General features: G+C 47.7%; 61 protein-coding genes (2 of these 61 running past the window's edge). 6 read left to right on the top strand and 55 right to left on the bottom strand.

The window, feature by feature from the left end; translation table 11 throughout:
- The 3 genes from KNQ08_RS06400 to recU all read right to left on the bottom strand — a co-directional run.
- Positions 1-2,003: the 5' portion of a DEAD/DEAH box helicase gene (locus KNQ08_RS06400; protein ID WP_050677424.1), read on the bottom strand. The gene continues 262 nt to the left of window position 1, outside the view; the window shows 2,003 of its 2,265 coding nt (coding positions 1-2,003); the start codon lies at positions 2,001-2,003; the stop codon falls past the left edge of the window.
- Positions 2,004-2,106: 103 nt separating this feature from the next.
- Positions 2,107-4,773, bottom strand: a complete 2,667-nt coding sequence (locus KNQ08_RS06405) for a PBP1A family penicillin-binding protein (protein WP_214805135.1) — start codon at positions 4,771-4,773, stop codon at positions 2,107-2,109.
- A gap of 20 nt (positions 4,774-4,793) precedes the next feature.
- Entirely contained in the window at positions 4,794-5,420 is a 627-nt protein-coding gene (gene recU, locus KNQ08_RS06410; RefSeq protein ID WP_035396916.1) for a Holliday junction resolvase RecU, read from the bottom strand.
- A 74-nt stretch (positions 5,421-5,494) separates the two neighbouring features.
- Here recU and KNQ08_RS06415 point away from each other — a divergent pair, with 74 nt between their 5' ends.
- Positions 5,495-5,797, top strand: a complete 303-nt coding sequence (locus tag KNQ08_RS06415; RefSeq protein ID WP_023468613.1) for a DUF1798 family protein — start codon at positions 5,495-5,497, stop codon at positions 5,795-5,797.
- Positions 5,798-5,972: 175 nt separating this feature from the next.
- Positions 5,973-6,887 (top strand): DUF3800 domain-containing protein, encoded by a 915-nt coding sequence (locus KNQ08_RS06420; RefSeq protein ID WP_023468614.1) that lies wholly within the window; start codon positions 5,973-5,975, stop codon positions 6,885-6,887.
- A gap of 187 nt (positions 6,888-7,074) precedes the next feature.
- Here the strand turns inward: KNQ08_RS06420 and nth are convergent, their stop codons facing one another.
- From nth to panB, 10 genes are all read right to left on the bottom strand, one after another.
- Positions 7,075-7,731 carry an endonuclease III gene (nth, locus tag KNQ08_RS06425; protein ID WP_214805137.1) on the bottom strand — a complete coding sequence of 219 codons (657 nt, stop codon included), beginning with the start codon at positions 7,729-7,731 and terminating at the stop codon, positions 7,075-7,077.
- Positions 7,732-7,735: 4 nt separating this feature from the next.
- A complete protein-coding gene (locus KNQ08_RS06430; RefSeq protein ID WP_023468616.1) occupies positions 7,736-8,314 on the bottom strand; it encodes a DnaD domain-containing protein in 579 nt (192 codons plus the stop codon).
- Positions 8,315-8,389: 75 nt separating this feature from the next.
- Positions 8,390-9,679: an asparagine--tRNA ligase gene (gene asnS / locus KNQ08_RS06435; protein WP_174316766.1), complete on the bottom strand. Its 1,290-nt coding sequence runs from the start codon at positions 9,677-9,679 to the stop codon at positions 8,390-8,392.
- A gap of 29 nt (positions 9,680-9,708) precedes the next feature.
- The gene (locus tag KNQ08_RS06440; RefSeq protein WP_214805139.1) at positions 9,709-10,890 is read right to left on the bottom strand and encodes a pyridoxal phosphate-dependent aminotransferase; all 1,182 of its coding nucleotides are present in this window, start codon (positions 10,888-10,890) and stop codon (positions 9,709-9,711) included.
- Positions 10,891-10,904: 14 nt separating this feature from the next.
- The gene (locus tag KNQ08_RS06445) at positions 10,905-11,372 is read right to left on the bottom strand and encodes a hypothetical protein (RefSeq protein WP_133207483.1); all 468 of its coding nucleotides are present in this window, start codon (positions 11,370-11,372) and stop codon (positions 10,905-10,907) included.
- A complete protein-coding gene (locus KNQ08_RS06450) occupies positions 11,369-11,539 on the bottom strand; it encodes a YpmA family protein (RefSeq protein ID WP_012370646.1) in 171 nt (56 codons plus the stop codon). Before KNQ08_RS06450 ends, KNQ08_RS06445 begins: the two co-directional genes overlap by 4 nt.
- Before the next feature lie 62 nt (positions 11,540-11,601).
- Positions 11,602-14,415 carry an ATP-dependent DNA helicase DinG gene (gene dinG, locus KNQ08_RS06455; RefSeq protein ID WP_149427575.1) on the bottom strand — a complete coding sequence of 938 codons (2,814 nt, stop codon included), beginning with the start codon at positions 14,413-14,415 and terminating at the stop codon, positions 11,602-11,604.
- Positions 14,416-14,520: 105 nt separating this feature from the next.
- On the bottom strand, positions 14,521-14,904 hold the full coding sequence (gene panD / locus KNQ08_RS06460; protein ID WP_029341994.1) for an aspartate 1-decarboxylase: 384 nt from the start codon (positions 14,902-14,904) through the stop codon (positions 14,521-14,523).
- A 2-nt stretch (positions 14,905-14,906) separates the two neighbouring features.
- Entirely contained in the window at positions 14,907-15,737 is an 831-nt protein-coding gene (panC, locus tag KNQ08_RS06465; protein WP_149427576.1) for a pantoate--beta-alanine ligase, read from the bottom strand.
- Positions 15,734-16,573, bottom strand: coding sequence for a 3-methyl-2-oxobutanoate hydroxymethyltransferase (gene panB / locus KNQ08_RS06470; RefSeq protein ID WP_050677432.1), 840 nt, complete (start codon positions 16,571-16,573; stop codon positions 15,734-15,736). The genes panC and panB overlap by 4 nt, the downstream gene beginning before the upstream one ends.
- 88 nt (positions 16,574-16,661) lie before the next feature.
- On the opposite strand from panB, the gene KNQ08_RS16970 reads away from it, so the two are divergent.
- Positions 16,662-16,784 carry a hypothetical protein gene (locus tag KNQ08_RS16970; protein ID WP_256429275.1) on the top strand — a complete coding sequence of 41 codons (123 nt, stop codon included), beginning with the start codon at positions 16,662-16,664 and terminating at the stop codon, positions 16,782-16,784.
- Between the two features lie 37 nt (positions 16,785-16,821).
- Here KNQ08_RS16970 and KNQ08_RS06475 read toward each other — a convergent pair whose 3' ends face one another.
- The 3 genes from KNQ08_RS06475 to bshA are packed head-to-tail and all read right to left on the bottom strand — an operon-like array spanning position 16,822 to position 20,025.
- The gene (locus KNQ08_RS06475; RefSeq protein ID WP_214805141.1) at positions 16,822-17,793 is read right to left on the bottom strand and encodes a biotin--[acetyl-CoA-carboxylase] ligase; all 972 of its coding nucleotides are present in this window, start codon (positions 17,791-17,793) and stop codon (positions 16,822-16,824) included.
- The gene (locus KNQ08_RS06480; protein WP_251133631.1) at positions 17,763-18,896 is read right to left on the bottom strand and encodes a CCA tRNA nucleotidyltransferase; all 1,134 of its coding nucleotides are present in this window, start codon (positions 18,894-18,896) and stop codon (positions 17,763-17,765) included. Before KNQ08_RS06480 ends, KNQ08_RS06475 begins: the two co-directional genes overlap by 31 nt.
- A complete protein-coding gene (gene bshA / locus KNQ08_RS06485; RefSeq protein ID WP_050677434.1) occupies positions 18,883-20,025 on the bottom strand; it encodes an N-acetyl-alpha-D-glucosaminyl L-malate synthase BshA in 1,143 nt (380 codons plus the stop codon). Before bshA ends, KNQ08_RS06480 begins: the two co-directional genes overlap by 14 nt.
- 170 nt (positions 20,026-20,195) lie before the next feature.
- Here bshA and KNQ08_RS06490 point away from each other — a divergent pair, with 170 nt between their 5' ends.
- On the top strand, positions 20,196-21,083 hold the full coding sequence (locus KNQ08_RS06490; RefSeq protein WP_064299676.1) for a YitT family protein: 888 nt from the start codon (positions 20,196-20,198) through the stop codon (positions 21,081-21,083).
- A 42-nt stretch (positions 21,084-21,125) separates the two neighbouring features.
- Here the strand turns inward: KNQ08_RS06490 and KNQ08_RS06495 are convergent, their stop codons facing one another.
- From KNQ08_RS06495 to prsW, 26 genes are all read right to left on the bottom strand, one after another.
- On the bottom strand, positions 21,126-21,806 hold the full coding sequence (locus KNQ08_RS06495) for a zinc metallopeptidase (protein ID WP_023468628.1): 681 nt from the start codon (positions 21,804-21,806) through the stop codon (positions 21,126-21,128).
- Between the two features lie 45 nt (positions 21,807-21,851).
- Positions 21,852-22,454, bottom strand: coding sequence for a DUF1405 domain-containing protein (locus tag KNQ08_RS06500; RefSeq protein WP_064299675.1), 603 nt, complete (start codon positions 22,452-22,454; stop codon positions 21,852-21,854).
- A 54-nt stretch (positions 22,455-22,508) separates the two neighbouring features.
- On the bottom strand, positions 22,509-23,300 hold the full coding sequence (locus KNQ08_RS06505) for a menaquinol-cytochrome c reductase cytochrome b/c subunit (RefSeq protein WP_058704896.1): 792 nt from the start codon (positions 23,298-23,300) through the stop codon (positions 22,509-22,511).
- Positions 23,301-23,340: 40 nt separating this feature from the next.
- A complete protein-coding gene (gene qcrB, locus KNQ08_RS06510; protein ID WP_012370658.1) occupies positions 23,341-24,012 on the bottom strand; it encodes a menaquinol-cytochrome c reductase cytochrome b subunit in 672 nt (223 codons plus the stop codon).
- 3 nt (positions 24,013-24,015) lie between these two features.
- Positions 24,016-24,522 carry a ubiquinol-cytochrome c reductase iron-sulfur subunit gene (locus KNQ08_RS06515; protein ID WP_023468631.1) on the bottom strand — a complete coding sequence of 169 codons (507 nt, stop codon included), beginning with the start codon at positions 24,520-24,522 and terminating at the stop codon, positions 24,016-24,018.
- Positions 24,523-24,626: 104 nt separating this feature from the next.
- A complete protein-coding gene (locus KNQ08_RS06520) occupies positions 24,627-25,067 on the bottom strand; it encodes a DUF2487 family protein (protein WP_023468632.1) in 441 nt (146 codons plus the stop codon).
- Positions 25,068-25,248: 181 nt separating this feature from the next.
- Entirely contained in the window at positions 25,249-25,779 is a 531-nt protein-coding gene (locus KNQ08_RS06525; protein WP_214723550.1) for a ReoY family proteolytic degradation factor, read from the bottom strand.
- A gap of 28 nt (positions 25,780-25,807) precedes the next feature.
- Positions 25,808-27,070, bottom strand: coding sequence for a tetratricopeptide repeat protein (locus tag KNQ08_RS06530; protein WP_214723552.1), 1,263 nt, complete (start codon positions 27,068-27,070; stop codon positions 25,808-25,810).
- A gap of 35 nt (positions 27,071-27,105) precedes the next feature.
- Positions 27,106-28,362, bottom strand: coding sequence for a 3-phosphoshikimate 1-carboxyvinyltransferase (gene aroA / locus KNQ08_RS06535; RefSeq protein WP_214723554.1), 1,257 nt, complete (start codon positions 28,360-28,362; stop codon positions 27,106-27,108).
- On the bottom strand, positions 28,353-29,414 hold the full coding sequence (aroB, locus tag KNQ08_RS06540) for a 3-dehydroquinate synthase (RefSeq protein ID WP_214770646.1): 1,062 nt from the start codon (positions 29,412-29,414) through the stop codon (positions 28,353-28,355). The genes aroA and aroB overlap by 10 nt, the downstream gene beginning before the upstream one ends.
- Positions 29,411-30,565 carry a chorismate synthase gene (aroC, locus tag KNQ08_RS06545; RefSeq protein WP_214723558.1) on the bottom strand — a complete coding sequence of 385 codons (1,155 nt, stop codon included), beginning with the start codon at positions 30,563-30,565 and terminating at the stop codon, positions 29,411-29,413. The genes aroB and aroC overlap by 4 nt, the downstream gene beginning before the upstream one ends.
- Before the next feature lie 19 nt (positions 30,566-30,584).
- Entirely contained in the window at positions 30,585-31,361 is a 777-nt protein-coding gene (locus tag KNQ08_RS06550) for a CheR family methyltransferase (RefSeq protein ID WP_023468638.1), read from the bottom strand.
- A 192-nt stretch (positions 31,362-31,553) separates the two neighbouring features.
- Positions 31,554-31,970, bottom strand: coding sequence for a nucleoside-diphosphate kinase (ndk, locus tag KNQ08_RS06555; protein ID WP_058704890.1), 417 nt, complete (start codon positions 31,968-31,970; stop codon positions 31,554-31,556).
- Between the two features lie 93 nt (positions 31,971-32,063).
- On the bottom strand, positions 32,064-33,026 hold the full coding sequence (locus tag KNQ08_RS06560) for a polyprenyl synthetase family protein (RefSeq protein ID WP_023468640.1): 963 nt from the start codon (positions 33,024-33,026) through the stop codon (positions 32,064-32,066).
- Between the two features lies 1 nt (position 33,027).
- Entirely contained in the window at positions 33,028-33,735 is a 708-nt protein-coding gene (locus tag KNQ08_RS06565) for a demethylmenaquinone methyltransferase (RefSeq protein WP_023468641.1), read from the bottom strand.
- A 22-nt stretch (positions 33,736-33,757) separates the two neighbouring features.
- Entirely contained in the window at positions 33,758-34,336 is a 579-nt protein-coding gene (locus KNQ08_RS06570) for a heptaprenyl diphosphate synthase component 1 (protein WP_023468642.1), read from the bottom strand.
- A 140-nt stretch (positions 34,337-34,476) separates the two neighbouring features.
- The gene (locus KNQ08_RS06575) at positions 34,477-34,749 is read right to left on the bottom strand and encodes an HU family DNA-binding protein (RefSeq protein ID WP_012370671.1); all 273 of its coding nucleotides are present in this window, start codon (positions 34,747-34,749) and stop codon (positions 34,477-34,479) included.
- A gap of 85 nt (positions 34,750-34,834) precedes the next feature.
- A complete protein-coding gene (locus KNQ08_RS06580) occupies positions 34,835-35,569 on the bottom strand; it encodes a hypothetical protein (RefSeq protein WP_029342012.1) in 735 nt (244 codons plus the stop codon).
- On the bottom strand, positions 35,566-35,742 hold the full coding sequence (locus KNQ08_RS06585) for a DUF2768 domain-containing protein (RefSeq protein ID WP_034786022.1): 177 nt from the start codon (positions 35,740-35,742) through the stop codon (positions 35,566-35,568). Before KNQ08_RS06585 ends, KNQ08_RS06580 begins: the two co-directional genes overlap by 4 nt.
- A gap of 39 nt (positions 35,743-35,781) precedes the next feature.
- Positions 35,782-36,807, bottom strand: coding sequence for an NAD(P)H-dependent glycerol-3-phosphate dehydrogenase (locus KNQ08_RS06590; RefSeq protein WP_058704888.1), 1,026 nt, complete (start codon positions 36,805-36,807; stop codon positions 35,782-35,784).
- Positions 36,808-36,821: 14 nt separating this feature from the next.
- The gene (gene der, locus KNQ08_RS06595) at positions 36,822-38,132 is read right to left on the bottom strand and encodes a ribosome biogenesis GTPase Der (RefSeq protein ID WP_029342014.1); all 1,311 of its coding nucleotides are present in this window, start codon (positions 38,130-38,132) and stop codon (positions 36,822-36,824) included.
- A gap of 123 nt (positions 38,133-38,255) precedes the next feature.
- Positions 38,256-39,389, bottom strand: coding sequence for a 30S ribosomal protein S1 (gene rpsA / locus KNQ08_RS06600; protein ID WP_050677442.1), 1,134 nt, complete (start codon positions 39,387-39,389; stop codon positions 38,256-38,258).
- Between the two features lie 102 nt (positions 39,390-39,491).
- Positions 39,492-40,091, bottom strand: coding sequence for a lysophospholipid acyltransferase family protein (locus tag KNQ08_RS06605; protein ID WP_214723560.1), 600 nt, complete (start codon positions 40,089-40,091; stop codon positions 39,492-39,494).
- Positions 40,088-40,762 carry a (d)CMP kinase gene (gene cmk, locus KNQ08_RS06610; RefSeq protein ID WP_214723562.1) on the bottom strand — a complete coding sequence of 225 codons (675 nt, stop codon included), beginning with the start codon at positions 40,760-40,762 and terminating at the stop codon, positions 40,088-40,090. The genes KNQ08_RS06605 and cmk overlap by 4 nt, the downstream gene beginning before the upstream one ends.
- A 76-nt stretch (positions 40,763-40,838) precedes the next feature.
- Positions 40,839-41,495 (bottom strand): flagellar brake protein, encoded by a 657-nt coding sequence (locus KNQ08_RS06615; RefSeq protein ID WP_214723564.1) that lies wholly within the window; start codon positions 41,493-41,495, stop codon positions 40,839-40,841.
- 19 nt (positions 41,496-41,514) lie between these two features.
- The gene (prsW, locus tag KNQ08_RS06620) at positions 41,515-42,192 is read right to left on the bottom strand and encodes a glutamic-type intramembrane protease PrsW (protein ID WP_023468651.1); all 678 of its coding nucleotides are present in this window, start codon (positions 42,190-42,192) and stop codon (positions 41,515-41,517) included.
- A gap of 168 nt (positions 42,193-42,360) precedes the next feature.
- On the opposite strand from prsW, the gene KNQ08_RS06625 reads away from it, so the two are divergent.
- Positions 42,361-43,329 carry an asparaginase gene (locus KNQ08_RS06625; RefSeq protein ID WP_214723566.1) on the top strand — a complete coding sequence of 323 codons (969 nt, stop codon included), beginning with the start codon at positions 42,361-42,363 and terminating at the stop codon, positions 43,327-43,329.
- Positions 43,330-43,382: 53 nt separating this feature from the next.
- Here KNQ08_RS06625 and KNQ08_RS06630 read toward each other — a convergent pair whose 3' ends face one another.
- The 8 genes from KNQ08_RS06630 to KNQ08_RS06665 form a co-directional block, all read right to left on the bottom strand.
- On the bottom strand, positions 43,383-44,372 hold the full coding sequence (locus KNQ08_RS06630; protein ID WP_214723568.1) for a YpdA family putative bacillithiol disulfide reductase: 990 nt from the start codon (positions 44,370-44,372) through the stop codon (positions 43,383-43,385).
- Between the two features lie 121 nt (positions 44,373-44,493).
- Complete coding sequence (locus KNQ08_RS06635) at positions 44,494-45,759, bottom strand: Glu/Leu/Phe/Val family dehydrogenase (protein ID WP_023468654.1); 1,266 nt, start codon at positions 45,757-45,759, stop codon at positions 44,494-44,496.
- Between the two features lie 134 nt (positions 45,760-45,893).
- Complete coding sequence (locus KNQ08_RS06640; protein ID WP_214723570.1) at positions 45,894-46,838, bottom strand: D-alanine--D-alanine ligase; 945 nt, start codon at positions 46,836-46,838, stop codon at positions 45,894-45,896.
- A gap of 139 nt (positions 46,839-46,977) precedes the next feature.
- Positions 46,978-47,568 (bottom strand): adaptor protein MecA, encoded by a 591-nt coding sequence (locus KNQ08_RS06645; protein WP_195864803.1) that lies wholly within the window; start codon positions 47,566-47,568, stop codon positions 46,978-46,980.
- Positions 47,569-47,624: 56 nt separating this feature from the next.
- Entirely contained in the window at positions 47,625-48,509 is an 885-nt protein-coding gene (locus tag KNQ08_RS06650) for a MerR family transcriptional regulator (protein ID WP_195864802.1), read from the bottom strand.
- A gap of 71 nt (positions 48,510-48,580) precedes the next feature.
- Complete coding sequence (locus KNQ08_RS06655) at positions 48,581-48,775, bottom strand: hypothetical protein (RefSeq protein WP_023468658.1); 195 nt, start codon at positions 48,773-48,775, stop codon at positions 48,581-48,583.
- Positions 48,776-48,818: 43 nt separating this feature from the next.
- Positions 48,819-50,249 carry a RecQ family ATP-dependent DNA helicase gene (locus KNQ08_RS06660; RefSeq protein ID WP_251133632.1) on the bottom strand — a complete coding sequence of 477 codons (1,431 nt, stop codon included), beginning with the start codon at positions 50,247-50,249 and terminating at the stop codon, positions 48,819-48,821.
- Positions 50,249-51,271, bottom strand: a complete 1,023-nt coding sequence (locus tag KNQ08_RS06665; protein ID WP_214805144.1) for a YpbB family protein — start codon at positions 51,269-51,271, stop codon at positions 50,249-50,251. Before KNQ08_RS06665 ends, KNQ08_RS06660 begins: the two co-directional genes overlap by 1 nt.
- Positions 51,272-51,499: 228 nt before the next feature.
- On the opposite strand from KNQ08_RS06665, the gene KNQ08_RS06670 reads away from it, so the two are divergent.
- Positions 51,500-51,748 carry a ferredoxin gene (locus KNQ08_RS06670; protein ID WP_029342027.1) on the top strand — a complete coding sequence of 83 codons (249 nt, stop codon included), beginning with the start codon at positions 51,500-51,502 and terminating at the stop codon, positions 51,746-51,748.
- Positions 51,749-51,877: 129 nt separating this feature from the next.
- Here KNQ08_RS06670 and KNQ08_RS06675 read toward each other — a convergent pair whose 3' ends face one another.
- From KNQ08_RS06675 to KNQ08_RS06695, 5 genes are all read right to left on the bottom strand, one after another.
- Complete coding sequence (locus KNQ08_RS06675; protein WP_023468662.1) at positions 51,878-52,837, bottom strand: ABC transporter permease; 960 nt, start codon at positions 52,835-52,837, stop codon at positions 51,878-51,880.
- Positions 52,837-53,907 carry an ABC transporter permease gene (locus KNQ08_RS06680; RefSeq protein ID WP_029342028.1) on the bottom strand — a complete coding sequence of 357 codons (1,071 nt, stop codon included), beginning with the start codon at positions 53,905-53,907 and terminating at the stop codon, positions 52,837-52,839. Before KNQ08_RS06680 ends, KNQ08_RS06675 begins: the two co-directional genes overlap by 1 nt.
- Positions 53,904-55,433 (bottom strand): ABC transporter ATP-binding protein, encoded by a 1,530-nt coding sequence (locus KNQ08_RS06685; protein ID WP_029342029.1) that lies wholly within the window; start codon positions 55,431-55,433, stop codon positions 53,904-53,906. The genes KNQ08_RS06680 and KNQ08_RS06685 overlap by 4 nt, the downstream gene beginning before the upstream one ends.
- 66 nt (positions 55,434-55,499) lie before the next feature.
- Positions 55,500-56,573, bottom strand: a complete 1,074-nt coding sequence (locus KNQ08_RS06690) for a BMP family lipoprotein (protein ID WP_029342030.1) — start codon at positions 56,571-56,573, stop codon at positions 55,500-55,502.
- A gap of 129 nt (positions 56,574-56,702) precedes the next feature.
- Positions 56,703-57,403, bottom strand: the 3' portion of a protein-coding gene (locus KNQ08_RS06695; protein WP_023468666.1) for a GntR family transcriptional regulator. It continues 19 nt past the right edge of the window; 701 of the gene's 720 nt are visible here — the last part of the coding sequence; its start codon lies beyond the right edge, outside the window — the gene reads right to left on this strand; it ends in the stop codon at positions 56,703-56,705.

The following is a 57,403-nucleotide window of genomic DNA, read 5'->3' on the forward strand; positions in this document are numbered from 1 at the left end:
CTGGCATCACACATCAAATAAAGCGGTGCGACACGTCTGAGACTATTCGCGACCCCTTCTAACACCTGTTCGAGCTCTGTCGAAGAGCGTGCGTGATCGGGTAAAGTGAACCAAACACCTGTCGTATGAATTTCTCGTTCCGGTAAGTGAATCGGACCAGACCCGATGTTCTCATGCGTACCGAACTTAATCTTCTTAAACATTGTTGCCATTCCGCGGACGCTAACATCGCCGCGCGCAACACTATATTCTCCCTCTGCATACTGTTCATCTTCTTCGAGCACGGAAAGGTCGACTGAAAAATTAGCATCCGTATAATAATCAACGTCCACGGCACGGACGAACGCTTTTTTCTCTTCAAAATCCAAATGCTCAACTTGGTATTGATCGGCTCCGTGAAGATAAATGGCCTCGTCATGTAACAATGTCATCGCACTAAACGTATCCATTTCACCGATGACTCGATTCGGTACCTCGGTCTGATCGACGATGATGACGTTCTCTTGATCACTCGACCGAAGCGATATTCCATGAGCCGGAAACGCATCGTTCATCCAATAAAAGCGATCGCCACGTTCGTGCAGGACACGCTCTTCGACTAAGTATTCGAGGATATCTTCCGTCTCGAGAGTCCCAAATGATTCTCCTTTCGTAAAAGGCAGTTCAAACGCTGCACATTTGACGTGATCGACGGCAATGATCAGATTATCCGGATCAAGTCGGGCTGCTTCCGGGGATTGATTCAAGAATAACTCTGGTCGTTCTGCGACATATTGATCGAGCATACCGGAAGAAGCGACGAGAATGATTAGTGCATCATCTTGTCGACGTCCCGCACGCCCTGCCTGTTGCCAGAGCGAAGCAATCGTTCCCGGATAACCATTCATGATACAGACTTGCAGTTGACCGATGTCGACACCAAGTTCGAGAGCGTTCGTCGAGACGATACCGGTGATCTCTCCTTGACGTAACCGTCGTTCGATATCGCGACGCTCACTCGGCAAATAACCGCCCCGGTACCCTTCGATCGATCGCGGACCGAGCTCATGCGGATAGATGCTTCTTAGATACGTCAGTAAGACTTCAACGCGAACGCGTGACCGTGCAAAGACGATCGTTTGGAACTTTTTCTTGATGAAGCGCATCGCCAGTTGTTTCGTCTCAAGCGTCGCTGAACGTCGAATGCCGAGTTGTGCGTTGACGATGGGTGGTTGATAGACGAGAAAATGTTTACGTCCTGTTGGCGCACCGTTATCATCAATCAAACCGACTGTTTTTTCTGTCAGTCGTTCTGCTAGTTCCTGCGGATTGGCGATCGTCGCACTCGTCATGATGAAGACGGGATCACTACCATAATACCGACAAATCCGTCGCAGGCGACGAATGACATTGGCGACATGGCTACCAAACACACCACGATATGTGTGTAATTCATCAATGACGATATACTTCAAGTTCTCGAACAGTTCGATCCATTTCGTATGGTGTGGTAGGATGCCGGAATGTAGCATATCCGGATTCGTGATGACGATATTACCAGCTTTTCGTACTTTTGTTCGAATCGTCGGTGACGTATCTCCGTCATAGGTAAAACATCGGATCGGCGCCTCTAATTGATCGATCAATTCAAGTAATTCACTGTTTTGATCCTGTGCGAGGGCTTTTGTCGGATAGAGATATAATGCCCGCGCGTTCGGATGCTCGAGCAGGTGCGATAAGACCGGTAAGTTAAAACAATAGGTCTTTCCGGAGGCAGTCGGTGTGACGATGACCGTCGACTCTCCCGCTTGTACACGTTCAAACGCTAACCCTTGGTGACGGTACAATTGCGTGATCCCACGTGTTCGAAGAGCTTGTCGTAAACGCTCCGGTAGTCGTTCTGGAAAATCGACATACCGCCCAGCTGTCGCTTCCATCGTTTTCATATACGTAATCCGCTCCATGAACGAGCGGTCCTGTTTCAATTCTTCGAGAAATGCAACGAGCGTTTGTTTCGCTTGCATGCCTTCACTTCCTTCCACTTCTCATTATACAAAAAAAGAGGCAAGACCAAAGAACGAACTACTCGTCTTTGGTCTTGTCTACTTTACAAGTGACGCTCCTTTATTAATCTTCAGAGTCATCTCCATTGTTATTCGGATTGTTGGTATTGTTGTTTCGTTCCGTCGAACCATTCGAATTGTTTTGCGCGTTTGCTCCATCATTCGAATTCGGTGCATCTGTTGCTGGTTCGTCCGTCGTCGGTTCATCCGTTGCCGGTTCGTCCGTCGTCGGTTCATCCGTTGCCGGTTCATCCGTCGTCGGCTCGTCCGTCGTCGGTTCGTCCGTTGCAGGTTCATCCGTCGTCGGTTCATCTGTCGATGGTTCGTCCGTTGCAGGTTCATCCGTCGTCGGTTCATCTGTCGATGGTTCGTCCGTTGCAGGTTCATCCGTCGATGGTTCATCCGTCGTCGGTTCTTCTGCTTCAGGATCGGTAACCGTTACCGTCGTCGAGACCGGACCAGATTCCTCTCCAGACGCTTTCGCTACGACTTGGAACGTTGACCGTCCTGGTTTCAAACCATTGATGGCAATTCGATTCGTCGTGCTCGTACCAATCGTCGATGTTTCACCGTCAGCATCTGTCATCGTCACTTCAAACGATACATCGTCATACCCATTGGCACGAAGCGCGGCGTCATTATAGTTCCAAGTCAGTTCACCGCTCTTTGTGTCTTCATCGTAAGATGCTTGTAATCCAGTCGGAGCGGGTACCGTCTTTTTTTCAACGACAGGTTCCTTCGTCCCTTTCACGTACAATTCATTTCCGATACTGAGGACAGAACTAGGTTGTTCAAATGGTGCTGGCGTACGATCACGTGTCTTCGTGATGAAATCTTTCCAGATTTGCTGTGCCATCGTACTGTTGTACGGACCGCTAAGTCCGGCTCCATTGTTGTTTCCGGATTTCGTTGTCCCTGTCCAGACACTGATTGAGACATCCGATGTATATCCTGCGAACCAGACATCTTTATAGGCATTCGTCGTTCCTGTTTTACCGGCTGCATCAAATGACAATCCAGCACTCGGGAACGTACCACCTGGTTTTAAGACGTCACGCAGCATGTCCGTCAACATATACGCTGTGTAGTCTTCCATTGCCTTTTTCGATTTGATCGGTGATTTGATTTTAGATCCATCACTATACTCAATCGATTTGATGACGTGCGGTTTGATATAATCGCCACCATTACCGAGTGTGGCATAAGCTCCTGCCATCTGTGTCGTATTGAAACCGTGTTTCATCCCACCAATTGCATACGCAGGCGAAATCGACTCATCGTCTTTCATCTTCAAGCCAGATTTTTCAGCGAACGCCTCGACTGAATCACCGCCGATTTCTTGATACGTTTGGATGGCCGGTGTGTTTGCCGAGATTTTTAACCAGTGGCGGATCGTGTTCGTGCCACGGTATCCATCATAATAGTTTCCAATCTCTTTGCCGTTGACTTCTGTTGGTTTATCCGTCAATTGTTTCGCAGTCGACCACTTATCATTTTCAATCGCTGGTCCGTAAGCGAAGAATGGTTTTGCGGATGATCCCGGTTGATGCGGTTCATTTGCAAAGTTTCGTCGCGCTGTGCCTTTACCTGGATTTTTACCATCAACGACCGCAAGAATTTCTCCAGATTGCGTGTTGACCGCTGTTGCAGCTGTTTCCGCATATTCCGGTAACTGAACGATTTGGTCTTTCTTGATCGCTTCATTCATGTAGTCATGCATTGGTTTATCGATCGATGTATAGATCTTCAACCCTTGACCATAAATGTCTTTTCCTTCTAAACCAAAATCATCTTCTAACTCTTTTGATACCATATCGAAGATGACGCTGTCATACGATTCATCCTTCGTCGACTTCGGCGCTGGATTGATTAATTTTGAGATCGGTTGTTTGACCGCTTTGTCTCGTTGCGCTTGTGAGATGACGCCTGTCGTCAACATCGCATCAAGAACTTGTGTCTGACGCCATTTCGTCAGTTTTGGATCTCCTTTAATTGGATCGTATGCGGTCGGACGTTGTGGCAGTCCTGCGAGCATCGCAGCTTCCGCATAATTCAACTTATCAACTGATTTGTTGAAATAAGCTTTTGAAGCCGTCTGAATCCCAAACGAGTTTTGACCATAGTAGTTTTTGTTCAAGTACATCTCTAAAATTTGATCTTTTGTATAGTCCTGCTCTAACCGGATTGCGAGCCATTGTTCTTGGACTTTCCGCGTGACCGTTTTATCGAAGCTAAGGAATGATTGTTTGACGACCTGTTGTGTGATCGTCGACGCTCCTTCCGATCCAAAACCATCCGTCACGTTCGCGATGATGGCTCCGCCAAGACGACGGAAATCGATTCCGTTGTGCTGATAGAAACGACGGTCCTCAATCGAGATGAATGCGTCTTTGACGACTTCCGGTACTTCATCGATTGACACGTATTCTCGACTCGTTCCGCCTTTCGTAATCTCTTCCTTATTGCTCGCATAGATTTTCAATGGCAGAGCATCTCGAAGTTCTGTCTCATCGAGCTCAGGTGCCGTAGCAATCGCGTAAGCGGCAAATCCGCCTCCGACTAACATCATGACGATGAATAATCCGGTAGCGATCAGCAATAACTTTTTCCAAAGTGGACCTTTCCCACCGGAACCTCCACCTGACTTTTTCTTTTGGGGACGTTTCGTCCGTTTCATCTTTTTCTCAGATGACTTCGTCTCTTCACGACGTGCGACACGACTTCTTTCCATATGCTATCCTTCTCCTTCAATCAAAAAGTGTCTGAATTGAAATATAGTTCGTCCACTGCCTTTAAATAATCGATGGCAGGGTACGCGCCAGTCTCGACTTTGATACCGTCTCGTTCAATGACCGTCAGCGGAATTGATTTTCGTCCGCTTTCTAGCTGATCCCACCAGGGGAACACGTGCTCGACTGAAAGCACATATTGCACATTATACAGACTGAAACGAATGATGACAAAACAAATTCCTCCATGTTCGACACATTGACGCATGTGTGCGATTTGATGGGGGTGAAAATTTTTTATCGGGAAGGACGTTTTATTCGTCGTCTCCTTCGCTTCGAAATCAATATATTTTCCGCGATAAACACCGTTATAGTCCGTCGTCGACGGTTGCTTGAAGTAGGCTTCCTTGACGACCGCTGCCGACCGTTTCGGATAATCAACTTGGACGATTTGTAACGGAGTGGGTTTCTTGTGAATGATTGCCCGATTATGGGTCAGGTAAAACGTATTACTTTCATTCAATAATTTTTCGAGCGTCATCCCTCGATTCGAAAAGGTGGAATCGGTTGATCGCGCCTTCTTGATTCGGGTTCCATGCGACTCGAGTGGCTTTTGAAATTTTTTACCGTTCGGGTAATTCAAAACGATTCCCCTCCTATCGCGTTTATTGTACCATGATATGTGATTGTACCGTATCGGCCGAGAGGAGTAGTTAAAAACCAATGACAATTGAACCGTTATTACAAGAGATTGAACGTATTTATCAAGAAGGACGTGCCGGAACCGAATATGACTTCAATCGAGACGTCGTACCGTTCGTTGAACGAGCGGATCAACTGATTGCACAGTGGCAAACGAATGCCCAAGATAGTCCTTACTTACGACCTAGCATGGTCGAAAGCGCCGTTGATCAACTGAAGCAAATTTCCGTCCAAGCATTTCAGCCGAAAACGAGTCTGAAACGCTTCAATGAAACGATTAAATCCGTTCGTTATATCGATCGCTTAATGAATGGTGAAGAATAACGATTTAAAAACAGGAATTATCTTCCTTAAGTCGAACACCTAATCATACGAGGGAATGTTTCTACGGTTTCACTTATCAGGCTATGGCTTTTCAGCCGCCTAGCGTGTAAAGTGGCATCAAGAGCATTTCTTTCGAAAAGACTGTGTAATTATTGTGCAATTGGAGGAGATTCATTTGAACAAACGGGTACAATCGAACGTCAAAGGCGTTGACGTCAAAGGATTTCCTAAGAATTCGACCCCTGCCCCGAAGAAATACATTATGTTCGTCGACGAAACTGGGACACCGAAGGGTAATACACAATTCAATTTAACGGGTGTCTTGATGGAATATAAATATGCCATCGATTCGGACGAGACCGGTGAACCAAGTCCGCTTCGTCAACGTTTGATGGATTTTAAGGCAAAAGTTTTTGAAGATCCGCATATTCCCCTTCATTTGAAGGAGATTTTAAAAGCTGAGCATCCGTATGGTAAAGAAGATGGTATCACGATCGATATGTTACGTCATTTCTGGATCGCCTTACCAGAATTTTTAGTTGATATCGATTGTACGATCGTCAGCGTCGAAGTCGATAAACAGAAGCTACAAGACTTTTTCTCGACACCAAAGGATCCGTATGTCGTTGCCTTCGCCCATCTGATGAAGTCGTTTTATTCCTTCCTCGATGAGACAGAAGCAACGAGTGCGCGTGTCGTTCTTGAAAGCCGTGATGATTATCAAAACTTGCTCATTCAAAAGGCGTTCTTCGATATCTTCAATTCGGGAACGGTCCATCTCGACGTCGAAAAAAGCCGTCAAAAAATCAAAGGCTTCATCTTTGCTGAAAAAGACAGCGACCTCTACCAATCTGGTCTTGAGATTGCCGACTTGGTCTGCTTACCTTTATCTCGCGTCCGTCGTGGTGTCATCGAGGTAAAACCACGGTTTGTCCATTATGGGGACGAAAACCGGATTTTTAAAGCCATCAAAGATAAGATTTACATTCGACGCGATAGTCCGGACCAAGATTTCCGAAACTGGGGATTCAAAAAAGTACCGATCACGAAAAAGCGTCGTGAATGGTCCGATACTCCTTGGAATGGGTAATGACTCAAAAATTAGTCTCTACAAAGATAAGGGTGGCAGAATGATCTGTCACCCTTATCTAATAAAAAAGAATGACTCGTCTTTTCACGCTCTTTCCTCAGGTCTTGTTTGTCTCTGACAGCGCAAAATGCGCTTTTCCTGTAGGAGTTGCGTATGACGAGTCATTCTTTTTTATAGTCTGTCCCTTTTAGGGTCTAGCTATTCCTTTTGTCCGCTTTTTCCCCTCTCGACACATGTCGAGTAACGGGCACGCTTCACAGTTCGGACGTTGCGCCTTGCAGTGATAACGCCCAAAGAAGATGAATTGATGATGGAGCTTTGACCAACGCTCCCGTTTGAAACGACGCATCAGTGTTGCTTCGACCTGCGTGACATTATCCTTCCAGCGACAGATCCCGAGGCGTTTCGAGACACGTTCGACATGTGTATCGACCGCAAAGGCCGGTACATCAAAGGCGACAGACAAGACGACGTTCGCCGTCTTGCGTCCTACGCCAGGTAAGGCTTCGAGCCCGGCGCGTTCCGTCGGGACTTCTCCGTCGTGTTGCGCAAGGAGTTGTGCCGCAAGCGCCTTGATGTTTTTGGCTTTATTCCGGTACAATCCAAGTCGTTTGATTTTGTCCTCGATTTCCTCAACGGGTGCCGCAGCAAGCGACGCAGGATCCGGATACGCTGCGAACAAACCAGGCGTCACTTGATTGACAAGTACGTCGGTCGCTTGTGCACTGAGTGCAACAGCTACGACCAGTTCAAACGGGTTGCGATGAATCAACTCACAAAATGCATCTGGAAACATCTCTTCTAACGTTGCTTCAATCCGATCGATTTCTGCCTTTCGTAACATCTCCTTAACCTCCCCGCCCTGCGAGATCCTCAAGCGTCTTGATCCCTTCACGTTCCCACGTCCGTAAAATTTGATTGATATAGGTCATTTTGCGGACATTATGATAGACCGCTTCTCGAAGTGCGGCAAGTACTAGCTCTTCCGAAATGTTCTCGATCGTCAACCACTGAATGATCTGCTCCATCTGAAACGGTGACATCATCCCGAGTTCCCGCTCGAATTGTTGGAAGACGGACGGGTTGATCGTATCAAAGTTCGGTGCTTCCTGTTCCGGTGGAGCCATCAGCTTTTCGTAAAGCGGAACAAGCGAATAACGTTCAGACCCATTGACGTTCTCCATTGCCAGTAATCCTTTTTGTAATAAACCGAGTGTCGTCTCGATCGTTTCCGTCTCGGATAGTCCAAGTCGATTACTTAACTCTTCCGGTGACGGCATCTCCATGCCCTCTGCCCGGCAAGCAAACAATTGACCAATCAACGTGAACTCGACAAAACTGATGCCTAACCGTTTTGCCTCGGTGAACAATCGTTTCGGTAAGACGACCGTCCCTTCCTCGAATAATTGCACTAAATTATGATTCATCGTATTTCCTCGATTCTCTAGTCTAAACAAGAAATCGACCCGTCGAGACGATGGGTCGATGTTTTTCCTTACTGCTTATGGATAGAGGCGGTTTAGCAAACGTGGGAACGGAATTGTTTCCCGAACGTGCTCGACACCTGTGATCCAAGCGACTGTCCGCTCTAAACCAAGACCGAAGCCACTGTGTGGAACAGAACCGTATTGGCGTGTTTCGAGATACCATTTATAAGCACCTGTCTCGTCAAGACCATGTTTCTTCATCTCAGCGAGGAGTTTTTCATGATCTTCTTCACGTTGTGAACCACCGACGATTTCCCCGTATCCTTCAGGGGCAATCAAATCATCACACAAGACGAAGTCTGGGTTTTCCGGATCTTCTTTCATGTAGAACGGTTTGATTGCTTTTGGCCAGTGCGTGATGAAGACAGGACGTGCGAAGCTGTTTGCGATTGCTGTCTCGTGTGGTGCACCAAAGTCATCGCCGAATTCGATATCGTCGAATCCTTGCTCCTTGAGCATGTCGATTGCTTCCGTGTACTTGACGCGCGGGAACGGTGCTTTAATGTTTTCAAGGACCGTCAAGTCACGTCCAAGCAACTCAAGTTCCGCACGACAGTTTTTCAGTGCTGATTGCACAAGGTGCGAAACATAGTTTTCTTGGACTTCGAGGTTCATCTCGTGATCGTGGAATGCCATCTCAGGCTCCATCATCCAGAATTCGATCAAGTGACGACGTGTTTTTGATTTTTCAGCACGGAACGTTGGACCGAACGAGAAGACCTTTCCAAGTGCCATTGCTGCCGCTTCCATGTAAAGCTGACCCGATTGTGAAAGGTACGCATCTTCATCGAAATATTTCGTGTGGAACAATTCTGTTGTTCCTTCTGGTGCGCTACCTGTCAAGATTGGCGGATCCACTTTAATGAATCCTTCTTGGTTAAAGAATTCGTACGTTGCACGAATCAATTCGTTCCGAACGACCATGACCGCATGTTGACGCTTTGAACGCAACCAGAGGTGACGGTTATCCATCAAGAAGTCCGTTCCGTGTGCTTTTGGTGTGATCGGATAATCGATCGCTTCATGGATGACTTCGATTTTTGAAATTTCCATTTCATGACCGATCGCTGTCCGACCGCCATCTGATTTGATGACACCTGTCACCCATAGTGATGATTCCTGCGTTAAGCCTTTTGCTTGCTTGAATAAGTCTTCGCCGACTGTTTCTTTGACGACGACACCCTGCATGAATCCAGAGCCATCCCGAAGTTGGAGGAAGGCGATTTTACCGCTTGAGCGTTTGTTTGCTAACCAACACCCGATCGTCACTTCTTCTCCTACATATTTGTTTACATCCCGAATCATTGCTTTCAACAGTCAACATCCTCTCTCTATTAAACGGCTGTATGTGCCGTGATGAATCCTTCAATCCGGTCGAGTGCCTCTAGGACACGTGCCGGATCCGTCGCGTAAGATAGGCGGACATAGTCCGGTGCACCAAATCCTGAACCTGGAATCAAGGCGACCTTCGCTTCAGATAAAACAGCTGTACACCAGTCATCGACATTATCGAATCCACACATCTCGGCAGCTTGCTTTGCATGTGGGAACAAGTAGAATGCCCCTTCTGGCTTCAGACACGTCAATCCTTTGATTTCAATGAGTCGTGCATAGATTTTCTCAAGTCGTTCCTCAAAGATGACACGCATCGCTTCGACCGGTGCATCGCCTTCTGCATACGCAGCAACCGATGCTGCTTGCGCAATCGATGTCGGGTTCGACGTCGAATGGCTCGCTAAGTTCGTCATCGCTGCGATGATCTCTTTCGGTCCGATTGCATACCCGATCCGCCAGCCTGTCATCGCATGGGACTTCGAGACACCATTGATGATGACCGTCCGTTCGCGCATCTCTGGCAAGGACGCGATCGAGATATGTGTCGCACCGTTATAGAGCAACTTTTCATAAATCTCATCACTGATGACGAGTAGATCGTGCTTGATCGCAACATCTGCTACCATCTCGAGCTCTTCTTTCGAATAGACCATTCCTGTCGGATTCGATGGTGAATTCAAGACGAGTGCTTTCGTTTTTGGGGTAATGTGTTGCTCGAGCAATTCCCGTGTCACTTTGAAGCGAGACGATTCGTCCGTTTGTAAAATGACCGGTACGCCGTCACTGAGTTTAATTTGCTCTGGATAACTGACCCAGTATGGTGCCGGGACGATGACTTCATCGCCTGGATCGAGAATCGCTTGGAACAACGTTGATAGTGCATGCTTTGCTCCTGAAGCGACCATGACTTCTGAGCGTTCGTATGGCATCCATAAGTCACGGCGTGTCTTTTCGATGATTGCATCCTTCAAGGCAACCGTTCCGCCAGACGGCGTATACTTCGTATCGCCCGCTTCTGCTGCCTCGAATGCTGCTTGGATGATGAATTCCGGTGTATTGAAGTCGGGCTCTCCCGCACCTAAACCGATGATGTCTTGACCTTCTTCACGTAGTGCCTTGGCTTTCGCTGTGATGGCTAGCGTCGTAGATGGTGTCAATTGTCGTACGCGTTTCGATAACATGTCGCCCACTCCCTTTACTTGATTCGTAATCGTTTGATGAAAGAACCTTCTTGATACGTGTAATACGAATAATCATAACCTGTCGTCGTCTTTGAAACGATCTCGATGACAGCACGATCCTCAAAGCCGTACTTAGCAGACACGATGTCTCCCAGTTCCGGATGATCCGCGATGACCGTTTTGATGGCAGTACCATCAGCAACCGGTCGTGTCTCGATCGTTCCTTTTTTCGGAACGAACGCCCGTACCGCCTGTCCGTTCTGCTTCATCGTAAAAACGACATATTGGCGTTTCCCGTTAAAGACAGATTCGAACCGGACGTCCGTCGGTTTGAGTTCTTTTTTCAAACGCGCCTCTGCTTGTTCGGCGACGCTTTGTTCCCGGTCTTTTGCCTCAGCGATCGTCACCTGATAAACGGCGGTGCCAAGTACAGTCAAAAGGATGAGTGCACTTAGCAGACCAAGCGTGATTTTCCACTTCATGTGCGGTAGATGGTAAAGACCATCTGCTCCTTGTCTTTTTCATCGAGAGCAAGACCGAACATTAAATCTTCCGTTTTCAGTGTCCGATTCAACAAGTCGACGATTTTATACGTATCGTCATGGCGGTTCACTTTGACGGTCGCAAGTGTTTCAATTTTTGAATCCATCTGTATGTCCTCCCTCATTTTTCTCTATCTATTATAATGCGATAGGGTTTATCTGAATAGACTTAATCGCCATCATTCAAGAACAATTCTAGTTCTGCCGTCAGTTCATCAAGCGGTTTTGATAAAACAGGTACTTTCGGCAGACTCGTGACGAACCGTTTTCCATAACGCGTCGTCTCAATCCGGCGATCAAGTACGAAGACGACACCTCGGTCGTTCGTCGTCCGGATTAAGCGTCCAAAGCCTTGCTTAAAGCGAATGATCGCTTGCGGTAAGCTGTATTCGAAAAATGATGATTTCCCGAGTTTTTCGATCCGTTCCGAGCGTGCCTGGACGATCGGTTGATCCGGTGGCGCGAACGGTAGTCGGACGATGACGAGACAACTGAGATCATCTCCTGGGATATCGACCCCTTCCCAAAAGCTAGCCGTCCCGAACAAGATACAAGCGTCGAGTTGCTTGAACTGTTTCATCAGTCGTTGCCGTGAACCTTGCGTGACCCCTTGCGAGAGTAACGTAAACCGGTCAGGTAACAGCGGTTTCGTCGCTTCATGCGTCAGTCGAAGTAAATCATTTGAGGTAAACAAGACGAGCATCCGTCCTTCCGTCACCTCTGCGATTTGTAAGATGGCTTCCGCAATCGTCTCTGCGAATTCCGGCAATGGTACATCCTGTAAGAGCGGGAGATCCGTCGGAATCATCAATCGCACGTTATCGGCATATCCGAACGGCGACGGAACGACGAAACGACGTGTCTCGAACGCATCGAGCCCTAAACGGTTCTCAATGAACTGGAACTTGTTCGAGACAGTCAGCGTCGCAGACGTCAGGATACACGTCCGCTTCGAAAAGACGTCCCGTCGCAATCGCTCTGAAATGTCGATTGGTTGTGTGTAGACCCGTGTTAGTTTCCGGTTCTTAACAGACGTCTCGATCCAAGATACCGTCTCATCGTGCGGGGCAAGCATCGTCTCGAAGATGGCGAGCTCCGCTTCTTCGATTTGTGACGTGATCGCTTTTAAATCCGCGACGAGTGAACGTTCGCGATAACTCATCTGCTCCCGGTGTTCATGGAACAGTTTATGAATCGCCCGGATTGCTTGACGCAAACGCCGCAACACCAATTCAACCCGCTTGGCACTTTCCTGGACGGCACGCATCGAACGGTCGAGTCGCTTGAAGCGAATGCTGACCATTCCTTCCCGTCGTGCTTTGCGGGAAGCCAGTTCGAGCCCGTATGCTTGAATGATCATTAACAGCCCGTCTGCTTCTTCGAGTAACGTCGTTAGTGCCTCATCAACCGTCTCACTATGGGCTTCGACCATCTCGGCGATGTCCCATTCTTCCGACAGATCGAGCAAGCGGTGTAATAATTTTTTATCGGACGAATACCCGAGTTGTCGGAACAGACGATCAAACGTATGTCCATCAAAGACGAGACCAAAATGATGGCTCGCGACTTCTTCGATTTGGTGTGCCTCGTCAAGAATCAACGGACTTCCTTTCGGTAAGACCCCTGCTTCGAACTGCAGGTCACTAAACAACAAGGCATGGTTCGTGACGATGATCGTCGCATCCTTTGCTTGGCGAATCGCATGTTGGAAGAAGTCCCGGCTGTACCACGGGTCAAATCGTCCGAGCTGCGATTGGCTATCAGACTGGATCAACTGTTTAATGCCGATATTGCCTTGCGCTGCACCGCCTGGTAAGCTGACTTCTTCTAAATCTCCCGTTTCCGTCTCCGTCAACCAGACGAGCAGAATCGCTTTTGCGAGCGTGAAGTTATAAGCATCCTCTTGATCATTCAAGAAAAATTCGAATTTCCGTAAATCAATATAGTTACTTCGTCCCTTAAGCAATGCAATCTGGACCGGCGCATCGAACAGTTGACGCAAGAGCGGTAAATCACGCGCGAACAGTTGCTCCTGCAATTGAATCGTGTGCGTACTGACGACGATCGGGACTTCATGTTCGAGCGCGTAATGCGCTGCCGGAACAAGATAACCGAGCGATTTCCCGGTTCCCGTTCCCGCTTCGACGAGTAACGGCGTTTCTTGATCGAGCGATTGATAGACATGACGCATCATCTCGAGCTGCCCACGTCGCTCTTCGTATCCTTCGAATAGACGAGGGAACGTCACGGCATTCAATTCATCCACGAATGGTCCGAACGGTTCAAGAACGGGCGGATGCGTTAAGCGTTCGATCGTCTGACGCTTTTTCAAAGCGATTTTTCGAAAACGATCAAACTGTGAATCCTCCTCGATGCCGACTAAACGAATCGCATGGTCGATTTCCTCTTCGATGGCACTGAACAGGCGTGGTGATAAACGTCTTAAGTGCTTCAATGTCTCAAGCGGCAACGTATGTAGTCGTTTGAGTAGTTCAAGCAACAATTCAGCCGTCGCCGAAGCGTCACTCCCTGCCCGGTGCGCTTCTTGATGGGCAAGGTGTAATGACTCTGACAGATGCGACAGCGCGTGACTTTCTGCTGTCGGAAGTAAGATTCGTGCGAGTTCGACCGTATCGATGACAGGACCTGTGTACGGCAAGTATCCTTCCTCTTCTAACGCATCGTTTAAGAAGTTTAAATCGAACTGCACATTATGTGCGACGAAGACACCACCATCGAGCAATGATAAGACACGCGGTGCGATGACATCGAATGTCTCGGCCTCTTTGACATCCTCATCCGTGATGCCCGTCAACTGGGAAATGAACGGAGGAATCGGTTGGGTCGGACGCACGAAGGCAGACAATTGTTCTGTCAACTGTCCATCTTCAATGACCGCCATGCCGATCTCAATCATCTCATCGCCAGCCTTTATGGAATGACCTGTCGTTTCCAGGTCGACTACGACGTACTTTTTCTTCAACACTGATCCTCCACCTTTTATCCATCCTCTCCATGACCGGATGGCATTTCATTCTTCATCTTAACAAAAAAAGAGACCCGCTGACATGATCGGGTCTCTAAAATTTCATAAGATCGTGTGGGCGATTTCTTGAGACAACATTTGTTTGATGTCGTTCTGTTCATTTAGAACAGCCACTTTTGGAACATGTGTCGCGATTTCTTCCGTCGATAGTTGTGCGTACGCCATGATGATGACCTCATCTCCGACTTGGAAATGGCGAGCTGCCGCACCGTTCAAACAGATGACACCTGAACCACGAGCACCTTTAATCGCATATGTTTCAATCCGTGCACCGTTCTGATTGTTCGTCACTTGGACTTTTTCATTTTCAAGAATCCCGACAGCATCGAGTAAATCTTCATCGATCGTAATCGAACCAACATAGTGTAAGTTTGCCTCGGTGACCCGAGCTTTGTGTAGTTTAGCGTGCATGAATGTGCGTAACATCGTCATGCTCCTCTCGTATATAGTAAATTATCGATCAAGCGTGCCGATGCAAACTGCACGGCGACAGCTAAGAGAATCGTAGTCGTTTGTTCCGTAACGGGTCCTAGTGATGGATAGTCGACGGCTTCGACGTAATCGATCGTCGTCCCTTCGAATTGAAGTGCTTCGCGCGTCCGATCGAGAACCGTTTCAACAGGCACCCCTTGATCGAGTGCTTGTTTCGCTTGTTGCAACGCCTGCTGGATGCCCGGTGCTTGCGCCCGCTCTGTTTCCGATAGATAGACATTGCGTGACGATTTTGCTAGACCATCCGCTTCGCGAATGATCGGGCAACGGACGATCTCAACCGGAACAAAGTAATCAGCGACATACGCTTCAATCAATGCGAGCTGTTGTGCATCCTTTAAACCGAAATATGCACGGGTTGGACGGACGACGTTCAATAGTTTACTGACGACCGTCAACACACCATCAAAATGTCCTGGTCGTGATGCGCCGCATAAGACATCATCACCGGAGCGGACCGTAACACGAGCCATATCCAGCGGATACATCGTCTCGTTCGTCGGATAGAACAGATAATCGACCCCTTCTGCCTCCGCAATCTTCTGATCGCGTTCCGCGTCTCGTGGATAACGATCCAAATCTTCGTTTGGTCCGAATTGTGTCGGGTTGACGAAAATACTCAAGACGACGACATCGTTCTCTTGTCGTGCTTGTTTGAGCAAGGAGGCATGACCTTCATGCAAGAATCCCATCGTCGGTACAAAACCGATTGAACCGGCTCCCGCTAAACGTTCGCGTAACGTCTGGACGTCCTGGATGATTTTCATTCTTTAGTCCCTCCATAAAGCGCACCAATCAGTTCTTCGTCCATCTGGAACGAGTGTGCTAGTTCAGGGAAGGCACCGGCTTTGACGTCTTTGACGTAAGCAGCAATCGCTTCCGTTCCTGAAGTATTCCAATCCGTGTAGGCTTTGACGAACTTCGGTAAACGACCGACACCATACGTCAAGATGTCATGATAGACAAGTACTTGACCGGCGACGTCTGCACCGGCACCGATTCCGATGACCGGAATCGAGAGGAGCTCTTGAATGCGTTTCGCGAGCGGATGCGGCACACATTCGAGGACGAGCATCTTTGCTCCGGCACGCTCTGCTTCCAAACTGTCTGCAATCAGTTGTTCGGCTGCTTCTAATGATTTCCCTTGGACTTTGAATCCTTCAAGGACACCAACGGATTGTGGTGTTAATCCGAGATGCGCGACGCAAGGCATCCCAGCGTCCGTCAAACGACGAATCGTCTTTAAGATCTCCCCTGCCCCTTCCAGCTTCAAGGCATCTGCCTGCGATTCTTGGAAGATACGCGCCGCTGATTCAAGCGTGCGATCAAATGAACCATGATAACTTGCGAACGGCATATCGACGATCATGAACGTCTGTGGTGCGCCGCGGCGTACCGCGCGCGCATGATGAACCATGTCGTCGACCGTGACAGCAATCGTTGAATCATAGCCGAGGATGACGTTCCCGAGGGAATCGCCGACGAGCAACATATCGACTCCTGCTGCTTCCGATAGTTTTGCTGAAGGATAATCATACGCCGTCAACATGACGAGCTTCTCTCCAGCTTGTTGTTTTTTGAGTAATGGACCCATTGTGTGCATCGTGTTCTCTCCTTACGTGTGTAGGGAGGACAAAAGGAAAACGCCTTCTTCTCCAAAATAAATGCATGCGGAAAAGAAGGCGGAATAATTGAATATCGTCCTTCTGTCCCTGTCCGTTAAGATCAAGGCAGTTGAAACAGCTAAAACTGGCACCTGTCAATTCGGTATGGTTCCGGCAAGCGGATACCATCCGTGGCTCTATTATACATGACGGGAAAAGCTCTCTGCAAACCGTCTGATTCAAACCTTTATTCTTTTTCCCAGTAAATCAGCTCTGCCGAATGGAAACGGGTCTCCCCCGTTTCCGTCTCAATCCGAATCGTGCCCGTCTCGTCAATACCGAGCAATGTTCCGGAAGCGGTCATCTGACGTGTCCGTAGCGTCACTCGTTCATGTAAGCGATCTGCGAGTGTTTCCCACTCCGAGACGAAAGATCCGAATCCTAGCTCGAGCCACTGCGTGTATAGTCGTTCAAATCGATTCAAGAAAGTCGCGACGACCTCCGCACGTCGGAAAGTTCTTCCTGATTCTCGGACGAGCGAGGTAGCACGGTCCTCGATCCCTTCCGGAAACTGCTCGTGATGCACATTGATGCCGATGCCAATGATGACTGAACTGATCCGATCCGCCTCGGTCTGCATTTCCGTCAAGATGCCTGCTACCTTACGACCGTTGATCAAGATGTCGTTCGGCCATTTAATCGTAACTGGAACATCGAATGTCCGGAGAGACTGTGCAAGTGCAATACCTGCTATGAGCGTTAATTGACCTGCTTGGTGCATCGGTACATCTGGTCGGACGAGTAGACTCATCGCGATGCCCTCATTTTTCGCCTCATGCCACGTTCTCCCTAGCTGTCCGCGTCCATTCGTCTGGTGATCGCATACGACGAGTGTTCCTTCCTGCGCTTGCTGTTGCGCTTGCTCATGTGCAATCCGCTGCGTCGTGTCCAGTTCTTCGAAATGAAGGATGTGGCGACCAAGACGTGCTGTCGTTAACCATTGTTCAATCGCAATCGGTGTCAGCAAATCGCCTTCATCGACTAATTGATAGCCTTGTTTTTTATTCGAGATGATCTGGTATCCTTCTTCCTTCAAGGTTTGTATATGTTTCCAAATAGCGGTACGTGAAATATTTAACGTCTCTGCTAATTCCTGTCCGGAGTACCACGTCCGCTGACGAAGTGCGATCAAGATTTGTTCTCGGACTGAGTGCGCCATCGCTCTACCTCCTTCAATAATGTTACGCGGTCGTTTGGGCAAGCGCGGGTGACGACACTGTATTCCAAATGCAAAAGTGCTTCTTTGATCTGTTGTTTTTGAAGACCGAGGCGGATCATGTCTTTTCCGTCTACAGCGAGCTCTTTACGACTGCGAATCGGTAAATCTGATCGCTCCGGATAATCCGTTCCTGTCATTTCCCGAAGGATCATCAGTTCTTCGTCCGACAATTGATAACGATCCCAGTCTTGTAACGGTCGGTGTAACAGAGGTGTTAAACGAGTTGCGAGCTGCACTTGATGTTTCGATCGTTTCCAGCGTGTCAATTGATCTTTCGCGAGACCGGCATCGAGTACGAGTGTCCAGACAGCATCCTTTGAAACACCCCGAAACGACTGATGCGCGAGTCCTGTGACGATTTCTGAAGTCATGCCGGGGAGGTAGCGTTCGATTCCAGTCCGGAGCATCGCCTGTAACGCCCGCTGTTTTCCAGGACCAAGTAAGAGTTTCTCGAACTCGATCGCAATCCGCTCAATCGCAACGGCCGCTAGGTGCGGAGCGAGTTCGACAATCGCTTGTTCAGTTGCCTCGTCAAGCGAGAAATCCAGTTGGCTCATGAAGCGGAACGCCCGCATCATTCGAAGCGCATCTTCATTAAAACGTTCGGCTGGTTCGCCGACCGTCCGGATGATCCGCTCTTCGATGTCACGCGCTCCTCCGAACAGATCGACACGACCGGTTGGTCTGAGTGCCATCGCGTTGATCGTAAAGTCACGTCGGGTCAAATCCTCTTCCAAACTAACGCCAAGCGTCACCGCATCCGGTCGTCGGCGATCGCTGTACGTTGCTTCCGAGCGAAACGTCGTGATCTCGTACGGCACGTGGTTGAGAACGACCGTCACGGTTCCATGCTCGAGTCCTGTCGGAATGACGACAGGGAATAAGTCGATGATCTGTTCCGGTAACATCGAGCTCGCTAAATCATAGTCTCCTGGTGTCCGGTCGAGTAACATATCGCGAACGGCGCCACCGACGATATAGGCTTCACCACCCGCTTGTTCGATCGTCTGAATGATATGATGTGCGCCTTCAAGCAAGTTCATGACGCGCACACACCCGTTCATAGACTTGTTCATAACGACGGACGATCTCATTCGAATCAAAACGACGACGCGTATCACGAATGCCCTCTTCTGCCATCCGTTCCCGTAACATCGGGTCATCCGCGAGTTCACCGATTCGTGCCGCAGCCATTTTGACGTCGTAAGTCGGAACGATATATCCGGTTAATCCGTCCTGGATGACTTCCGGTAAGCCACCTGCTGTCGAGACGACACTCGGGACACCAATTGCCATCGCCTCAAGGACGACGAGTCCGAACGCTTCTTTTTCAGACAACAGGACATGAATATCACTAATGGCGAGCAATTGCGCGACGTGTTCCTGTTTACCTGCAAAGATCACTTTGTCGTAAATGCCGAGTTCCTTTGCGCGACGTCTCGTTTGTCCCATCTCTGGACCATCCCCGACGAGCAACAGACGCATCTTCCGGTCTTTCGCTGCAATGGCGAACGCCGCAAGCGTATCATCGATTCGTTTGACCGGTCGGAAGTTCGAGATGTGAATGACGACGACTTCGTCCGCTTCGATGCCGTAATGCCGCTTCAAGCGTTCATCCCGCATCGGATAATAGACACTCTCATCAATCGAGTTCGCAATGACATCGATGTCGTAGTGTGCGTTGAGCGTCGCATTCGTCTCAAGCGCTAGACTCTCGGAGACGGCCGTGACCGCGTCTGATCGTTCGATGCCGTACCGGATGGCCGGTTGCATCTCTAAATCTTGCCCGATGACGGTGATGTCCGTTCCGTGTAACGTCGTCACGACGGCGACACCTTTTTTCTTTGCCATGTTTCGTCCGAGATCTGCACAGACCGCGTGCGGAACGGCATAATGAGCATGGATGACATCGAGATCGAATAAATCAATGATTTCTGCGACTTTTGACGCTAACGTAATGTCGTATGGTGGATATTTAAAAACGGAATACTGGTTGACTTCAACCAAGTGGACCGTGATGTTTGGCCGATATTCCGTCAGGCGAAACGGCATGCTCGACGTAATGAAGTGGACGTCATGTCCACGATCCGCTAATTTCATACCGAGCTCCGTCGCGACGACCCCACTCCCGCCGACGGATGGATAACAAAGAATCCCAATTGCTTTTTTCATGATAAAACCACACTCTCTTTATGACTTCTATTCGTCTCTATTCTAAGCAATATCAATCGGAATGACCATACTGATCACTTTTCGACTGATTTTCATAGGAAAAGCTAGTCTTTTTCCGACCGTGCCGTTACCCTAGAGAAAGAGTCTTGATTTGAAAGGAGCATACGGAAATGGCACCTCCATTCCAATTTCCGATTCGGATCCAGAACATTTTCTGGATTTTGATCGGATCATTCATCTTTGCTTTTGGTATTTATCATTTTAACGTTCAAAATGAGTTAGCAGAAGGCGGTTTTACTGGGATTACCTTGATCTTAAAAGGACTGTTCGGATGGTCTCCATCGATCACGAACTTAGTATTGAATGTCCCACTTTTTTTCGTCAGTTATAAAATTCTTGGTCGGACGACCTTCGTCTACACGTTGGTCGGTACATTCAGTTTTTCCTTCTGGTATGGATTAATTGCCAAATATTCACCACTCGTCATCGACCTGCGCGACGATATGGTGCTTGCTGCGCTTTTTGCCGGTGTCTTCATCGGCGTTGGTCTTGGTATCATCTTCAACAATGGTGGTACGACAGGTGGCGTCGATATCATCGCGCGTTTGACGAAACGCTACTTCGGTTGGTCGATCGGTCGAACTTTCTTGATTTTCGATTTCTTCGTCATCGTCGCATCCTTGACGTATCTCGACTACAAACAAGCGATGTATACGTTACTTGCCGTTTACGTCGGCGCCCGCGTCATCGATTGGATGCAGGAGGGCACTTATGCTGGTAAAGCAGCGATGATCATCAGTGATCACCGGACGGAAATCGCCGACGGTATTCATGCGACGATGAATCGTGGCACGACCCGTCTGATCGCAAAAGGCGGTTACTCCGGACGGGATCTCGAAGTACTGTACGTCGTCGTCGCTCGCAATGAGATCAATCGCTTGAAGACGCTCGTTAAAAGTGTCGACCAGCACGCCTTCATCACGTTGCATGACGTCTATGAAGTAACAGGAGAAGGTTTCACGTTCGACGAAAATCGGGTCCCAATCAAAGAAACGTAAAAAAACACGGATCGCTCAAACGAGCAATCCGTGTTTTTCGTTTTAGTCATCACTTGACGGGTTGAAGACGAGCAGTGCGAGACGAAGGAACTCGGCAACAGCAACGAGTGTTGCTGCCACGTACGTCCAAGCCGCTGCGTTCAAGACACGACGTGAACCACGTTCTTCTTCGGCATCAATGATGCCATGCTCCGTCAACTGCGCCATCGCTCGATTTGAGGCATCAAACTCGACCGGTAACGTGACGAGTTGGAAGATGACGGCACCAAGCATCAAGACGACACCAAGCATCGCAAGACCACTGAAACCAGCGAACAGACCGATCAACAACAGTGGAAACGATAAGTTCGATGTGATCGACGCGACAGGTGCGATCCGGTGACGGACACGCATCATGTTGTAATCCGTCGCATCTTGAATGACGTGACCGATTTCGTGCGCTGCAATCGAAACGGCTGAGACCGTCGAACCGTAATAGACGTCTTCCGACAAACGAACGACTTTGTTCGTCGGGTCATAATGATCGGACATCGTTCCACCGATCGGCTCGAGACGGACGTTCGTGATTCCGTTCTGCTTCATGATGAAGTCTGCGACCTGCGCTCCCGTCACCCCACTCTGAATCGGAACATCTTGATATTTTTTATAGGTGCTCCGCACCCGCATCTGAGCCCAGATCGGGACGATGATGATGATCGCGAGATAGATCAAATAGTTTGCCACGAGACATCGTTCCTTTCTTTTTTTGATTATAGGTCTATTTTATGTTCAAGTGATCTTATTGTCAATTGAATCGCGCGCGACAAGCAGATATCCCATCAAAAGACATAATCCGGTCAACCAGAAGGAGCCGTAGCCGATCCACTGGATATGCTCCGCAAGCGCTGGGTAACGCGGCCATTGTCCGAGGACGTAATCGACGACATCGTTGTGAATGACCCAGATGGCGACGAGGACAAGCTCCTTGACGCGAAACGTCATCAGCGGACTGTATAATAACGCCTGGAACGCCATCGCTCCGTGCGACACCATCAACATCAGTGCCATTGCTGTTAAGATTGGATCCTCCGTTCCGAGTTGATTCAACATCAACGCATTCATGACGACTGCCCAGACCCCATATTTGATCAATGTCACGAACGCGAGCGCTTCAAATAGTCGGGAACGTCGTCCGAAAATCCAGAGAAAGACGATGATCGTAAAGAACAGGGATGCTGTCGGGCTATCCGGAATAAATGGGTAGTAATACCACTTCGATGTCGCAAGTTGTGGTTCATACCAGTAGTAACCGTATAATGTGCCTGCTAAGTTGATCAACCCGACAATCCAGAGTACGGCTTTATGTCGGAGTAATGTCAAAATACCTTGCAATCGTTTCACCTCATCATCGACAAAAGCCGGAGGATTGCTCCCCCGGCTTTTGGCTTATTTATTGTTTTCGCCGCCTTCACCGTATGAAGCGATGAATTTCGCGAGTTCTTTACGATCCGCATCTGATCCTTTGTACTGACCAGCAGGCATCGAACCGATCCCTTTATCTGCGATTTCATAAATCTCTTCTTCTGTCTTCTTCGTACCGACGAGTGCCGGAGCTGCTGCTCCACCCTCGAGGTTTTTACCATGACAGTTGACACATGACTGGTTCGAATAAATTTCGTATCCTTTTGCCGCTGTATCAATTTCTGGTCCTTCGTTCATCGTCAACTCACCTTGTTTATGGATTGTATCCCAGTGAGTCGTTTGAACAGATTCCCAAGTCAAGAAGACGATCGAGACGACTGCGAGGAGCATCATGCTGACTGCGATCGGACGTTTCGCAGGACGACGTTCAAGACCTTGGTCGAGCCATGGCGCGACGAGAAGTGCTGTGAACGCAAGACCTGGGAGAATGACCGTTCCCATCAAGATGTATGGACCTGCAGCGAATTGGTATTTCAAGAGCTGATAGAGGAATAGGAAGTACCAGTCCGGAAGTGGAATGTACGACGTATTCGTCGGATCGGCAATGTTTTGAAGTGGTGCTGCTTCTACGATTGTCAGTGTCATGAAGCCGATCAAGAAGACCGCTCCAACCATCCATTCGCGAAGTAAGAAGTTTGGCCAGAACGCTTCCGTTCGACCTGGATATTCCGAGTAGTCTTTCGACTTGTTCGGCATCCGGTTGTTGATCGACACCCGTGAATCGGTGACGAATTTCATTCCTTTACCACGATGCATCGTGTTCTCCCCCTTTTTTGTTGTCTAGATGATAGTCGGTTTAAAGTGGTCCAGAGATCCCTTGTTTACGGATCATCATGAAGTGGGCCCCGAGCAAGACGAACAATGCTGCAGGAAGGAAGAAGACGTGAATCGCAAAGAATCGAGCGATTGTACTTGCGCCGACGATTTCTCCACCCGCAAGGAGGGTCTTCGCGATACCACCGATGACCGGAATACTTTCAGCAATCTGAATCGTAACTTTTGTCGCGAACAACGCTTTCATGTCCCAAGGCAATAGGTATCCTGTCAGACCGAGAGCTAAGACGACGAAGAACAAGAGAACTCCGACGACCCAGTTCAATTCACGTGGTTTCTTGTATGAACCAGTGAAGAAGACACGTAATGTATGTAGGAACAACATTACGATAACGACCGACGCACCCCAGTGGTGCATACCACGAACGATTTGTCCGTGTGCGACTTCATTTTGAAGATAGTAGACGGACGCGTGTGCGTTGATGATGTCCGGTACATAATACATCGTCAAGAACATCCCCGAAAGAATCTGAATGACGATCGTAAAGAACGTCAATCCGCCAAAACAATAAACGAAAGCTGAAAAGTTATGTGCCGGGTTGACGTGCTCCGGTACTTCATGGTCGGCGATATCTCGCCAGAGCGGCGTAATGTCAACGCGCTCATCGATCCAATCATAGATTTTTTGCATCATCGCTTACGCACCTCTTTCGACTGGTTTACCAAGGTAGAGGAAACCATCTTTCTGCTGCATTTCATAACCATCGAGTGGTTTCGTCGGAGGCGTTCCTGGAACGTTGACGCCATCCTTCGTGTACCGACCGAAGTGACATGGGCAATAGAATTGCTCCGGGTGCGTCGGATCTGAACCGAAGCTGACTTGGCAACCTAAGTGTTTACAAATTGGTGAGAGGGCTAAAATTTCTCCCTTATCATCTTTGAACACCCAAGCTGACAACGTTTCTTCGAACTCATACCATGCATCTTGCGTTTGTTTCTTGAAGTCGACCCGTTTTGGTTCTGTCGTGATATCCGACAACTTCATTACTTTTACTTTATCGCCTGCTCCTGATTTCTTCAGGACTGGATCAACTGCGAAGTTGACCATCGGCATGACCATCGTCGCCGCCATGAAACCGCCGACGCCTGTCAATGTATACGTCAAGAACTGACGACGTGTTACGTTAGACCCGTTTTGAGCCATCTCGATCCCCCCTTGTGATGTACGCTGTGCCCCAAGACGACAGTACTTCACACAAATTTCTCACATGGTAATAGTATCTTAATAAAATCATTGCGTCAACCGCTTCATAGCGCGGTCCAACGGTTTCCTAACTGTTCGAGAACTTGTCCTACAAAATTCCCGACCATCTGACCTTGTTGGTCACGACTCATCGTCTCAAGAGCTAGACGTGGCACGTAGATAATCTCTTCGGCGGCAGTCTCCTTCCACCTTAAATCAGCAGTGATGAAGGTGATGAAACGGAATTGCCCGGAAGCAGCCGCTTGACGCCATCCTTCCAACTGTTCGATCGACGGTGCATCGATATAGGTCAGAGCAGGAACGAGCAACGCCCGTCCGGATAGCTGGCGTTCGACTTCGGACGCCACCGTCAATGTCATGTCTGCGCATTCCGCGTAAGCATGCATCGCCTCATCGAAACCGACCGGAAGCAAAGGCACGATCAGCGTATCGATGTACGCTTGCTCGCTTCGTGTCCGCTGTACGTCGGATGGTTTGAAACGCAAGTCATTTCCCCCTTTCTTCGTACTTACAATTCGTCACATTTAATGTATCATATCCGCATTTCCTCCTACTCTCTTAATGTGAACGTTTTATGAAATTCCACTCTATTTTTCTTCATATTTTGCACAAATCTTCACATACGAAAGGACCCTACTACCTCTGCTGGGCAATAGAGTCCTTCTGTTAAGGAAGTTGACTTCGAACGAGCCGTAACTGTTCGGAAAGAGAGTGGAATCGATGTTGATCGCGTGCATCCAGCGCTTCATCAATCAAGCGGACTAAACGTTCTTCTTCCTGCCGATTGACCGTGACCGCGATGAAATGTGTCGCTTCATCTGCTAAGCGCGGTTCAACAGCAACTTCTGGGCGAAACGGATTTTCTTCTAGTAAAGACAAATACTCGTCATCCATCATCATACCTTGGAAGTTCAACTCGATATAGACATCTTCCGAGGTCAGGCGGATGTCATGATACGCTTTTTCTGGATCTAACGTCGTGACATCCCCTTTTTTGAAGAGAAACGGTTCCGCATCGAATCCGTATGTCGTCATGATGATTGCCTTCGGAGCGAAGGTCGCATTTTGGACGAAGTGTACTTGCTCGAGTTTTGCCTCATTACGCAGCCAATAATCGATGATCCATTTCGCTTCCCGTCGCTTTAACGTGTAATAGGTCAAGATGCGGCGTAAGAATCGCTGCTTTCTCTCTATCATCTCAATCCTACTCCCTTCTCCCGTGAAGTCATCCATCCATTCGTTCAACATAGTCGACGAGTTCGTTATCTTCTGGTGTCAACTTAGCAGCGCGGCGGAGAAGACGTTGTCCCTCTTCACGCCGTCCTTCCTCGACGAGTGCGAATCCATACTCTTTCAAGAAGAGCGCATCTTCCGTGAATGCACCTTCGACTATCGCATAATTCTCCATCGCTTGTGTGTATTCCTCTAAGGCATACAAAGCGCGTGCCCGGTACCATGTTAGAATCGGAGCCGTGACGTGTTCTTCAATGGCAGAGATCGTCTCGATCATCGCTTCGTGGTCCTCGTCTTCAGCAAGTAACGACAGCAAACGTTCCGCTGCGACGATCGATTCCGGATTCAAGGCAAGCGCCTCACGTAGCGCTTGGACGCTTCCAGCGCGATCGCCGAGTTTTAGAAGGAACAAGGCTTCCATCGTCCGCAACTCATCATTGTAATCGTCGCGCTCCATTCCTTGTTTGATGACGTTCAGTGCTTCTTTTGTCAAACCAAGTTCGGCTTGGCTTTCCGCATATGGTACGTACGCCGACGTATAGTCAGGATCCTGTGCAATCAATTGCTGGAATGTCTCGACCGCTTTTTGATGTTGACCGACACGGTGAGCCGTCATCGCAAGACCAAACAGCGTATGCAGGTCGGAACGTTCTGCGACAGCACGTTCGTACAGTGGAATCGCATCTTCAAATTGTCCTGTCATCGCGAGTGATTCCGCGTAAAGGGCATCGAGCGGCAATTCAGCACGTAACTCTGGTCGCTCCGCGATTTCGGCGAATAACGGTACCGCCTGATCAAACGCACCAAGCGTCATGTAGAGCTCAGCCAAACCGTATGCTAGTAACGGTTCGTCCGGTGCAAGGTTACGCGCTTCCTTCAACTTCGCTAACGCTACTTCGTCAAGACCTTGCGACTGATAGAGGTCAGCGAGTAATACGAGAGAACGTGGACCATATTCCGTGTCCATTGTGTCGACCTGTTCGAGGACGGAGATCGCTTCTTCTTCGCGATCCAAATCGATATAACATTCTGCTAGTAACAAGGCTACTCCCGCGTTACCCGCATATTCGACGTAAAGCGGCGCCAAGAGATCGACCGCTCGGTCAGACAAACCGAGTTCGATATAGAGATCGGCAACAGCGAGGCGGTCCTCATCCGTTCCTGTCTTTTCGAGTTTTTCTAATGCTGCTAACGCTTCTGAGGTGTGACCATGTTCTAATTCTTCGATGATGCCATTCAATAGTTGTTCATTCAAGGCAAACGCCCCACTTTCTGTCATCCGCCTATTGCTTACTCAGATTGGTCGGATTGAAGTTTCTTTAAATCATCATAGAACGTTGGGTAGCTGACTTCAACTACTTCGCGTCCATGAACCATAATTTCTGGATTGATCGTCGCCGCGATCGTCAACATCATCGCGAGCCGGTGATCACCTGCACTGTCGACTTCCGCTGCTTGCAGAGGTGTCGGTCCTTCGATGATCATGCCGTCATCCGTTGCCTCGATGTTCGCTCCAAGACGCTGTAATGCCGTCACGACGGTCTCGATCCGATCCGTTTCCTTGACACGAAGCTCTTGTGCATCACGAATGATTGTTCGTCCTTCAGCTTGCGTCGCAAGCAAAGCGAGTAACGGAATCTCATCAATCAAGGATGGAATCTGATCACCTTCGACCGTGATTGCTTGTAACGATGTCGTCTCGACGGTCACATCTGCCGTCTCCTCTCCACCGTCTTCTGAACGATGATTGATTTCGACACTTGCACCCATCTGGCGTAACGTCTGTAAAAAACCAATCCGTGTCGGATTCATCAAGACGTGGGTCGTCGTGATGCGACTATCCTGCCCGATTGCTGCTGCCGTCCACCAAAACGCTGCTGACGATGGATCGCCTGGAATGTCGAGTGACGTTGCTTGTAAGCGTACAGGACCTTGAACACGAATGTGCCGACCATCCTCACGTTCATCGATCGCTACGTCAACACCGAACTGCGGCAACATCCGTTCCGTATGGTCGCGTGACAGGATCGGCTCGATGACTGTCGTCTCACCCGTCGCATGCAGACCTGCGAGCAACACGGCACTTTTCACTTGTGCACTTGCGACTGGCAACGTATACGTCGTTCCGACAAGCGGCGTTCCTGTGATGTGAAGCGGCGCCGTCTCACCTGTGATGTTCGCTCCGAATAAGGCAAGCGGTTCCGTGATCCGTTTCATCGGACGTCTACGCAAGGAAGCGTCGCCATCGAGTGCATACGTCGCTTGACCGCCTGCTAGGATACCGCTCAAGAGACGAATCGTCGTTCCCGAGTTTCCGCAATCGATCGTTGCTTCTTGGAATGTATCCGTTCCGGTGATCCGAATTTCCTCTGGTGTTCGATCGATCTGTGCACCGAGCGCCTGCATCGCTTCTAGTGAAGCAAGACAATCGGCCCCTTCAAGTGCGTTTCTGACACGTGTCGTTCCCTCGGCGATTCCGCCGAACAGGAAAGCACGGTGCGTCATTGATTTATCGCCAGGTACTTGTACTGTTCCTCTTAAGCCCATTCTAGACACCTCACTGTTTGATTGAATGCTTGACGCAATCGTTCTTCGCTGATCGCTTCTAAAATGAAGCGCCCTTCTTTTTCAAGGACGAATCGAATCGTTGCTTGGTGGTTCTTCTTGTCGCGACGCATCAGTTCAAGGTAGGTCTTAAACGATTGTCGATCCGGTAATTCCGTTCCAAGACGATGGAGCAATTGCCCAAGCTGCTTCGCCTGTTCGTCATTTCCTTCCAAGAACTTGACGAAGACGAGTCCGATCCCTACTGCCTCGCCATGCGCAAGACCAGGACTCGCATATTCAACGGCATGACCGAATGTATGTCCATAGTTCAAAAAGGCACGCATCCCTTGCTCCGTCTCATCTTGTTCGACGATATCCCGTTTCACATTGATCCCCCGTGCGAGCCAGTCTTCCAAATCGAGTCCTTTGACAGCATCCAGCGAAATATCGAGTAACGAATCCGCAAATGATGGTCGCGCAAGGAACCCATGCTTGACTAACTCAAAGAAGCCACTTCGCCATTCCCGGTCTGGTAATGTCTGAAGGAGCATTAAATCATACACGACACCACTTGGCTGATAAAATGCACCGACTAAGTTTTTACCGAGGGAGAGGTTGAGACCAACCTTTCCACCAACACTTGAATCGTGCGCTAACAGTGTCGTTGGAATTTGAATGAACGGGATGCCGCGCAAAAAGGTTGCCGCGACGAATCCCGCTAAATCACCAATCATTCCACCGCCAAACGCAAGGATCAGGCTATGACGTGTCATCCCATACCGAACCCCTTCTTCGAGTAGAGCGCCATAAACGGCAAGCGACTTACTGTGCTCCCCAGGCGCAACAGTGCTGATATGAACGTCGATCGACGGCGATGCATCCGCTAACGCATCCTGCAATCGATCCATCTGCAAGTGATGTACCGTTTCATCCGTGATGACCCAGATGCGGTCCGCCTCGTTCAGCGCTGAAAGATGCGATAACCGGGCTAATGCCCCATTTCCGATAAGTACTGGATATGACGTGTTCAACCGGATATCAAATTCGATCAAAACGTCCGAACCTCCTCTTTATAAGCGGCGACGGCAGCCTGAAGACGATCGAGTGTCGATGTCCCGAACATTTCAAGGATAGCGACCGCAATCTCAAATGCGACGACGGCTTCTAGAACAACCGATGCGGCTGGAACGGCACAGGCATCACTTCGCTCGATTTGTGCCGTGAATGCTTCCTTCGTCTCGATATCGACTGATTGCAGTGGACGATAGAGCGTCGGAATCGGCTTCATCGCAATTTGGACGCGAATCGGCATGCCTGTCGACATCCCGCCTTCGATTCCGCCTAGATGGTTCGTCCGCCGATGATAGCCGGATGTATCATGAACGATTTCATCTTGGACGGTACTCCCCTTGCGACGACCAAGTTCATATCCGTCACCAAAACCGACTGATTTCATCGCATTGACGCTAATGACAGCTTGTGCAATCCGGCTGTCGAGCTTTAGATCGTTTTGGGTGAAGGACCCGACGCCTGGCATCATGCCTGTCACGACGACTTCGATTTCACCGCCGAGTGTATCCCCTTCTTTTTTGGCCGCATCAATTTCCTCCATCATCCGTTGTCCCGCTTGTTCGTCAGCACATCGAACGGGTGAAGCGTCAATCGTTTCCTTATGTTCGACGGGATCCTTCCACGGTGCATCGATGCCACCGATCGACCGTACGTGCGAGAACACTTCAATCCCGAGTTCATTCAGTAATTGTTTAGCGAAGGCGCCGACGGCAACACGTGCTGCCGTCTCACGAGCGGAAGAACGTTCTAGTACATCGCGTAAATCGCGATGACCGTACTTCAATCCACCAACGAGATCCGCATGTCCAGGACGTGGACGCGTCAACGTCCGCGGGCGCTCCAACTGTTCTTCGAGCGGTTCCGCTTGCATGACTTGTGTCCAGTGCGTATGATCCTTATTCTCGATGAACAAACTGATTGGTGATCCCGTCGTATATCCATGACGAATCCCACCACGTGCATCAATTTGATCCTGTTCGATTTGCATGCGTCGTCCGCGTCCGTATCCGCCTTGGCGACGTGTCATTTCACGCTGGATGGCTTCGAAATCAATCGTGAGTCCTGCTGGCATCCCATCGATGATGACGGTCAACCCTTTTCCGTGTGATTCTCCTGCTGTCATGTAACGCATTCGCTTCATCCCTTCCTGTTTAACCGATTTTTTCGTAAAAGAAGCTCTGTTTCATCTTTAATCCAAACCGTTCGGGCTGGAAAATTTGTTCCGTTCCACCAACGAATAGGATTCCGCCTGGCTTTAAGGCCTCGACGAACGAACGATAGACGTGTGCTTTTGCTTCTTCTGTAAAATAAATCAGCACGTTGCGGCAGATGATTAAATCAAACCCTGTATCGTACCGGTCTCCTAACAGATTATGTTTACTGAAACGAACGAGTCGTTTGATTTCTGGAACGACTTCGAACGTTTGCTCTTGCTCGATGAAATATTTCTTTTTACGCGCTTCGACGACTTCATTTAATGCAGAAGCTCCATATCGACCAAGCTTGGCTTTTTCAAGAACGAGTTCATCCAAATCCGTTGCTTGAATCGTAAAGGCGGATGGATCGAGCCGTTCACTTAAAATCATCGCGAGAGAGTATGGTTCTTCTCCGGTCGAACAAGCTGCGCTCCACGTCCGGATTCGTCCATGTGCTCGCGACTCTAGGATCGGTAAAATATCTTGTTCCAATTGTTGCCAACGAATCGGATTACGGAAAAATTCACTGACATTGATCGTCATCCGGTCTAAAAACTCGTCGTATAACGATGTGTCCTTATCCATTGCCTGCATATAAGAAGCAAATGTACTATATCCTTTTTTGTCACGTAACGCCGTCAATCGCCGCTTCATCTGTGCTTCTTTATACTGACCGAGATCAATCCCTGATTTGGTCTTGAATCGTTGAATAAAAAGTTCATAATCTTCCAATTGGCACACCTCGCTCACTCTCGATATCGAATGGTCATTTCCATGACCGGTTCAACTTATTTTCTATAGTAGCATAAAGCTATAGGCATTCCAAAAAGCAATTAGACAATTGGGTCATTCCGTTTTACAAGAACACGACAAAAGGGATTCGATCAAATCGAATCCCTTCCCCGTTGTCTTTCTATTCATGTATTACGCGTTGACTGGTTGTCCTTGAAACCAGAGGGCAAGCTCACGCTCCGCACTCTCGACACTATCCGAACCATGGATGACGTTCTCGCTCATCGTGTTCGCGAAATCACCACGGATCGTTCCAGGTGCTGCTTCAAGTGGTTTTGTTTTCCCAATCATCAAACGCGAGACGGCGACGACGTCTGTACCCTCGACACGAAGTGCAACGACAGGACCCGATGTGAGGAAAGTGACCAACTCTCCAAAGAACGGTTTCTCCGCATGCTCTTCGTAATGTGCTTTTGCTAGCTCTTCTGTGACGTTCATCATTTTCATTTCACGAATGATGAATCCTTTGCGTTCGATCCGTCCAATGATTTCCCCAATCAATCCACGTTCTACGCCATCCGGTTTGACCATCAAAAATGTCTGTTCCATCTCTAGTTCCCCCTATGAAATGCTTTTAGAAAAGCGCTTACATAGTCAGTTTACTGGCTTTTGAGAAGAACAGCAAGAAATTTTTGACAATCTTTATCCTTTTCGTTTTCCAACGTAGCGTGCGACTTCTTCAAGCGATCGTTTAGCAGAAGATTTAGGTAATGGTTCGAGACGTTTGATGGCACGATGGATATAATGATCGACTGTTTGTTGCGTTCGTTCAAGAGCTCCCGAAGTTTGAAGAAACGATAATAAGGGTGCGACTTCTTCATGTGTTGGCATACTCTCGATTTTTGAAAGACGTTCATAAAAGACAGCATCTTCTGCACCATAAAAGACAGGTAACGTTTTGTGTCCATGACGCAAATCCTCTGCTACTGGCTTACCAAGTTCTGTGCGATTCGCTGTGAAATCAAGCAAATCGTCAGCAATTTGAAAAGCAAGTCCGATATCTCGTCCAAACAACCGTAACGCTTTCGTATCGGCTGCAGAACAGTTCGCAACAATTGCACCCAGGTGACAACTCGCTTCGATGAGAATAGCTGTTTTTCGTTCAATCCGTTTGATGTAGCGTTTAATTGACTGTTCCCAATCATATTGGTCATAGATTTGTTCAATCTCACCTTCGCAAATTTCACGCATCGTATGGACCATCACCTGGACAAGTTCCGGCTTTCCAACTTCACCAATCAATCGAATCGCCTCACCGAACAGATAATTCCCGGAATACAGCGCTACTTCTTCATCAAAGTATTGCATGACAGTCGGTTTCCCTCGTCGTAGTTCCGCGTCATCAATGACATCGTCATGAACGAGTGATGCCATATGGACGAGCTCAAGACTGGCCGCCACACGAATCAGCTCATCCCGATCTGCTTCACCGAATTTAGACGCTAACAATACGAATGCCGGTCGAATCCGTTTTCCACCAGCCTTCAACAGTTGCTTTCCAGCCGCATCGATCGTTGGTTCCTCAGAAGCGATATGACTGATCAGAAAACGATCGACTAAATTAACTTCCTTCGTGACATCACGGTATATGGAATGCAGTGACATCTCACCACTTCTTCCCAAGGTGCATCGCAGCAGCCCCACCCGCGAATGCCTTGACTTCCACTTGCATGAAGCCTGCCTGTTCGAAGAGTTGTTTCAGTTCGACGCGGTCGAGGAACACTTCCGTCGATTCTTGTAGCCAGTTGTATTGATCGTATGATTTCGCAAGCAATCGCCCGACTTGTGGCATGATTTTTCCGAAATACAATGAATATGCTTCGCGGAAAATCGGTGCCGTCGGTTGACTCGTCTCGAGACAGACGACCGTTCCACCTGGTTTTAAGACACGATGCATCTCTTTGATGACCTGTAGATAATCCGGTACGTTTCGTAGACCAAAACCAATCGTCACATAATCGAACGAGTTATCACCGAACGGTAGATCCATCGCATTTCCGTGAATCAATTCGATGTTTTTCATATCGAGCGCTTCTACCTTCTCCACGCCGACTCTTAGCATGTTTTCTGAAAAATCAAGTCCTTTGATGACACCTGTCGGACCGGCTGCTTTCGCTAGTTGAATCGTCCAGTCCGCTGTCCCACAACAAAGATCGAGACATTTAGCGCCCGGGAAGACTTGCATCCGGCGCATCGTCTCGCGTCTCCATAGTTTATGCAGTCGGAAGCTGATGACTGAATTCATTTGATCATAGTTCGTTGATATCGATTGAAACACTTCATATACTTTTTTTTCTTTATCTTTTGCCTGCACACCGCTCACCCTTTCCAAGATCTCATGCTACCGCCATCTGCTCGAGATGCGATAACAGTAATTTCTGTGCGACCAGATCCAATTGTTCTGCCTGTTGTTGAATGATCTGCCGCCCCTGTCGTGTCAGCCATTCTCGTTTCGTGATTGCCGCGAGTCCTTGCATTAATCCGAACTCTGCTGTTAACCATAAGAGAACCCGTTCTTCCGTCGATGCATAATTCATTTCGTGAAGGGCACACTTTGCCTCGTTGACCCGTTGAATCGTCCGTCCGAGTGAAACGAGAATCTCTTTTGGTAACCCAGCTAGCTGTTCGAAAAAGTAGCTCGAGAATAAATCCCCTGCTAATACAAGCAACTGTCGCTCCTTCGAACCGCGTAGCGTTTCATTGACACGCTCATGCAGACGTAGCGCTACTTGTGCGAAATGAATCGCTTTGACGAGTGCTTCCGTATCCAGCGTGTCATGTTGAGCGACATCAATCAACCAACTGATCTGTTCACGATCGATGGAAGGGAAATCCACATGTCGAGCCAATCGTGTCGTTTGTTTAGTGGTGAGTGCAGTGATGATTTCATCCACGCGCAGCTCATGTTGTTCCATGCTTTTACCCCCCGATCTCCAGTGCCATCTCGTTGATGGACGTTCTTCTTTTTTAATATACCATAATCGGCGGGCTTTCACGCTTCTGAATGTCCACAAAAAAGCCGCCCGAGAAAATCTCGGGCGACTATGTAGCCGGATTACTTCACAGCATCTTTCAATGCTTTACCTGGTTTGAAGGCAGGTACTTTGCTTGCTGGAATCTCGATATCTTCTTTCGTACGTGGGTTGCGACCTTTACGGGCTGCACGCTCACGGACTTCGAAGTTACCAAATCCAATCAATTGGACTTTCTCTCCAGACTGAAGTGTCTCAGTGATCGATTCGAATGTTGATTCAACAACTTTCGTCACGTCTTTTTTTGTAAGACCTGATTTTTCGACGACTGCTTGAATGAGTTCAGTTTTGTTCATTACTTTCACCCCCTCCCAATCACTTCTTCGAGGGTAATCATACCCCATAAACGTTGCTATTACAACATTTTCGTGTAAATAACGTTCAATTTTCAGATTCTTCGCTCGATTCCTCTGAAAACACAGGTTCGCCTTTTTCGTTTATCGTGTAGCTTTGAGAATAGGCAGGAACAAAAGGTTGATCTTCATAGAGCAAATACCGAATATCCTGACCGACTTTCGGCTTTTTCTTCGCAGTTTGAACAGCTTTCTTCAACTCAGGTAAATAGTTGATGAAGAGGCGTCCTTGACCATCGACATAGATCGACAACTTTTCATCTGAATACGGACTTGGGACAGTCGGTTCTTTTTTGATGAATAGTTTTTTATAGTCAAGCGTAAACTGGTTTTTTCCGAACGATCCTTTAAACGGATACTTTTCGTTCTTCTTCCGATACGCATCAATCCGAACTTGGAGCTTCTGTAACTCTTCTGCAACAAGTAAATCCATCAACTTAACAGTCGGTTTCGTGTCGACATCGACTAACAGATAGATGAATGTTCCTCCACCTTCAAAACTGTTCGATGGTGGATCACTCATATAACGCGGAATGAGCCGCCCTAATTCGATTTGATAACGCTCCATGAGCGGAGTATCTGCTTCCATCGTCTTGATGGGCAAAACACCCGTGTCTTTTTGATACGCATCGACAGCATCCTGTACGGTACGCAACTGTTGCGGATACGGTACGCGGTTCGACGGTTTCTGACTGTCTGGAAACAGACAACCCGATAACAACGTCACCGGAATGAGCATGAGGATCACGAACCACTTCTTCATGCGCTTGGCCCCGCCATGACAATGAATACCATGATGATCGACGCAACGATGAAACATACGAATGCCAAAGTCGATACGAGAACCTGCCATATCCCCTTCAACTTCGTCCGACTGACCGTGACCAGCAAGACACTGATCGCAAAGAGTCCAATGCCAGCGAACGAGATCCACATTTTTATTAATCCTGGACTCAAGGTTTCCACCCCACTCCGTTAATCTTTCGTCGTGAAGAGATGCTCGATCTCATTTTTCTGTGGTCGTTGCATCAACTTTTTGACTTCTTCTTCCGGTGTATGACCGTCAAAGAGAACATGGTAGAGGGCGGAAGTGATTGGGAGTTCACACTGTTTCGTCTCCGCCAAATCATATGCCGCTTGAGTCGCGCGAACACCTTCGACGACCATTCCCATGTTTTCTAGAACCGTCTCTAATTTTTCACCGCGACCGATGGCATTCCCCGCACGCCAATTTCGACTATGAACCGATGTACAAGTAACGATCAAGTCACCCATTCCTGTCAATCCAGTGAACGTCATCGGGTTAGCTCCAAGCATCGTACCGAGACGTGCGATTTCGACCATTCCACGCGTAATCAATGCTGCTTTGGCATTGTCCCCGTAACCGAGACCATCCGTCATACCTGCGGCAAGCGCAATGATATTTTTGAGCGCCCCACCGAGCTCAGCTCCAATGATATCCGCATTCAGATAGACGCGAAAGTTTTCATTCGTAAACAGCTCCTGCACACGACCAGCCTCTTCTAAATCATCCGATGCGATGGTCACTGTCGTTGGTTTACGTAACGCGACCTCTTCAGCATGCGATGGACCCGTCAAGACACAAACCGCTTTGCGTTTCGCAGGATCGACCTCTGCTTCGATTAATTCTGACAACCGAAGATGGGTCTTTGGCTCGATTCCTTTTGACGCATGAATCAGAACGACTGGTTCCGTCAACAATTCATTCAATTGTCGGGAAACCGAACGAATCGCAGAGGACGGTGTGACGATCAAGATATGTGTTGCGCCTTCAACCGCCACTTTAAGATCCGTCGTCGCCTTCAATGATTGTGGTAACATGACACCCGGCAAAAATTGCGCGTTTTCATGATGTTCATTGATGCGGTCGACAGTTGTTTGTTCACGACCGTAAAGCATGACTTCCTGATCATTATCGGCTAGGACGAGCGAGAGCGCCGTTCCCCAGCTTCCCGCTCCGATGACAGCGATTTTGGTCATACTGACTCACCCCATTATTGTTTTTGACGAGCTAAAATCCGGATTGGTGTACCTGTAAAATCAAATGCTTCCCGAATCCGATTCTCAAGATATCGTTTATAAGAGAAGTGCAGCAATTCTGGATCATTGACGAACAAGACGAACGTTGGCGGACGTGAGGCGACTTGAGTCGCGTAGTTGATCCGAAGACGAACGCCTTTATCCGTCGGCGCTGGGTTCATCGCGACAGCGTCAACGATGACATCGTTCAAGACGCTTGTCTGAATCCGTTGTGCATGGCTGTGCGCTGCTTGTTGAATGACCGGTAGCAACGTCTGCAAACGACGTTTTGTTTTCGCTGAGACGAAGACGATGGGTGCATAGTCAAGGAAACGGAATTCTTCCCGAATCTCTTCTTGCATCTTTTTCATCGTCTTATCATCTTTTTCGACAGCATCCCATTTATTGACGACAATGATGACCGCGCGACCTGCTTCGTGAGCATATCCCGCCACTTTTTTATCTTGCTCGATAATGCCTTCTTCGCCATCAAGCACGACACAGACGACATCTGCCCGTTCGATTGCTTTTTGAGCACGCATGACGCTGAAACGTTCTGTTGATTCATAGACTTTCCCGCGTTTTCGCATCCCGGCCGTATCGATGATGACGTATTCTTGCTCATCTCGCGTAAACGGTGTATCGATCGCATCGCGTGTAGTACCAGCGATGTTTGAAACGATGACACGTTCTTCACCGAGAATCGAGTTCGTCATACTTGATTTCCCGACGTTCGGACGACCAATCAAGGCAAACTTGATCGTGCTTTCGTCATATTCTAATTCTTCTTTATCTGGTGCGAGTTCAAGGACACGGTCGAGTAAGTCACCTAGACCAAGACCATGTGTACCAGAAATCGGGAACAAGTCTCCGAATCCAAGGGAGTAAAATTCATACATTAAATCACGCATTTCAAAGTTATCGACTTTGTTGACAGCTACGACGACTGGTTTGTTCGAACGGAATAACATGTTCGCGACTTCCTCATCCGCTGCTGTGATTCCTTCGCGTCCGTTCACCATGAAAATGATGACATCCGCTTCATCAATGGCGAGCTCCGCCTGATGACGCATCATTTGAAGTAGGGGCTCATCCCCGACTTCGATTCCACCTGTATCAATCAAATGAAAATGACGATTCAGCCATTCTCCAGTTCCGTAAATACGGTCGCGGGTAACGCCTGGCTTGTCTTCTACGATTGAAACCCGATCTCCAATCACCCGGTTAAAAATCGTCGACTTTCCGATATTTGGGCGACCTACGATCGCCACGACTGGAATTGCCATCCCAACACCTTCTTTCTCTTCTCTCGCTTCATAGCCGTTCTATTGTATCAAATCAAACTGTCATATACCATAACAAACCGCATATAAAAAGCGGACACGCTTGTGTCCGCTTTGTGTCATTGCTTATTCTTTCTTATCAGAATCGTCCTCAGTCAAGTCAGCGACCGAGAATCCTTCTGATTGATTCGTATAATCCGAATAATCGTCAGCGGATGATTCTTCCTCTTCAAGGACACGTGTTGATAGCGAAATCTTATGCTCATCAAGACGTACTTCAAGTACCTTTGCCTCGATTTCCTGTCCTTCTTCGAGTACTTCCGAAGGTGAACCGATGTGACGGTTCGCGATTTGCGAAATGTGCAAAAGTCCTTCTACTTGCGGCGCAAGTTCGATGAAAGCACCGAATTGGACGAGACGGCGTACACGTCCTTTGACGATATCGCCAGCTTCGATCTTCCCTTCCATCTGTTGCCATGGACCAGGTTGTGTTTCCTTGATCGATAACTTAACCTTTTCCGTATCACGGTCGACACCAAGTACTTTGACTTCGACTTTTTGACCTTCCGTGACGATATCCGAAGGACGTTCGACACGGTGGTGTGCCATCTCCGAAATATGAACGAGACCGTCAACGCCACCGATATCAACGAAAGCACCAAAGTCCGTTAAACGTTGGACTGTACCTTCGAGGATTTGACCTACTTCTAAATTTTCGAGTGTCTCTTTTTTCTTCGCGTTCAATTCGCCTTCAACGACGGCTTTGTGCGAGAGAATGACACGGTTCTTCTCTTGATCGAGTTCAACGACCTTGACTTCGATCGAACGACCAATGTAATCCGAGAAATCCTCGACATAATGCCGTTCGACGAGTGACGCCGGAATGAATCCGCGGACACCGATATCAACGACGAGTCCACCTTTGACGATGTCTTTGACGACAACTTCAAAGATCTCACCTGATTTATACTTCTCTTCTACTTGCTCCCACGCTTTGAGCGCGTCGATTTCTCGTTTCGAGACGACGACCTCTTCATCCGTGATTTTCTTGACCTTCACTTGTAGTTCATCTCCGACGTTCAGCACGCCGCGAATATCATCGAGATGAAGACTCGATACTTCGCTGATCGGTAAGATGGCTTCTGTTTTATATCCGATATCAATGAGTGCTTGCTTGTCTTCAATTTTCACGACCATTCCGGTAACTACCTGGTCCCGATGAATTTCAAAATCAGGCATATCTTTCATTTCTTCGACCATTCCAAAACAACCTCCTCACGATGAGTACAAGAAACGCCTGACATATGTCAATGCGTTTATCCTGCTTCTAACTTCTTACAATTCTGACTATTTGTCAAGGTATTAAGCGTGATTGAAGTAGACGGATTTGATTTCGTCCATGATTCGGTCAGAAATCGATTTCGCTGCGCCGCGTTGGTCACGTAAATCCGAAATATCAACCGGTTTTCCGATCGCAACGTGCATCCGTTTGAACGGACGGTATGATCCGATGATGGCAATCGGTAAAATCTGCGCATTCGATCGTAAGGCAAAGAACCCGACCCCTGGTTGTGCTGCTGTAAATTCACCTGGCGCAGATCGCGTTCCTTCTGGGAAAATACCGACCGTCTCATCTGAATTCAATAGTTCAATCGTCCGTTTCAAGGCTTGACGATCTCCTTGACCGCGACCGACAGGGTATGTTCCTGCCGCAATCATTAATTGTTTTAAGGCAGGAACTTTGAACAGTTCTTCTTTTGCCATGTAACGTACCGCACGTTTTGGCGGAATCGCACTGACGAGGAAGACCGGGTCCCAGTTCGAACTGTGATTGGCACAGACGAGTAAGGAACCGTCTTTTGGAATGTTCTCCTGCCCCGTTACCTTCACTCGAAAGACTGTTTTGGCAATGACCCAAACGACGAACCGCGCAATCCGGTAAACGGTATCTTGACGTTTCATTTTAAAACACCTTCCGTTAGTTCCATCAAACGGACGACGACATCATCAATCGTCATCTCTGTCGTATCGAGATAAAGCGCATCGTCAGCTTGGCGCAATGGTGAGACTTCACGCTCACTGTCTCGTTTATCACGTAACGCGATCTCTTCTTGAAGAATCGTGATGTCACTGTCCATCCCACGCGCGATATTTTCGCGGTGTCTTCGAGCTGCACGCTCTTCCACAGTTGCCGTCAAAAAGACTTTTAATTCTGCATCCGGCAATACGACTGTGCCGATATCACGTCCATCCATGACGATCCCACCGCGTTCAGCTAATTTCCGCTGTGCCGTGACGAGCGCAGCCCGAACTTCTTTTTGGCGAGCGACGAACGAGACATTATTCGTGATTTCGATCGAGCGAATCGCATCCGTCACTTCGCGATCACCAATAAAGACACGTTGCCCGTTTTCACCTGGTGTTAAACGAATATCAAGCGATTTCATCAATTCGCCGAGCACTTCACCATTGTTGAGGTCAAGCGATTGTTCTAGTGCTGCCAGTGTGACGGCCCGGTACATCGCTCCTGTATCGATATATACATAGTCAAGGCGCGCTGCCAATTGTTTTGCGATCGTACTTTTTCCAGCACCCGCTGGTCCATCTAAAGCGATTTGAATCTTTTTCATCATCCATCCAATCCTTCCATCTTCCCTATGATTGATAGGGATTCATTCTTCCGAACGTTATCATAGCAAAAAAATGCGGTTAGGTGAATGGATTCATGCCCCTTCTTGAACTTTTCATTTGCATTTGATAACAGTGACGCAATACAAGTTCACGACTTCTGTCGGGAATCATCGTAAATTGAAATGCTAATTCATATCGTTCTTCGCGCCGATCAACTCGGACGAGTTCAGCGATGACATCTAACGTACTCGATATGCCCTCACTTGTAGGCAAAATGAATGTCATTTCCACCTCTTCCTCTTTTTGAACCGGTAATTGATCCGACAAGATCATCATCCCTCCAGCCGATAGATCGAGCGTCACCGTTGTAAACGGCTCGAACTGCGTTTTATGAGGGTGTACAGCAACATCGAGTATTTGCGGTACTCGGACGAACTGACGTCGTTGGATGCGTTCGATTTGATCATCCTTCGGTCGTTTCAAAGCATATCGTTGACCGCGAAGTGGATCATTTTGTCGTTCAACGACGACCGTATCAAATCCAAATAATTTGCCCTTCTCCTTAAAGAAATAAAATGAAACTTCTTCTTGCTCTGACAAGATGAATGTTTTGAGTGTCGCGACCTCACTCGGTGCTTCAATCCAAATCAATCGATTCGTCACAGCCGTCACCTTTGAGCGACCTTGTCGATCCTCACTATTCGAAAGCATTACCAAATCCCCGATTTCCATCATACTACTTCGCTCCTACTCTCTATTCGATGCCATCTGAATGTTGTTTTTTTCGTTTAAATCGCCGATTTAAACGATTGGCACCTCGTACTTGAAATAATCCAATCGTCCATAGGATGACCATGAAGACGATCGGCAAAAAAGATATACCACCATTTTCCAATATTAACAAATTAAATAAGATATGCGCAAATACCGGAAGCGCAATCGAGAGCGACAACCAGCGATAAGGATGAGGCGAGAATTTCGCCATCCCCATGAAGAATCCCATGATGACCGCAAACAAAGCATGACCAGATACGGGTAAGAGTGCCCGAAACAGCATATGTTCGACTGTTCCATTCACCATCAGATATAAGATATTCTCAAGCGTTGCGAACCCAAGTGAACAGGCTACCGCATAGATGATCCCGTCGTAATAATCATTAAACCGTTGATGGATATAGACCGTATAAAAGACGACAAACCATTTGGCGAATTCTTCCGTAACAGCTGTTCGAATCAACTGCACCTCTTCACGCCCACCAAATTCGGTCTGGACGATATAGTCGATGAACATCAAGGGAAAGACGAGTAAAATACCGAAAATGAAACTTCGAAGGATATAGCCGACTGGCTCCGATTCATGTTCGTGACGTAGATAAAAATAAGTTAGGAGTGCGATGCCTGGGGCAACTCCGGAGAAAACGATTTGAACCACGCTTCCTCTCCCCCTTTCTTCCTCATTTATAAGAATAAAGGTTTCTTGGAAAAAAGAAAACGTCCTCGTTGTTTCAAGAGGGAAAAAGGTTACAATATGGGAGAACGAATCGAATCCGTCATAGAAAGTAGGTGAAGGTCTTCTGTCTGTAGACAAGGACCCTTTAGCATGAAATCATTATTACTCATTCATACGGGTGGAACGATCGCCATGGCACAGGATCATTCTGGTCATGTCTTACCAAACGATATCAATCCACTCGACGCTTCACTCCCGCGTGCAACAGATATTGCCAACATTACGACGCGTCACTTCGCAAACTTACCTTCTCCGCATATGACACCTGACATCATGTTGCGTCTAGCCCATTTCATCGAGAGTGAGCTCAAGAAGGAACATTACGACGGCGTCGTCATCACTCACGGAACGGACACACTGGAAGAGACGGCTTATTTCTTACATTTGACGCTTGGTGCACCTGTTCCGATCGTTTTGACAGGAGCCATGCGTTCTTCTAATGAGGTCGGATCCGATGGTGAGTTTAATCTGATTACGGCACTTCGTGTCGCTGTCAGTGAAGCTGCGCACGGAAAAGGTGTCCTCGTCGTCTTCAACGGGGAAATCCATTCGGCATTCAACGTCACAAAAACGCACACGTCATCCGTCGATACATTCAAATCCGTTCATTTCGGAAATCTTGGGATGGTAACGAAGGATCATGTCTACTTATTCAATACACCGCTCTTGAAACAAACACATATGGTGACTTCGCTCTCAAAACGGGTCGCCGTTCTTAAAGTCTATGCCGGTATGGAACCCGACCTATTACTTGCTGTGAAACAACTCGGTTATGATGGACTCGTCCTTGAAGTCCTCGGTCAAGGAAATGTACCACCAAGTATCGTGGATGCCATCGCTGAATTGATTACCGTCATGCCGATCGTCATCGTCAGCCGTTGCTTCAACGGAATCGTTCAAGACGTCTACGGATATACGGGTGGTGGACAACAATTAAAAGAACTCGGCGTCATTTTCTCGAATGGACTGAATTCACAAAAAGCGCGGCTTAAACTGATGGTCGAACTCGAAATCGATGCTTCACAACTAGAACTCGAAGAATCATTCCGCGTTGAATAAATGAAAAAAACCTCTTGATCCGGAAATTCATCTTCCAAATCAAGAGGTTTTGTTTAGGCTTGTATCGATGCACCACGTAGCCGTTCAACGAGATGGTTGGCAATGTTTGCACCGTGAAAACGTCCATTTTCAATAAATATTTTATTGGCATCATATCCTGCTGCGACGACACCTGCGATGTAGATGCCCGGGACATTCGATTCCATCGTCTCTTCGTCGTGACTTGGAATACCTGTTTTACGATCAATCGTAATGCCTGTGTCAGCGAACAATCCGACATCGGGTGTGTAACCTGTCATCGCAAAAACAAAATCAGCACGGACGGTCTGTTTATCTCCATCTATTTGATAAACCACCTCTTGCTCCGTAATTTCTTCGATTGACGCTCCAAAAATCATCTTGACCTTTTCCGAACGAACGAGAGATTCGAAGTTCGGCAACACCCATGGTTTGATGGATGGACTATACTCCGGTCCACGGTAAAGGACGGTCACACGTGCTCCCGCTTTTTCAAGTTCAATCGCTGCATCAACGCTCGAATTTTTCCCACCGATAACGACGACATCTTGATCAAAATACGGATGTCCTTCCGTAAAGTAGTGCGAGACATGAGGTAATTCCTCTCCAGGAACATCCATTCGGTTCGGTAAACCATAATAACCTGTCGCAAGCACGACGGAGCGAGCTTCTCGGCTTCTTTTTTCCCCGGAACGCTCCGAGTGGATGATAAAATGATCCGCTTGACGTTCAATCCGCTCGACCGTCTCAAACGGACGAATCGTCAATTGTTTTCGTTTGACGACTTCTCGATAATAGACGAGCGCGTCGAGACGTCGCGGTTTTAATTCTTTATTGATGAACGGTACACCACCAATTTCTAACTTCTCACTACTTGAAAAGAACGTTTGATGCGTCGGATAACGATAAATCGCTTCGACGATATTTCCCTTTTCGAGCACTTCGACGTCTAGTCCCCGATCTTGCATTTCGATCGCTGCCGATAACCCACACGGTCCTGCACCGATTACGATACAATCTAACATTCGAATATCTCCTCTTCCGGTTGCTTTTTTTATATCTTAGCAAATCTCTACCATAGACGAAAGAAATTGCAATGCAAAACGCCCGCTCTTCGCAAAGAAGAAGCGGACGTTCATTATCATATTAGACCCAACCACGGAAACGAGATGCTTCCGCCATCTTCCGGACACCTACCATATAAGCGGCAAGTCGCATGTCGACATTACGCGTCTGCGCTGTCTGATAGACTTGGTTGAACGAGTTCACGAGTACTTTTTCAAGTTTCTCGTGTACTTCCTCTTCCGTCCAGTAATACCCTTGGTTGTTTTGGACCCATTCGAAGTAAGAAACCGTTACGCCACCACTCGAAGCAAGAACATCCGGAACGATCAGGATGTCACGTTCAGCGAGAATTTTCGTCGCCTCGTTCGTCGTCGGACCGTTAGCCGCTTCAACGACGATCGCTGCTTTGATATCGTGCGCATTGTCTTCTGTGATTTGATTCTCGATTGCTGCCGGAACAAGAATATCACATTCAAGTTCAAGCAATTCTTTATTCGAGATCGTATTTTTGAACAATGTCGTCACGGTACCGAACGAGTCACGACGGTCGAGTAGGTATGGAATATCGAGACCGTTTGGATCATGGAGTGCTCCGTACGCATCGCTGATCGCGATGACTTTTGCACCTAAATCATACATGAATTTCGATAAGAAACTTCCGGCGTTGCCGAATCCTTGAACGACGACACGTGCGCCTTCGAGCGAGATACCCTTTTTAGCAGCCGCTTCCCGAATCATGATTGCGACACCTTTCGCCGTCGCTGTCTCACGCCCGTGTGAGCCACCGAGGACGAGCGGTTTCCCTGTAATGAAACCAGGTGAGTTGAATTCATCGATTCGACTGTATTCATCCATCATCCATGCCATGATTTGCGAGTTCGTGAAGACGTCAGGTGCTGGAATATCCTTCGTCGGTCCAACGATTTGACTGATAGCACGGACATATCCACGGCTGAGACGTTCGATTTCACGGAAGCTCATCTCACGTGGATCACAGATGATTCCGCCTTTACCGCCGCCGTATGGTAAGTCAACGATACCTGCCTTCAGACTCATCCAGACGGATAATGCTTTGACTTCAACTTCCGTCACGTTCGGGTGGAAGCGAATTCCACCTTTCGTTGGTCCAACGGCATCGTTATGTTGCGCACGATATCCTGTGAAGATTTTCGTCGAACCATCATCCATCCGTACCGGAATCCGGACTGTCAACATCCGGAGTGGTTCTTTAAGTAATTCGTACATCTCGTCTGGATAACCAAGTTTCCCTAGTGCCTCCTTGACGATTTCTTGTGTCGCTTCCAGTACGTTCTTGCGGTGATTCGCATGTTGTTGGTCAGTGATCATTCCAACGTTCCTCCCCATAAGTGGCATCCCCTATGCCGTTTCCTTGTTCGGATAAAGTATACTCTTTTCTCGAACGTAATGAAAGGGGTTACGCCTATATTTGTAAGCGCTTTCTCACTTCTTTTCCTAGGATATCATTGATTTGGTTGTTTTGTTTGACGATGTCGTTCGATCGCCAGTTCCATGAAATATTCGACCAATTCCGGATATTCGATTCCCACTGCTCGTGCACCGTCCGGGAATAAACTGGTCGAAGTCATACCAGGAAGTGTATTCGTCTCCAAGATGACTGGATTTCCGGATTCCGGTACTAGGAAATCAGATCGCGAGTATCCTGCACAGCCAAGGACTTGGTGCGCTTTAACAGCCCATTCTTGAAGTTTTTCTGTCGTTGTCTCATCCAGCTCAGCAGGACAAATATGCTCCGAACCTCCGATGGCATATTTGGATTCATAGTCATAAAAGGCGTTCTTCGGAATGATCTCGATGACCGGCAATGCTTTTTCTGCACCTTTATGACCGACGACCGGCACTGTCACTTCACGCCCTTTAATGAACTGTTCGACAAGCACTGCATCGTCCGCTTCAAAGGCTTTAGCGATTCCTTCACGTAACATCGTCTCATCTTGAGCAATCGTCAATCCGTTTGATGAGCCTTCTTGTGCTGGTTTGACGACACAAGGAAATTGACCATTCCACTCTACGATTTTTGCTTCGATATCATCTCCACGCTCTAACAGCACATCACGGGCGATCGTAATGCCTGCTTTATCAAAGTGAACTTTCGAACGTGCCTTATCCATCGCTAGCGCTGACGCTAACACACCTGAACCTGTATATGGAATGTCTGCCAGTTCAAGCAATGCTTGTACGCGTCCATCTTCACCAATTTTCCCGTGAAGAGCGATGACAGCCACATCTACATCCAGCTGGAAGAGTTCATGCGCTTGATCAGGGTGGAAATCAACAGCCGTGACCTCATGCCCTTTACTGTTTAATGCTTCCATGATCGACTTTCCACTGTTTAATGAAACCTCCCGTTCTCCTGAAGTCCCACCGTATAATACTGCCACTTTCATCCTACTTCACTCCTTCTTCTTACGTTCAATGATTATCATACCATCCTTCTGACGATGAAAAAATACAAAATGGTGCCACTTCCAGCAGAACACAAAAAGGTGCGGCATCCCCCTATGAGGGAATGTCGCACTTGATGTTTTACATATTAAACTGTTCAGCTATCGTTGCGACGGCATGTTCCGCCTGAATCGTTTTCCCATACTCCGCCATGACAAGTGGACTTTTCGGGCTCGGTTCACCGTATTCAGACAAAATCGTCGTCACCGTCTGCTCGAGCGCCTCATTCATTCGTTCTTGGAAATAGAGATAATAGCTTCCCTCGAAGAAGTAGAGGCTACCACCTGTCTCTGTACGAGGCATATGTCGCAATAATCCATGACTCGCTTGAATGACGTCTTCTAGCGATTGTAGAGCATATAAGACGTGATGGACGATATCAACTGTCATACGGATTTCGACTTGATCGAACTCCTCGTTCATCTCTTCTGGCAAATCGCCTTCACGACGTACATCAACGAGCATCCCGTCATTCGGAAAGAATGTAACGAAAAATTCGAGTGTTCCCGCTGCTTGAAAACCAAAATTCGATTCGGCTTCTTCTAATAGATTACGCAATAAAGCTTGTCCCTTCCCGACAGCCAACGTTTCTGGTCGAACGTCGTGAAGCGATAACTCCTGCTTTGTGATGAAGACACGAAGGTGTCCTTGTTTCATTTGTTCAAACCTCATATAGACTCCTCCAGTCAAAACCGGAAACCTGATGTCTCCGTTCGCTATGAATCATACTATACACCAGTTGTCGGAGTGAGTCGACTTAACCAACTTTTCCAAGATTGATCGTCTGCACCAAGTAAATGTGGACCATACCGTTCCGGCAGCTGATCGACCGCATAACCTCCAAGACCAATCTCAAGATCCGGAAAATCAGCCATCAAACGTGCCAGCGCTTCATCGAGCAACGGTAAATGATCCGATAACGTGCAGGAAAGAATAACGGCTTTCGGTTGCAGCTGGTGTGTGACCGTCACCAAATCCTGAACCGGTATACCGGAACCGAGGAAAATGACATCAAATCCAGATTGTCGTAAATAAAGTGTAAAGAAAAGTAGTCCGAGTTCGTGTTCTTCTTCCGGCGCACAGACACAGACGATTCGTGGTAAGAACGGATTGATCGGCATCTGTAACGACAATGTCGAAAGGCGAGCTCTCAGAAATGCCGTCGCAAAATGCTCGTGCGCAATCGTGATCTCCCCCGACTCCCACTTCACTCCGATCTCATGCAAAAGTGGACCGACGATGTCCTGAATCACTTTATCGAAGCTAAACATCGAGAATGCTTTATTCATGATGTCATGCGCATGTCGTTCTTCAAAGTTCGTCAATGCCTGAAATAACTGATCTCGCAGTTCGACTCCGTAATCGTGCGGTACTTCAGCCCGATTGACAGGCATCTCATACAACTGGATTGCTTTAGAGACAGATAACCCCTCTTTTTGTTTATCGACGATCCAGCGTAATTTCGCGACATCGTTATCACTATAGATGCGATGTCCGGATTCACTTCGATCCGGATCAAGCACCTGATATCTCCGCTCCCAAGCACGAATGGTCGTCGGGTTGAGTCCCACTAACGCAGCGACTGCTTTGATATTATATTTCCCACGATCCATGCATCGTGCCTCCTTCCCCTTCCTTTCTAGTATACGCTGAAAGGAAAAAAATCTCCGTTCACAATGTGCCCTTACATCATGAAACCGATGGAGACGAAGGCGATGATGATCGTGATCATGAGCACCGTCAACGTGATTGCTAACGGATTTTTTCGAAATGGTTGTTTTAATCGCTCGTTTCGAACATGTTCGATACGCGAAGAACGCGGTGGAAGTGACTGATCCTCTTCGTTCTGATGCAACCGTCTCTGATCTTGTTTACTCAATGTTCATCACCTTTTCTTGAAAAATATAAGGATATTGTCTAGTTTACACCGAATCTAGTGATGAAAAAAAGACTTGTTCTAAACGCAATTTCCAATCTACCGGTTGATGCGTCCTTCTCTGCACTGGACTTTCCCACTCAATCGTTCCACATATATCACAACAACGTGGTTGTACGATTGCCTGCTCATCAAAATGATGCAACAACATCGAACGGCGACATTCGTTCCGGTGAATGTAGTCCATCATCTGGTTGATCTCTTGTCGTTTCAATTGTTTACGTTCTGTTTGCCACTGGATGATGCGTTCCTTCGACCACCCATTCTCGAGTTGTGATTTAAGTAAGCGGTATGCCGGATCTTCCGGATTAAAACGAAAACCACTTTCCATCTTGGCATAGGATTCGCCTTGATTCATTCCTTGTTGCAATTGATCGATCCACAAGACGGGCGCATATTGCGTGTCGATCAAGTACGTTTGTAGTTGTTCATCTTGAGCAGCGTAAAGTAAGATCGCAGTCGCCTCTTTACCGTCACGTCCGGCACGTCCGACTTCCTGCATGTAAGCTTCGATCGTCGCAGGCATCGTATAGTGAATGACCGTACGGACGTTACCTTTATCGACACCCATTCCGAACGCACTCGTACACACGAGACAATCAATCTCATCATGAAGAAACTGTTGTTGAACAAGCTGGCGATCTTCTATCGTCAACCCAGCATGATAATAGGTCGCGCCGTCAATGATTTCAGCAATTCGTTCCGCTTCTTTACGGGTTGTCGTATAGATGACGCATGGGCGAACGATGAGTTCCATCCACCGATTGACTGCCGCATCCTTTTCTTCTCGATCCACGCGATCGACAACGTATTGGATTTCTGGTCGGTTGACAGAACGACGGATGATTTGTGGCTCATGCATACGCAGTTGTGTTCGAATATCTTGCTCAACAGCACGCGTCGCTGTTGCGGTTAAAGCGAGACATGGTGGAAGGCCAAGTTCTTGTCGAATGTGACCAAGTCTTGCATACTCCGGTCGAAATTCGTGTCCCCATTGGGAGATACAATGCGCCTCATCGACGACGAAGAGCGCGATATTGATCTGTTTTAGCCGAGCCCGAATCTGCGGCAGCGCCAGTTGCTCCGGTGATAAGTAAAGATATCGTAGATGTTCGAGTACAGATAAGATCTGCTCCTTCTCTTCTCGTGTCTCGACAGAAGTTAATTTAGCGACAGATCGCTCTCCTCTGCGCTTAATTTGCATAACCTGGTCTTCAATCAACGAGAGTAACGGAGACAAAATCAACGTCAGTCCTTCATTTTGTACATAAGACGGAAATTGATAACAGACAGACTTTCCTCCACCAGTCGGCAAAATTGCTAGTGTATCTGTTCCGTTTAGGATGGAATCGATGATTTGGCGTTGTCCAGGTCGAAATGCTTCGTATCCAAAATGACGATGCAATAACGCTTCCATTAAATCCCCTCCCATTTACTACGTGCTAACACCAATCGAATCTGAAAATAAGATATCTCGGATTGCATCTCACTCTTGATCCGCTTCAGCGCGTAAGTTCCGAGTCGCTGTGCAATCTGTCGAACCTCTTCTTGCTGAGATAACGTAACAAAATGATCCAGCGGAAACGAAGGAGCATACATTGCAATCTCAACGAGATGATCTTCCATCGTACTATTTTTTAATCGTCTTCGGATCGCAACCGCTTCAACGGTTAATCCCTGTTGTAATAACTCCCATGTCGTTTGCGCAGACTGGGTCATTTTTGACGTGTGTAGATCAACACCTATTTGCTTTAGAAATGGTGTTTTTTCTAAGTCATCGATGCACTTTCGCCAAGCGATCGTAAATTCGTATTGAACACTCTCCACATCCGTTTTCATCATTTGAGCTAATTGCGGATAAGACCATCCTGCCTGCACGCCAGACAAGCGGTAACTGATTAATGTCGCTTCTCGCTCTGGTAAGCGCTCAAGGAGAACTATCAACTCTTGGTGCATATGATGTAACCATTCTGCTCGATTCGAGATGGTCGGAAGAACACTTTTTACCCATTCACGGATGATGGTTTCCTGTTGCACAGGAATAAACGGCTGTTTCGCTTCCAAACAAACCATCGTTTGAACCAAAAGGCTGAGTCGTTTCCACATCATCTCAGCATAACCACGAAGTTCACCACCTAGTTGATCAATGGTCGCACGATCCGTTTGCTCTACTAGTCGCGCGCCTTCGTACGTCAGTCGCAGTGTCTCTTGCCGCTCAATCCAATTCTTCTGCGCAAGTTCAGCCAAGATTGTTTCGAATCGCTGTTTACTGACTAATACAGTACCGAATACCGACTCTAAATCATAAAAATGAGCATCTTGCAGAGAAGTCGCTGATTTCTTTCCTTGAAAAACATGATAAAGACTGCGGTCAGATCGTTCATTTCGAAGGCGCTGGATCGATTCCAGAAAAATACGCTCGAGTAAAGAAACTTCCATATGTCACGCTCCCTCCTGTTGTATGTCGTTTCCAAATCAAAGATGATATGCTATTCCTGTTTCATCGTTACGTTTTAGAGAGGCCGTTTGCGGGCATGTGATGATATATACATTTTCTGCTGTCACTTGTGCTTCGTCATTGAAATGCAACGATGAGTCCGATACAATGACATATAGATGAGAACAGCGTGTTTCAATAATGTTTTCGTATAGAGAGGAGACCGTTCAATGGCTAAATTTACGATTGTCGACAAAGATACTTGCATCGCTTGTGGTGCTTGTGGAGCAGCGGCACCAGATATCTATGATTATGATGATGAGGGTTTGGCGTATGTCATTCTTGATGATAACAATGGTACTGCCGAAATTCCAGAAGCATTATTCGACGATATGATTGATGCATTCGAAGGTTGCCCGACGGATTCAATCAAAGTAGCAGATGAATCGTTCGAAGGCGATGCGTTAAAATTCGAATAAGTGAATAAAAAAAGATGTTTCCTCGCGAAGCATCTTTTTTTATTGGACTTTTTCTCATTCAATCTATCGATCATCTAAAAAAAACGGATGTCACCAATTGGCAACATCCGGTCTATGATTAGTAAAAATTTAGCGTTTACCTTTGATATACGGTACACCGACAGCTTTTGGTGCATCCGCACGACCAACGACACCAGCAAGTGCTAAGATCGTCAATAAATACGGCGCAATCAACAGATACACTTGTGGAATTTGATCGAGTAACGGCAATTGCTGACCGATGATCGAAATCGCTTGAGCGAACCCGAAGAAGAGGGCTGCCCCCATGGCACCGAGTGGGTTCCATTTTCCGAAGATCATCGCCGCAATCGCGAGGAAGCCTTGACCGAGAATCGTCGTCACACTGAAGTTCAATGAAATCGACGTCGCGTAGACAGCACCAGCAAGACCGCCGAAACCACCAGAGATCATAACGCCGATGAAACGCATCTTCGTGACGTTGATTCCCATCGTGTCCGCTGCCATCGGGTGTTCCCCGACAGAACGTAAACGAAGACCAAATGGTGTCTTGAAGATGATGTACCATGCGACGAACGCGAGAACGATCGCGATATACGATGTGTAGTAGACGTTTGCGAAGAACATCTTCAAGACTGGAATATCAGACAAGAATGGTACATTTTCTTTCGAAATCCGGTTTGGAATCGAATCTGTCTGTCCTTTACTGTAAAGTGCACGGACAAGGAAGATCGCAAGACCAACCGCAAGCAAGTTGATCGCTACTCCAAGAACCGTTTGGTCTGCTCGGAAGAGGATTGCTGGAATCGCAAGGAACAGTGAGAAGACCGCTCCGACGACGATCGCGATGAGCATCGCAAGCCAAGGACTCGCAGCACCTAAGCCCATTTTCGATAAAGTCAATGCCGTGACGACACCTGTGAAGGCACCCATGACCATTAATCCTTCTAACGCGATATTGACGACGCCAGAACGCTCACTGAAAATGCCGCCAAGTGCTGCAATGATTAACGGAGCCGAATAGGCGAGTGCGATTGGCACGATGATATAAAGTACTTCAAGAAAGCCCATTATTGACCGGCTCCTTTCGCTTTTTTAGATTCTTTCTTAACCGTGAACTTCTCGATGACGAGACGAATCGCGTAACCCGAAGCCACGAAGATGATGATGAATGCGATGATGATTTTGATCAGTTCCGGTGGAATACCAATCTGTTGCATCGACAGACCACCGATGTTGAGTCCTGCAAACAGTAACGCCGCGAGAACGACACCGATCGGGTTATTCGCACCTAACAAGGCAACCGCGATTCCGTCGAATCCAACACCTGTGAAGGACGCGTTCAATGTCATGTTTTGGAACGTCCCAAGACCTTCCATCGCTCCAGCGAGACCTGCGAACACACCTGAGATGACGAACGATAAGATGATGTTTCGGTTAACGCCCATCCCTGCATACTCTGCAGCATTTTTATTGAATCCAACTGCTCGGAGTTCATAACCAAGCGTTGTTTTCCACAAAATGAACCAGAAGACGAGGGCAGCGATGACTGCGATGAAAATCCCGTTATGCAATCGTGAAAAATCCGTCATCTCTTGTAAGAACGGTGAAGCAAGGGATGCTGATTCCTTGACTGACTCCGTCCGCTCGTTCGTAATACCGATGACATGACGTAAAATATCATTCGTCACATACAATGCGATATAGTTCATCATGATTGACGTGATGACTTCATGCACATGAAACTTCGCTTTTAAGATACCAGGAATCGATGCCCAAAGTGCACCTGCTAAACCTGCTCCAATTAAAGCAAGCGGTAAATGAATCGCCATCGGTAGATCAAACTCAATCCCGATCCAAACTGCGACCATCCACCCGACGAGAACCTGACCTTCAACCCCGATGTTAAAGAGTCCAGTCCGGAAAGCAAACGCGACAGCAAGACCGGCAAAGATCAACGGAGCTGCTGCTCGCAATGTTTCACCGATGCTGTATGGTTCGCCAAAAATACCATAGAATAACTGATCAAAACCGGCAATCGGATCATACCCGCCGATGACCATGACGATCGCCCCGACGACCATTCCAAGGATGATGGAAAGAATCGGAATGAGGATGCCGTAAAAACGCTCTAACTTCATGAATGACCTACCTCCTCTTTCTTACCGCCGGCCATCAAGAAGCCAAGCTCGATCTCATTCGTTTCTTTTGGATCCAAGAAGGCAACTGTTTTTCCTTCATAAAGAACGGCAATCCGATCTGATACTTGAAGAATTTCTTCGAGTTCGAATGAAATCAACAAGACAGCGCGACCTTTTTCGCGTTCAAGAACCAACTGTTCATGAATGAACTCGATTGCTCCGACATCAAGACCACGTGTCGGCTGTGCTGCAATCAATAGGTCTGGTGAACGATCGACTTCACGCGCAATGATCGCTTTTTGCTGGTTACCACCTGACAAGGCACGAGCAAACGTCTCTGGACTTGGAGTTCGGACGTCGAACTTCTCGATGAGCGTTTTTGCTTTTTCCATGACTTGTTTATAGTTCATGATGCCTGCTTTTGAATACGGTTGTTTGTAATACGTTTGTAAGACCATGTTATGTCCGATTGAATAATCGAGGACAAGTCCATGTTTATGACGGTCTTGCGGAATGTGACCGACACCTGATTCCGTCACTTTACGTGGCTTCAAGTTTTTGATCGATTTATTGTTGAGGAAGATTTCTCCACTATCCGCTTTACGGAGACCAGTGATGGCTTCAATCAATTCCGTTTGCCCGTTCCCGTCGATTCCGGCAATTCCGACGATCTCTCCGGCACGAATGTCGAGATTTAATCCATCGACGGCTTTGATGCCGCGACTGTCCTTGACGACTAGATCCTTGATGTCGAGAACGAGTTCTTGTGGAGTTGCCTTGGAATACTCCGCATTAAAGTTGACTTCACGACCTACCATCATTTCAGCAAGACGCGACTGTGTCATCGTCTCATCGATATCGACCGTTCCGATATACTTACCACGGCGAATCGTCGTACAGCGATCAGCTACTTCCATGATTTCCTTCAGTTTGTGCGTGATGAGGATGATCGACTTTCCTTCTGCGATCAAGCGATTCATGATCTGAATCAATTCTTTGATCTCTTGTGGTGTCAAGACAGCAGATGGTTCATCGAAGATCAAGATGTCTGCACCACGGTACAACGTCTTTAAAATTTCAACACGCTGTTGCATTCCGACTGAGATATCCTCGATTTTTGCATCAGGATCAACAGCAAGACCATACTGTTCAGAAATCTGGCGTACCTTCTCACGTGCAGTTGCACGGTCGATCTTAATTCCGGCACGTGGCTCTGCACCTAAAATGATGTTTTCAGTAACAGTGAAATTTTGAACGAGCATGAAGTGTTGGTGCACCATACCGATTCCAAGATCGTTCGCGACGTTCGGACTCGTAATATTGGCTTTTTCACCACGTACACGAATTTCTCCAGCCTCAGGCTGATACAAACCAAATAAGACGTTCATCAGCGTCGATTTTCCGGCACCGTTTTCACCAAGTAAAGCGTGAATCTCACCTTTCCGAAGCTGGAGCGTGATATTATCATTTGCGACGAAACTGCCAAACTCTTTTCTAATGTTCAGCATCTCAATGACGTATTCCAAGAAAATCCACTCCCATGTTTAGTTTAAAAGGGGGAGCCGCAATGCTAGCGACCCCCGCTTTCATTATTATTTCAGTGACGCTTCGTATTCTTTGTACTCGTCGTCTGTCGCTGGGACTTTAACGTCGCCATCGATGATTTGTTTTTTATACTCTTCGACTTTGTCGAGCGCTTCTTTCGAAACGTTGTCTTTCGAAGGTGCGATATCAACACCGCCGTCTTTTAGACCGAACTCAACAACTTTACCTGCTGGGAAGTTGCCGTCTTTCGTATCTTTTGAGACTTGCTCAACAGCTGTATCGACACGTTTGACCATTGACGTCAATGTGACGTTCTCTGGCATACCTTCTTCGACTTGGTCACGGTCTACACCGATAACCCAAACATCCTCACCGTTTTTCTTACGGTTTTTCGCTTCTGTGAATACCCCTTGTCCTGTACCACCAGCTGCATGATAGATGACGTCGACTTTTTTACCGTACATACCTGAAGCGATCGCTTGTCCTTTTTCAGCAGCGTTGAAGTCTTCTGCATATTGAACTTCGATGTCAGCGTCTGGGTTGACTGCTTTAACACCTGCTTTGAATCCACTTTCGAACTTCTTGATCAAGTCAGAGTTAACGCCGCCGACGAATCCGACTTTATCTGATTTCGTCGTCAAACCAGCAACGACACCAACGAGGAACGATCCTTCGTTTTCTTTGAAGACGATTGACGCGACGTTTGGCTTGTCAACGACCATATCGACGAGTGCGAAGTTGCTCTTTTTGAACTGATCCGCTACTTTACCGATATCTTCTCCCATCAAGAACCCGATACCGAGGATCAAGTCGTATTTAGCACGAGCTAATTGCTGAAGGTTTGGTTGGTAATCCGATTGTTTTGCAGATTGAAGATATTTGTAGCCAGTACCTTCTTTTAGGTCGTTGTCTTTTCCGAACTTCTGGATACCTTCCCAAGCAGATTGGTTGAATGATTTATCATCAACACCGCCTGTATCTGTAACCATACCTACTTTAAAGCCGTCTGATTTGCTGCCGCTACCTGAATCTTTTGAATCGTCGTTGCCACCACATGCTGCAAGGACCGAACTCATTGCTAAACCTGTTGCTGCTAATGCGAGAAGTGACTTCTTTTTCATCTGGAAAATCCCCTTTCGAATATGGTCATACAAAGTTCAAGACTACGTCTAGCACCCGAGGCTGGCGATGAGGAGCGTTACGTAGGTTATGACGGAAAGCGCTTTCAGTATTCATCCTAAAACAATGGCTCACACACGTTTACGGATGACGTGGAAATCAAACTTATCTGCTCGGAAATAGTTCGCTGAAAAAAGAACGGAACGGTCGAGCTCATCATAATGCGTTTGACGCAACGCGAGCAAAGGTTGGTCCGTATGTAATTGTTCAGCGATTTTCGGATCAATACGTGGCTCGATGTGCGTCACGGCATGCGTGACACGTCGTCCAAGTTCTTTTTCTAAAGCATCAAATAATGATGTCGAAGAGGTGAACTGCTCTTCATTTTTAATATAATGGCTTGGAATCTTATCGATACAATAGACGACAGGAACATCCCCTGCGAGTCGGATTCGTTCGATTCGATAAACCAATTCATCCGGACCAAGTTGAAAACGCTCTCGGTCGCGCTCAGTCGGTTGGACCATCTCGGATGATAACACTTCTGATGTCGGAACCATACCTGCGCGCGCAATCATTTCTGTTACGCTGTACAATTCTTCGATTCCAGAAGTAAACGGTGGTCTTGCATTGATAAACGTACCGACACCGTGTTTACGGATGACGATGTTCTCATCTTCAAGAATTCGTAATGCCTCTCGAAGAGTAGCTCGACTGACGCCAAGTTGCTTTGAAAGTTCAAACTCTGAAGGGAGCTTCTCGCCTTCCTTGTAAACGCCGTCATCGATGTCAGACTTGATCTTTTCAATCACACGTAAATAAAGCAAACGAT

The sequence above is a fragment of the Exiguobacterium sp. s46 genome (assembly GCF_018618875.1).
Lineage (GTDB): Bacteria > Bacillota > Bacilli > Exiguobacteriales > Exiguobacteriaceae > Exiguobacterium_A > Exiguobacterium_A abrahamii.

What these genes read in the sequence shown, in the direction of transcription:
- der (WP_029342014.1), bottom strand. Translation starts at nt 38,132, where the DNA reads ATGGCAATTCCAGTCGTGGCGATCGTAGGTCGCCCAAATATCGGAAAG.
- panC (WP_149427576.1), bottom strand. Translation starts at nt 15,737, where the DNA reads ATGAAAATCATCCAGGACGTCCAGACGTTACGCGAACGTTTAGCGGGA.
- asnS (WP_174316766.1), bottom strand. Translation starts at nt 9,679, where the DNA reads ATGATTCGGGATGTAAACAAATATGTAGGAGAAGAAGTGACGATCGGG.
- bshA (WP_050677434.1), bottom strand. Translation starts at nt 20,025, where the DNA reads ATGAAAAAAGCAATTGGGATTCTTTGTTATCCATCCGTCGGCGGGAGT.
- KNQ08_RS06675 (WP_023468662.1), bottom strand. Translation starts at nt 52,837, where the DNA reads ATGGGCTTTCTTGAAGTACTTTATATCATCGTGCCAATCGCACTCGCC.
- KNQ08_RS06605 (WP_214723560.1), bottom strand. Translation starts at nt 40,091, where the DNA reads ATGAAACGTCAAGATACCGTTTACCGGATTGCGCGGTTCGTCGTTTGG.
- aroA (WP_214723554.1), bottom strand. Translation starts at nt 28,362, where the DNA reads ATGGGCTTAAGAGGAACAGTACAAGTACCTGGCGATAAATCAATGACG.
- KNQ08_RS06630 (WP_214723568.1), bottom strand. Translation starts at nt 44,372, where the DNA reads ATGTTAGATTGTATCGTAATCGGTGCAGGACCGTGTGGGTTATCGGCA.
- KNQ08_RS06580 (WP_029342012.1), bottom strand. Translation starts at nt 35,569, where the DNA reads ATGAAGAAGTGGTTCGTGATCCTCATGCTCATTCCGGTGACGTTGTTA.
- KNQ08_RS06665 (WP_214805144.1), bottom strand. Translation starts at nt 51,271, where the DNA reads ATGGAAGTTTCTTTACTCGAGCGTATTTTTCTGGAATCGATCCAGCGC.
- KNQ08_RS06575 (WP_012370671.1), bottom strand. Translation starts at nt 34,749, where the DNA reads ATGAACAAAACTGAACTCATTCAAGCAGTCGTCGAAAAATCAGGTCTT.
- KNQ08_RS06445 (WP_133207483.1), bottom strand. Translation starts at nt 11,372, where the DNA reads ATGAAGTGGAAAATCACGCTTGGTCTGCTAAGTGCACTCATCCTTTTG.
- KNQ08_RS06475 (WP_214805141.1), bottom strand. Translation starts at nt 17,793, where the DNA reads ATGGCGCACTCAGTCCGAGAACAAATCTTGATCGCACTTCGTCAGCGG.
- cmk (WP_214723562.1), bottom strand. Translation starts at nt 40,762, where the DNA reads ATGATGAAAAAGATTCAAATCGCTTTAGATGGACCAGCGGGTGCTGGA.
- rpsA (WP_050677442.1), bottom strand. Translation starts at nt 39,389, where the DNA reads ATGGTCGAAGAAATGAAAGATATGCCTGATTTTGAAATTCATCGGGAC.
- ndk (WP_058704890.1), bottom strand. Translation starts at nt 31,970, where the DNA reads ATGGAACAGACATTTTTGATGGTCAAACCGGATGGCGTAGAACGTGGA.
- KNQ08_RS06660 (WP_251133632.1), bottom strand. Translation starts at nt 50,249, where the DNA reads ATGGAAGCGTTATTGCATCGTCATTTTGGATACGAAGCATTTCGACCT.
- KNQ08_RS06625 (WP_214723566.1), top strand. Translation starts at nt 42,361, where the DNA reads ATGAAATCATTATTACTCATTCATACGGGTGGAACGATCGCCATGGCA.
- KNQ08_RS06490 (WP_064299676.1), top strand. Translation starts at nt 20,196, where the DNA reads ATGGCACCTCCATTCCAATTTCCGATTCGGATCCAGAACATTTTCTGG.
- KNQ08_RS06440 (WP_214805139.1), bottom strand. Translation starts at nt 10,890, where the DNA reads ATGTTATCGAAACGCGTACGACAATTGACACCATCTACGACGCTAGCC.
- KNQ08_RS06645 (WP_195864803.1), bottom strand. Translation starts at nt 47,568, where the DNA reads ATGAGGTTTGAACAAATGAAACAAGGACACCTTCGTGTCTTCATCACA.
- nth (WP_214805137.1), bottom strand. Translation starts at nt 7,731, where the DNA reads ATGTTACGAAAGGCAGAAATCGATCGGATTGAAGCAACGTTAGAAGAG.
- KNQ08_RS06590 (WP_058704888.1), bottom strand. Translation starts at nt 36,807, where the DNA reads ATGACCAAAATCGCTGTCATCGGAGCGGGAAGCTGGGGAACGGCGCTC.
- KNQ08_RS06570 (WP_023468642.1), bottom strand. Translation starts at nt 34,336, where the DNA reads ATGGAACAACATGAGCTGCGCGTGGATGAAATCATCACTGCACTCACC.
- KNQ08_RS06640 (WP_214723570.1), bottom strand. Translation starts at nt 46,838, where the DNA reads ATGAAAGTGGCAGTATTATACGGTGGGACTTCAGGAGAACGGGAGGTT.
- KNQ08_RS06690 (WP_029342030.1), bottom strand. Translation starts at nt 56,573, where the DNA reads ATGAAAAAGAAGTCACTTCTCGCATTAGCAGCAACAGGTTTAGCAATG.
- KNQ08_RS06515 (WP_023468631.1), bottom strand. Translation starts at nt 24,522, where the DNA reads ATGGCTCAAAACGGGTCTAACGTAACACGTCGTCAGTTCTTGACGTAT.
- panB (WP_050677432.1), bottom strand. Translation starts at nt 16,573, where the DNA reads ATGCACACAATGGGTCCATTACTCAAAAAACAACAAGCTGGAGAGAAG.
- KNQ08_RS06415 (WP_023468613.1), top strand. Translation starts at nt 5,495, where the DNA reads ATGACAATTGAACCGTTATTACAAGAGATTGAACGTATTTATCAAGAA.
- KNQ08_RS06450 (WP_012370646.1), bottom strand. Translation starts at nt 11,539, where the DNA reads ATGGATTCAAAAATTGAAACACTTGCGACCGTCAAAGTGAACCGCCAT.
- KNQ08_RS06525 (WP_214723550.1), bottom strand. Translation starts at nt 25,779, where the DNA reads ATGATAGAGAGAAAGCAGCGATTCTTACGCCGCATCTTGACCTATTAC.
- panD (WP_029341994.1), bottom strand. Translation starts at nt 14,904, where the DNA reads ATGTTACGCACATTCATGCACGCTAAACTACACAAAGCTCGGGTCACC.
- KNQ08_RS06480 (WP_251133631.1), bottom strand. Translation starts at nt 18,896, where the DNA reads ATGAACTTGCTTGAAGGCGCACATCATATCATTCAGACGATCGAACAA.
- KNQ08_RS06560 (WP_023468640.1), bottom strand. Translation starts at nt 33,026, where the DNA reads ATGTCACTGCATTCCATATACCGTGATGTCACGAAGGAAGTTAATTTA.
- aroC (WP_214723558.1), bottom strand. Translation starts at nt 30,565, where the DNA reads ATGCGTTACATGACAGCAGGAGAATCACACGGAAAAGGGTTGACCGTC.
- qcrB (WP_012370658.1), bottom strand. Translation starts at nt 24,012, where the DNA reads ATGATGCAAAAAATCTATGATTGGATCGATGAGCGCGTTGACATTACG.
- KNQ08_RS06670 (WP_029342027.1), top strand. Translation starts at nt 51,500, where the DNA reads ATGGCTAAATTTACGATTGTCGACAAAGATACTTGCATCGCTTGTGGT.
- KNQ08_RS06650 (WP_195864802.1), bottom strand. Translation starts at nt 48,509, where the DNA reads ATGGATCGTGGGAAATATAATATCAAAGCAGTCGCTGCGTTAGTGGGA.
- KNQ08_RS06505 (WP_058704896.1), bottom strand. Translation starts at nt 23,300, where the DNA reads ATGCATCGTGGTAAAGGAATGAAATTCGTCACCGATTCACGGGTGTCG.
- KNQ08_RS06680 (WP_029342028.1), bottom strand. Translation starts at nt 53,907, where the DNA reads ATGAAGTTAGAGCGTTTTTACGGCATCCTCATTCCGATTCTTTCCATC.
- KNQ08_RS06635 (WP_023468654.1), bottom strand. Translation starts at nt 45,759, where the DNA reads ATGATCACTGACCAACAACATGCGAATCACCGCAAGAACGTACTGGAA.
- KNQ08_RS06430 (WP_023468616.1), bottom strand. Translation starts at nt 8,314, where the DNA reads ATGAATCATAATTTAGTGCAATTATTCGAGGAAGGGACGGTCGTCTTA.
- KNQ08_RS06615 (WP_214723564.1), bottom strand. Translation starts at nt 41,495, where the DNA reads ATGATGGAAATCGGGGATTTGGTAATGCTTTCGAATAGTGAGGATCGA.
- KNQ08_RS06405 (WP_214805135.1), bottom strand. Translation starts at nt 4,773, where the DNA reads ATGGAAAGAAGTCGTGTCGCACGTCGTGAAGAGACGAAGTCATCTGAG.
- KNQ08_RS06585 (WP_034786022.1), bottom strand. Translation starts at nt 35,742, where the DNA reads ATGTGGATCTCGTTCGCTGGCATTGGACTCTTTGCGATCAGTGTCTTG.